The 56,355-nt window shown below is 39.4% G+C and carries 64 protein-coding genes and 1 other RNA gene (1 of these 65 only partly in view); 53 read left to right on the top strand and 12 right to left on the bottom strand.

Annotation, left to right across the window (positions count from 1 at the left end; translation table 11 throughout):
• From rpoC to HMPREF1517_RS06005, 15 genes are all read left to right on the top strand, one after another.
• A protein-coding gene (rpoC, locus tag HMPREF1517_RS06075) for a DNA-directed RNA polymerase subunit beta' (protein WP_002887020.1) crosses the window boundary here: on the top strand, positions 1–3,590 show its 3' portion. 49 nt of this gene lie to the left of the window's left edge; the window shows 3,590 of its 3,639 coding nt (coding positions 50–3,639); its start codon lies off the left edge, out of view; its stop codon occupies positions 3,588–3,590.
• A 162-nt stretch (positions 3,591–3,752) separates the two neighbouring features.
• Entirely contained in the window at positions 3,753–4,115 is a 363-nt protein-coding gene (locus tag HMPREF1517_RS06070) for a DUF1033 family protein (protein WP_002887019.1), read from the top strand.
• Positions 4,116–4,195: 80 nt separating this feature from the next.
• Positions 4,196–5,137 carry a competence type IV pilus ATPase ComGA gene (comGA, locus tag HMPREF1517_RS06065; RefSeq protein WP_037600137.1) on the top strand — a complete coding sequence of 314 codons (942 nt, stop codon included), beginning with the start codon at positions 4,196–4,198 and terminating at the stop codon, positions 5,135–5,137.
• Entirely contained in the window at positions 5,019–6,119 is a 1,101-nt protein-coding gene (gene comGB / locus HMPREF1517_RS06060; protein WP_269634940.1) for a competence type IV pilus assembly protein ComGB, read from the top strand. Before comGA ends, comGB begins: the two co-directional genes overlap by 119 nt.
• Positions 6,116–6,442 (top strand): competence type IV pilus major pilin ComGC, encoded by a 327-nt coding sequence (gene comGC / locus HMPREF1517_RS06055; RefSeq protein ID WP_002885815.1) that lies wholly within the window; start codon positions 6,116–6,118, stop codon positions 6,440–6,442. The genes comGB and comGC overlap by 4 nt, the downstream gene beginning before the upstream one ends.
• Complete coding sequence (gene comGD, locus HMPREF1517_RS06050) at positions 6,402–6,830, top strand: competence type IV pilus minor pilin ComGD (protein WP_253183867.1); 429 nt, start codon at positions 6,402–6,404, stop codon at positions 6,828–6,830. The genes comGC and comGD overlap by 41 nt, the downstream gene beginning before the upstream one ends.
• Positions 6,831–6,861: 31 nt before the next feature.
• Positions 6,862–7,092, top strand: coding sequence for a competence type IV pilus minor pilin ComGE (gene comGE / locus HMPREF1517_RS06045; protein ID WP_051412000.1), 231 nt, complete (start codon positions 6,862–6,864; stop codon positions 7,090–7,092).
• Entirely contained in the window at positions 7,079–7,516 is a 438-nt protein-coding gene (gene comGF / locus HMPREF1517_RS06040; protein ID WP_037600123.1) for a competence type IV pilus minor pilin ComGF, read from the top strand. The genes comGE and comGF overlap by 14 nt, the downstream gene beginning before the upstream one ends.
• On the top strand, positions 7,494–7,811 hold the full coding sequence (gene comGG, locus HMPREF1517_RS06035) for a competence type IV pilus minor pilin ComGG (RefSeq protein ID WP_037600122.1): 318 nt from the start codon (positions 7,494–7,496) through the stop codon (positions 7,809–7,811). Before comGF ends, comGG begins: the two co-directional genes overlap by 23 nt.
• Positions 7,812–7,855: 44 nt before the next feature.
• Positions 7,856–8,812: a class I SAM-dependent methyltransferase gene (locus HMPREF1517_RS06030; RefSeq protein ID WP_037600121.1), complete on the top strand. Its 957-nt coding sequence runs from the start codon at positions 7,856–7,858 to the stop codon at positions 8,810–8,812.
• 56 nt (positions 8,813–8,868) lie between these two features.
• A complete protein-coding gene (locus HMPREF1517_RS06025; RefSeq protein WP_003095894.1) occupies positions 8,869–10,062 on the top strand; it encodes an acetate kinase in 1,194 nt (397 codons plus the stop codon).
• 250 nt (positions 10,063–10,312) lie between these two features.
• Positions 10,313–10,510: a helix-turn-helix transcriptional regulator gene (locus HMPREF1517_RS06020; protein ID WP_002885716.1), complete on the top strand. Its 198-nt coding sequence runs from the start codon at positions 10,313–10,315 to the stop codon at positions 10,508–10,510.
• An 11-nt stretch (positions 10,511–10,521) separates the two neighbouring features.
• On the top strand, positions 10,522–11,178 hold the full coding sequence (locus tag HMPREF1517_RS06015) for a CPBP family intramembrane glutamic endopeptidase (RefSeq protein ID WP_037600120.1): 657 nt from the start codon (positions 10,522–10,524) through the stop codon (positions 11,176–11,178).
• A gap of 73 nt (positions 11,179–11,251) precedes the next feature.
• Complete coding sequence (locus tag HMPREF1517_RS06010; RefSeq protein WP_037600119.1) at positions 11,252–11,698, top strand: hypothetical protein; 447 nt, start codon at positions 11,252–11,254, stop codon at positions 11,696–11,698.
• A gap of 112 nt (positions 11,699–11,810) precedes the next feature.
• Positions 11,811–12,473 carry a CPBP family intramembrane glutamic endopeptidase gene (locus tag HMPREF1517_RS06005; protein WP_037600117.1) on the top strand — a complete coding sequence of 221 codons (663 nt, stop codon included), beginning with the start codon at positions 11,811–11,813 and terminating at the stop codon, positions 12,471–12,473.
• Between the two features lie 26 nt (positions 12,474–12,499).
• Here HMPREF1517_RS06005 and proC read toward each other — a convergent pair whose 3' ends face one another.
• Both proC and pepA read right to left on the bottom strand, forming a co-directional pair.
• Complete coding sequence (gene proC, locus HMPREF1517_RS06000; RefSeq protein ID WP_037600116.1) at positions 12,500–13,270, bottom strand: pyrroline-5-carboxylate reductase; 771 nt, start codon at positions 13,268–13,270, stop codon at positions 12,500–12,502.
• Between the two features lie 15 nt (positions 13,271–13,285).
• Positions 13,286–14,353, bottom strand: a complete 1,068-nt coding sequence (gene pepA / locus HMPREF1517_RS05995; RefSeq protein ID WP_037600115.1) for a glutamyl aminopeptidase — start codon at positions 14,351–14,353, stop codon at positions 13,286–13,288.
• Positions 14,354–14,452: 99 nt separating this feature from the next.
• On the opposite strand from pepA, the gene HMPREF1517_RS05990 reads away from it, so the two are divergent.
• From HMPREF1517_RS05990 to tadA, 8 genes are all read left to right on the top strand, one after another.
• The gene (locus HMPREF1517_RS05990; protein WP_037600113.1) at positions 14,453–14,737 is read left to right on the top strand and encodes a DUF4651 domain-containing protein; all 285 of its coding nucleotides are present in this window, start codon (positions 14,453–14,455) and stop codon (positions 14,735–14,737) included.
• The gene (locus HMPREF1517_RS05985; RefSeq protein ID WP_037600112.1) at positions 14,734–15,048 is read left to right on the top strand and encodes a thioredoxin family protein; all 315 of its coding nucleotides are present in this window, start codon (positions 14,734–14,736) and stop codon (positions 15,046–15,048) included. Before HMPREF1517_RS05990 ends, HMPREF1517_RS05985 begins: the two co-directional genes overlap by 4 nt.
• Before the next feature lie 3 nt (positions 15,049–15,051).
• On the top strand, positions 15,052–15,576 hold the full coding sequence (locus HMPREF1517_RS05980) for a hypothetical protein (protein WP_037600106.1): 525 nt from the start codon (positions 15,052–15,054) through the stop codon (positions 15,574–15,576).
• Between the two features lie 31 nt (positions 15,577–15,607).
• The gene (ytpR, locus tag HMPREF1517_RS05975; protein ID WP_002885779.1) at positions 15,608–16,231 is read left to right on the top strand and encodes a YtpR family tRNA-binding protein; all 624 of its coding nucleotides are present in this window, start codon (positions 15,608–15,610) and stop codon (positions 16,229–16,231) included.
• Positions 16,232–16,368: 137 nt separating this feature from the next.
• A complete protein-coding gene (locus HMPREF1517_RS05970) occupies positions 16,369–17,400 on the top strand; it encodes a YeeE/YedE family protein (protein ID WP_037600100.1) in 1,032 nt (343 codons plus the stop codon).
• Between the two features lie 14 nt (positions 17,401–17,414).
• Entirely contained in the window at positions 17,415–17,642 is a 228-nt protein-coding gene (locus HMPREF1517_RS05965) for a sulfurtransferase TusA family protein (RefSeq protein ID WP_003095911.1), read from the top strand.
• Between the two features lie 228 nt (positions 17,643–17,870).
• Complete coding sequence (locus tag HMPREF1517_RS05960) at positions 17,871–18,263, top strand: single-stranded DNA-binding protein (protein WP_002885697.1); 393 nt, start codon at positions 17,871–17,873, stop codon at positions 18,261–18,263.
• A 771-nt stretch (positions 18,264–19,034) separates the two neighbouring features.
• Positions 19,035–19,553, top strand: coding sequence for a tRNA adenosine(34) deaminase TadA (tadA, locus tag HMPREF1517_RS05955; protein ID WP_037600098.1), 519 nt, complete (start codon positions 19,035–19,037; stop codon positions 19,551–19,553).
• A gap of 85 nt (positions 19,554–19,638) precedes the next feature.
• Here tadA and HMPREF1517_RS10785 read toward each other — a convergent pair whose 3' ends face one another.
• Genes HMPREF1517_RS10785 through HMPREF1517_RS05940 form a run of 3 tightly spaced genes read right to left on the bottom strand, consistent with a single transcriptional unit; the run spans position 19,639 to position 20,287 of the window.
• Positions 19,639–19,893, bottom strand: a complete 255-nt coding sequence (locus HMPREF1517_RS10785; RefSeq protein WP_002892006.1) for a hypothetical protein — start codon at positions 19,891–19,893, stop codon at positions 19,639–19,641.
• Positions 19,894–19,940: 47 nt separating this feature from the next.
• Positions 19,941–20,108 carry a class IIb bacteriocin, lactobin A/cerein 7B family gene (locus HMPREF1517_RS05945; protein WP_037600096.1) on the bottom strand — a complete coding sequence of 56 codons (168 nt, stop codon included), beginning with the start codon at positions 20,106–20,108 and terminating at the stop codon, positions 19,941–19,943.
• 20 nt (positions 20,109–20,128) lie between these two features.
• Positions 20,129–20,287 carry a class IIb bacteriocin, lactobin A/cerein 7B family gene (locus tag HMPREF1517_RS05940; RefSeq protein WP_002892000.1) on the bottom strand — a complete coding sequence of 53 codons (159 nt, stop codon included), beginning with the start codon at positions 20,285–20,287 and terminating at the stop codon, positions 20,129–20,131.
• Positions 20,288–20,607: 320 nt separating this feature from the next.
• Between HMPREF1517_RS05940 and ffs the strand changes: the two genes are divergently transcribed.
• From ffs to HMPREF1517_RS05910, 7 genes are all read left to right on the top strand, one after another.
• An RNA gene (gene ffs / locus HMPREF1517_RS10290) (signal recognition particle sRNA small type) lies at positions 20,608–20,693 on the top strand.
• A gap of 14 nt (positions 20,694–20,707) precedes the next feature.
• Positions 20,708–21,547, top strand: a complete 840-nt coding sequence (locus HMPREF1517_RS05935; protein ID WP_037600095.1) for a putative RNA methyltransferase — start codon at positions 20,708–20,710, stop codon at positions 21,545–21,547.
• Between the two features lie 113 nt (positions 21,548–21,660).
• Entirely contained in the window at positions 21,661–22,413 is a 753-nt protein-coding gene (locus tag HMPREF1517_RS05930) for an HAD family hydrolase (protein WP_037600094.1), read from the top strand.
• 85 nt (positions 22,414–22,498) lie between these two features.
• Positions 22,499–23,197, top strand: a complete 699-nt coding sequence (gene dapD / locus HMPREF1517_RS05925) for a 2,3,4,5-tetrahydropyridine-2,6-dicarboxylate N-acetyltransferase (protein WP_002886999.1) — start codon at positions 22,499–22,501, stop codon at positions 23,195–23,197.
• Between the two features lie 76 nt (positions 23,198–23,273).
• On the top strand, positions 23,274–24,407 hold the full coding sequence (locus HMPREF1517_RS05920) for an N-acetyldiaminopimelate deacetylase (protein ID WP_037600093.1): 1,134 nt from the start codon (positions 23,274–23,276) through the stop codon (positions 24,405–24,407).
• 68 nt (positions 24,408–24,475) lie between these two features.
• Positions 24,476–25,003, top strand: a complete 528-nt coding sequence (locus HMPREF1517_RS05915; RefSeq protein WP_037600092.1) for a 5-formyltetrahydrofolate cyclo-ligase — start codon at positions 24,476–24,478, stop codon at positions 25,001–25,003.
• Positions 24,994–25,668 (top strand): rhomboid family intramembrane serine protease, encoded by a 675-nt coding sequence (locus HMPREF1517_RS05910; RefSeq protein ID WP_037600090.1) that lies wholly within the window; start codon positions 24,994–24,996, stop codon positions 25,666–25,668. The genes HMPREF1517_RS05915 and HMPREF1517_RS05910 overlap by 10 nt, the downstream gene beginning before the upstream one ends.
• Before the next feature lie 45 nt (positions 25,669–25,713).
• On the opposite strand, the gene galU is transcribed toward HMPREF1517_RS05910, so the two are convergent.
• The 6 genes from galU to HMPREF1517_RS05880 all read right to left on the bottom strand — a co-directional run bounded on the left by galU (position 25,714) and on the right by HMPREF1517_RS05880 (position 31,135).
• Entirely contained in the window at positions 25,714–26,628 is a 915-nt protein-coding gene (galU, locus tag HMPREF1517_RS05905; protein ID WP_037600089.1) for a UTP--glucose-1-phosphate uridylyltransferase GalU, read from the bottom strand.
• A gap of 17 nt (positions 26,629–26,645) precedes the next feature.
• Entirely contained in the window at positions 26,646–27,668 is a 1,023-nt protein-coding gene (locus HMPREF1517_RS05900) for an NAD(P)H-dependent glycerol-3-phosphate dehydrogenase (protein ID WP_037600088.1), read from the bottom strand.
• A 118-nt stretch (positions 27,669–27,786) separates the two neighbouring features.
• Positions 27,787–28,347, bottom strand: a complete 561-nt coding sequence (locus HMPREF1517_RS05895; RefSeq protein ID WP_037600087.1) for an MptD family putative ECF transporter S component — start codon at positions 28,345–28,347, stop codon at positions 27,787–27,789.
• 8 nt (positions 28,348–28,355) lie between these two features.
• Positions 28,356–29,147, bottom strand: a complete 792-nt coding sequence (locus tag HMPREF1517_RS05890) for a formate/nitrite transporter family protein (RefSeq protein ID WP_037600086.1) — start codon at positions 29,145–29,147, stop codon at positions 28,356–28,358.
• Between the two features lie 116 nt (positions 29,148–29,263).
• Positions 29,264–30,514: an NAD(P)H-dependent oxidoreductase gene (locus HMPREF1517_RS05885; protein ID WP_002885631.1), complete on the bottom strand. Its 1,251-nt coding sequence runs from the start codon at positions 30,512–30,514 to the stop codon at positions 29,264–29,266.
• Between the two features lie 18 nt (positions 30,515–30,532).
• Complete coding sequence (locus HMPREF1517_RS05880; protein WP_002886986.1) at positions 30,533–31,135, bottom strand: NADPH-dependent FMN reductase; 603 nt, start codon at positions 31,133–31,135, stop codon at positions 30,533–30,535.
• Positions 31,136–31,341: 206 nt separating this feature from the next.
• Between HMPREF1517_RS05880 and HMPREF1517_RS05875 the strand changes: the two genes are divergently transcribed.
• The 5 genes from HMPREF1517_RS05875 to HMPREF1517_RS05855 all read left to right on the top strand — a co-directional run bounded on the left by HMPREF1517_RS05875 (position 31,342) and on the right by HMPREF1517_RS05855 (position 35,056).
• Positions 31,342–31,788, top strand: a complete 447-nt coding sequence (locus tag HMPREF1517_RS05875) for a dUTP diphosphatase (RefSeq protein WP_002886985.1) — start codon at positions 31,342–31,344, stop codon at positions 31,786–31,788.
• A 9-nt stretch (positions 31,789–31,797) separates the two neighbouring features.
• Positions 31,798–32,250 carry an isochorismatase family protein gene (locus HMPREF1517_RS05870; RefSeq protein WP_002891974.1) on the top strand — a complete coding sequence of 151 codons (453 nt, stop codon included), beginning with the start codon at positions 31,798–31,800 and terminating at the stop codon, positions 32,248–32,250.
• Between the two features lie 11 nt (positions 32,251–32,261).
• On the top strand, positions 32,262–33,623 hold the full coding sequence (radA, locus tag HMPREF1517_RS05865; RefSeq protein ID WP_084639283.1) for a DNA repair protein RadA: 1,362 nt from the start codon (positions 32,262–32,264) through the stop codon (positions 33,621–33,623).
• 88 nt (positions 33,624–33,711) lie between these two features.
• Positions 33,712–34,407, top strand: coding sequence for a TIGR00266 family protein (locus HMPREF1517_RS05860; RefSeq protein ID WP_037598509.1), 696 nt, complete (start codon positions 33,712–33,714; stop codon positions 34,405–34,407).
• A gap of 151 nt (positions 34,408–34,558) precedes the next feature.
• Positions 34,559–35,056: a beta-class carbonic anhydrase gene (locus HMPREF1517_RS05855; RefSeq protein WP_002886981.1), complete on the top strand. Its 498-nt coding sequence runs from the start codon at positions 34,559–34,561 to the stop codon at positions 35,054–35,056.
• Positions 35,057–35,151: 95 nt separating this feature from the next.
• Here HMPREF1517_RS05855 and HMPREF1517_RS05850 read toward each other — a convergent pair whose 3' ends face one another.
• Positions 35,152–35,505, bottom strand: coding sequence for a DUF3397 domain-containing protein (locus tag HMPREF1517_RS05850; RefSeq protein ID WP_037600084.1), 354 nt, complete (start codon positions 35,503–35,505; stop codon positions 35,152–35,154).
• Positions 35,506–35,676: 171 nt separating this feature from the next.
• Here HMPREF1517_RS05850 and rplK point away from each other — a divergent pair, with 171 nt between their 5' ends.
• The 18 genes from rplK (at position 35,677) to tgt (ending at position 56,053) form a co-directional block, all read left to right on the top strand.
• On the top strand, positions 35,677–36,102 hold the full coding sequence (gene rplK, locus HMPREF1517_RS05845; protein WP_002885648.1) for a 50S ribosomal protein L11: 426 nt from the start codon (positions 35,677–35,679) through the stop codon (positions 36,100–36,102).
• 99 nt (positions 36,103–36,201) lie between these two features.
• Positions 36,202–36,891, top strand: a complete 690-nt coding sequence (gene rplA, locus HMPREF1517_RS05840) for a 50S ribosomal protein L1 (RefSeq protein WP_037598508.1) — start codon at positions 36,202–36,204, stop codon at positions 36,889–36,891.
• A gap of 181 nt (positions 36,892–37,072) precedes the next feature.
• Positions 37,073–39,043, top strand: a complete 1,971-nt coding sequence (locus HMPREF1517_RS05835; protein ID WP_037600082.1) for a peptide ABC transporter substrate-binding protein — start codon at positions 37,073–37,075, stop codon at positions 39,041–39,043.
• A 236-nt stretch (positions 39,044–39,279) separates the two neighbouring features.
• The gene (gltX, locus tag HMPREF1517_RS05830; protein ID WP_037600080.1) at positions 39,280–40,734 is read left to right on the top strand and encodes a glutamate--tRNA ligase; all 1,455 of its coding nucleotides are present in this window, start codon (positions 39,280–39,282) and stop codon (positions 40,732–40,734) included.
• Between the two features lie 466 nt (positions 40,735–41,200).
• Positions 41,201–42,508, top strand: a complete 1,308-nt coding sequence (locus HMPREF1517_RS05825) for a GHKL domain-containing protein (protein ID WP_037600068.1) — start codon at positions 41,201–41,203, stop codon at positions 42,506–42,508.
• A gap of 55 nt (positions 42,509–42,563) precedes the next feature.
• On the top strand, positions 42,564–43,454 hold the full coding sequence (locus HMPREF1517_RS05820; protein WP_037600066.1) for a hypothetical protein: 891 nt from the start codon (positions 42,564–42,566) through the stop codon (positions 43,452–43,454).
• 21 nt (positions 43,455–43,475) lie between these two features.
• The gene (locus tag HMPREF1517_RS05815; protein WP_037600064.1) at positions 43,476–44,756 is read left to right on the top strand and encodes a hypothetical protein; all 1,281 of its coding nucleotides are present in this window, start codon (positions 43,476–43,478) and stop codon (positions 44,754–44,756) included.
• 20 nt (positions 44,757–44,776) lie between these two features.
• Positions 44,777–46,093 carry a GHKL domain-containing protein gene (locus tag HMPREF1517_RS05810; protein WP_037600062.1) on the top strand — a complete coding sequence of 439 codons (1,317 nt, stop codon included), beginning with the start codon at positions 44,777–44,779 and terminating at the stop codon, positions 46,091–46,093.
• A gap of 1 nt (position 46,094) precedes the next feature.
• The gene (locus tag HMPREF1517_RS05805; protein ID WP_037600060.1) at positions 46,095–46,838 is read left to right on the top strand and encodes a response regulator transcription factor; all 744 of its coding nucleotides are present in this window, start codon (positions 46,095–46,097) and stop codon (positions 46,836–46,838) included.
• A 941-nt stretch (positions 46,839–47,779) separates the two neighbouring features.
• Positions 47,780–48,979 (top strand): argininosuccinate synthase, encoded by a 1,200-nt coding sequence (locus HMPREF1517_RS05800; protein WP_037598503.1) that lies wholly within the window; start codon positions 47,780–47,782, stop codon positions 48,977–48,979.
• A 326-nt stretch (positions 48,980–49,305) separates the two neighbouring features.
• Positions 49,306–50,691 carry an argininosuccinate lyase gene (gene argH / locus HMPREF1517_RS05795; RefSeq protein ID WP_037600057.1) on the top strand — a complete coding sequence of 462 codons (1,386 nt, stop codon included), beginning with the start codon at positions 49,306–49,308 and terminating at the stop codon, positions 50,689–50,691.
• An 84-nt stretch (positions 50,692–50,775) separates the two neighbouring features.
• The gene (gene rnpA, locus HMPREF1517_RS05790; RefSeq protein WP_037600055.1) at positions 50,776–51,111 is read left to right on the top strand and encodes a ribonuclease P protein component; all 336 of its coding nucleotides are present in this window, start codon (positions 50,776–50,778) and stop codon (positions 51,109–51,111) included.
• A gap of 115 nt (positions 51,112–51,226) precedes the next feature.
• Positions 51,227–52,033 carry a membrane protein insertase YidC gene (locus HMPREF1517_RS05785; protein WP_037600053.1) on the top strand — a complete coding sequence of 269 codons (807 nt, stop codon included), beginning with the start codon at positions 51,227–51,229 and terminating at the stop codon, positions 52,031–52,033.
• Positions 52,034–52,044: 11 nt separating this feature from the next.
• A complete protein-coding gene (gene jag, locus HMPREF1517_RS05780; protein ID WP_037600051.1) occupies positions 52,045–53,088 on the top strand; it encodes an RNA-binding cell elongation regulator Jag/EloR in 1,044 nt (347 codons plus the stop codon).
• Positions 53,089–53,219: 131 nt separating this feature from the next.
• Positions 53,220–53,816, top strand: coding sequence for a TetR/AcrR family transcriptional regulator (locus HMPREF1517_RS05775; RefSeq protein WP_037600049.1), 597 nt, complete (start codon positions 53,220–53,222; stop codon positions 53,814–53,816).
• Entirely contained in the window at positions 53,813–54,376 is a 564-nt protein-coding gene (locus HMPREF1517_RS05770) for an NAD(P)H-dependent oxidoreductase (protein ID WP_037600047.1), read from the top strand. Before HMPREF1517_RS05775 ends, HMPREF1517_RS05770 begins: the two co-directional genes overlap by 4 nt.
• Positions 54,377–54,571: 195 nt before the next feature.
• Positions 54,572–54,706, top strand: a complete 135-nt coding sequence (rpmH, locus tag HMPREF1517_RS05765; RefSeq protein ID WP_002885866.1) for a 50S ribosomal protein L34 — start codon at positions 54,572–54,574, stop codon at positions 54,704–54,706.
• A gap of 204 nt (positions 54,707–54,910) precedes the next feature.
• On the top strand, positions 54,911–56,053 hold the full coding sequence (gene tgt, locus HMPREF1517_RS05760; RefSeq protein WP_037600045.1) for a tRNA guanosine(34) transglycosylase Tgt: 1,143 nt from the start codon (positions 54,911–54,913) through the stop codon (positions 56,051–56,053).
• The last annotated feature ends 302 nt before the right edge of the window (positions 56,054–56,355 follow it).

The raw sequence follows: 56,355 nt of genomic DNA, 5'->3' as shown, positions 1-56,355 counted from the left end.
CAACTAAGGTCCGTTCATGGTCTTATGGTGAAGTTAAGAAACCTGAAACAATCAACTACCGTACGCTCAAACCAGAACGCGAAGGTCTCTTCGACGAAGTGATCTTTGGTCCTACTAAAGACTGGGAATGTGCGTGTGGAAAATACAAACGTATCCGTTATAAAGGTATCGTTTGTGACCGCTGTGGTGTTGAAGTAACACGTGCTAAGGTTCGTCGTGAACGTATGGGTCACATCGAGTTGAAAGCACCAGTATCACACATCTGGTACTTCAAGGGAATCCCTTCTCGTATGGGATTGACTTTGGATATGAGTCCTCGTGCGCTTGAAGAAGTTATCTACTTCGCAGCTTACGTGGTTATCGATCCAAAGGAAACACCACTTGAACCAAAATCTCTCTTGACAGAACGTGAATATCGTGAAAAATTGCAAGAGTATGGACATGGTTCATTTGTCGCTAAAATGGGTGCAGAAGCTATCCAAGATCTCTTGAAACAAGTGGATTTGGAAGCTGAAATTGCTGAACTCAAAGAAGAGTTGAAGACAGCAACTGGTCAAAAACGTGTTAAAGCTGTTCGTCGTTTGGACGTTCTTGATGCCTTCTATAAGTCTGGTAACAAACCAGAATGGATGGTTCTTAACATCTTGCCAGTATTGCCACCAGACCTTCGTCCAATGGTTCAATTGGATGGTGGACGTTTTGCGGCATCTGACTTGAACGATCTTTATCGTCGTGTTATCAACCGTAACAACCGTTTGGCTCGTTTGCTTGAATTGAATGCCCCAGGTATCATCGTGCAAAACGAAAAACGTATGTTGCAAGAAGCGGTAGATGCCCTTATCGATAATGGACGTCGTGGTCGTCCAATCACTGGACCAGGTAGTCGTCCACTTAAATCTTTGAGCCACATGCTTAAAGGTAAACAAGGTCGTTTCCGTCAAAACTTGCTTGGTAAACGTGTTGACTTCTCTGGACGTTCCGTTATCGCCGTTGGTCCAACACTTAAAATGTACCAATGTGGTGTGCCACGTTTGATGGCCATCGAACTTTTCAAACCATTTGTGATGCGTGAAATCGTTGCGCGTGAATACGCAGGTAACGTGAAAGCCGCTAAACGTATGGTTGAACGTGGCGATGAACGTATTTGGGATATTCTTGAAGATGTTATCAAGGAACACCCAGTACTTCTTAACCGCGCACCTACTCTCCACCGTTTGGGTATCCAGGCCTTTGAACCAGTCTTGATTGATGGTAAGGCCCTTCGTCTTCACCCATTGGTATGTGAGGCCTACAATGCCGACTTTGACGGTGACCAAATGGCCATCCACGTTCCATTGTCTGAAGAAGCTCAAGCTGAAGCACGTTTGCTCCTTCTTGCGGCTGAACACATCCTTAACCCTAAAGACGGTAAACCGGTCGTAACGCCATCTCAGGATATGGTTCTTGGTAACTACTACTTGACTATGGAAGAAGAAGGCCGTGAGGGTGAAGGTATGGTCTTCAAGGATATTGATGAGGCAGTTATGGCTTATCGTAATGGTTATGTTCACTTGCATAGCCGTGTAGGTATTGCAGTAGACAGCATGCCTGATAAACCTTGGAAAGAAAACCAACTTCACAAGATTTTGGTTACAACTGTTGGTAAGATTCTCTTTAACTCAATCATCCCAGCAGAAATTCCATATCTTCAAGAAACAACAAATGAGAACTTGACAGATAGTACACCAGATAAGTACTTCCTTGAACCAGGTCAAGATATCCAAACAGTAATTGATAGTTTGGAAATTAATGCACCGTTCAAGAAGAAAAATCTTGGTAACATCATCGCTGAAACCTTCAAACGTCTTCGTACGACTGAAACATCAGCCTTCCTTGACCGTTTGAAAGACCTTGGTTACTACCACTCAACACTTGCTGGTTTGACAGTTGGTATCGCCGATATCCCAGTTATCGATAATAAACAAGAAATTATCGATGCTGCTCACCACCGTGTTGAAGAAATTAACAAGGCCTTCCGTCGTGGTTTGATGACAGATGATGACCGTTATGTTGCTGTTACAACAACATGGCGTGAAGCGAAAGAAGCCCTTGAAAAACGTCTGATTGAAACACAAGATCCTAAGAACCCAATCGTTATGATGATGGACTCAGGAGCTCGTGGTAACATCTCTAACTTCTCTCAACTTGCCGGTATGCGTGGTTTGATGGCCGCTCCTAACGGACGTATCATGGAATTGCCTATCCTTTCAAACTTCCGTGAAGGTTTGAGCGTTTTGGAAATGTTCTTCTCTACTCACGGTGCGCGTAAAGGTATGACCGATACGGCCCTTAAGACAGCCGATTCAGGTTACCTTACTCGTCGTTTGGTTGACGTTGCCCAAGATGTTATCATCCGTGAAGACGACTGTGGAACAGACCGAGGTCTTCTTATCCGTGCGATTACTGATGGTAAAGAAGTTACGGAAACACTTGAAGAACGTCTTCAAGGTCGTTACACTAAGAAATCAGTTAAGAATCCTACAACAGGTGAAGTAATCGTAGGTCCAGATACTTTGATTACTGAAGACATGGCTGCTGCTATTGTCAATGCTGGTGTTGAAGAAGTAACTATCCGTTCAGTTTTTACATGTAACACACGTCACGGTGTCTGCCGTCACTGTTACGGTATCAACTTGGCAACAGGTGATGCGGTTGAAGTTGGTGAAGCAGTTGGTACTATCGCCGCTCAATCTATCGGGGAACCTGGTACACAGCTTACTATGCGTACCTTCCACACCGGTGGGGTAGCCTCAAACACCGATATCACACAGGGTCTTCCACGTATCCAGGAAATCTTTGAAGCACGTAACCCTAAAGGGGAAGCGGTTATCACTGAAGTTAAAGGTACTGTTATTGAAATCGAAGAAGATGCCGCAACACGTACTAAGAAAGTCTTCGTTCAAGGTAAGACTGGAATGGGTGAATACGTTGTTCCATTTACAGCTCGTATGAAAGTTGAAGTGGGTGACGAAGTACACCGTGGTGCAGCCTTGACAGAAGGGTCAATCCAACCTAAACGTCTCCTTGAAGTGCGTGATACCTTGTCAGTTGAAACTTATCTTCTTGCAGAAGTACAAAAAGTTTACCGTAGCCAAGGGGTAGAAATCGGTGACAAACACGTCGAAGTAATGGTTCGTCAAATGCTTCGTAAAGTACGTGTTATGGATCCAGGTGATACAGATCTCCTTCCAGGTACACTTATGGACATTTCTGACTTCACAGATGCTAACAAGGATATTGTTATCTCTGGTGGTGTTCCTGCAACATCTCGTCCAGTTCTTCTTGGTATTACGAAAGCCTCACTTGAAACAAATTCATTCTTGTCAGCGGCTTCCTTCCAAGAAACAACACGTGTGCTTACAGATGCAGCTATCCGTGGTAAGAAAGACCATCTCCTTGGACTTAAAGAAAATGTTATCATTGGTAAGACTATTCCTGCTGGTACAGGTATGGCTCGTTACCGTAACATTGAACCACTTTCAGTTAACGAAGTTGAAGTTATTGAAAATATTGCTGTTGATGAAGCAATTGTGGAATCATCTGAAGACTAAAACGAAATCAAAAGAACTCACAATTCATTGTGAGTTCTTTTCGTATTTATATGACTAGAATTTCTTCAATTTTTGATAAATATAAAATATAAGACCATTTTTTTTATCTTTTCCAGAAAATTTTGTATAATAGGAACACCAAAGATGAAGTGAGAAAGAAAAATGTACCAAGTAGTTGAAATGAAAGGGGATTTGGAACCGTGGTGGTTCTTAGAAGGCTGGCAAGAAGATATCATCAGTACTAAGGAATTTGAAAATTTTTATGATGCCCTCAAATACTATAAAAAACTTTGGTTTGCTATGGAAGAAACCTTGCCAAGTTATATCAGCCGTAGTAGTGTCATGACTGCTTTTTGGGACCAAGAGGATAAACACTGGTGTGAGGAGTGTGACGAATATCTGCAGGTCTATCAATCGATTGCTCTTTTGGATGATTGGCAGGAAATTCCTGAGGAAAAATACCGTCCGGGATATGAAAAGCGAAATGACCTTCCAAATCATGCCCACTGTAAAATTAAACGTTAAACAATGCAGAAGCTCGAATTTTTTCGGGCTTCTTTTCATTTTCTTAAACTTTTTACGAATAGGTCTATGAGGAGGTCCTTATGGTAACAGAATTTGCTAAGGAAATGATCAAAAATGCTGATAGTTGTGGGGCTCAAGACATCTATGTCATTCCACGTCAGGATAATTACGAGCTCTATATGCGAGTTGGCCAGGAGAGGAGATTAATTGATGTATATCGGCCTGATTTCATGGCTAGTCTTATTGGTCACTTTAAATTTGTGGCGGGAATGATGGTGGGTGAGAAGCGTAGGAGTCAACTAGGTTCCTGTGACTATGATTGTGGTGATGGTCAAAGGGTTTCTCTGCGTTTATCAACCGTTGGGGATTATCGCGGCTTAGAAAGTTTAGTTATTCGTGTTCTACATTCCGAACGTCGAGAATTGGTGTATTGGAATCAAGGAATCCAGCCGATTATGGATGCTTTGGATTATCGTGGCTTGTATCTCTTTGCAGGTCCCGTAGGTTCTGGAAAGACTACGCTTATGCATGAATTGGTTCAGGAGCGTTTTAAGGGACAGCAGGTGATTTCGATTGAAGATCCTGTGGAAATTAAACAGGATAATGTCTTGCAACTCCAGGTAAATCAGGCAATTGACATGACGTATGATAATTTGATTAAGCTATCACTACGTCACCGCCCGGATGTTTTGATTATTGGAGAAATTCGAGATAAGGAGACTGCTCGAGCGGTTATTAGAGCTAGTCTGACAGGAGTGACTGTTCTTTCAACTATTCACGCAAAGAGTGTGGCAGGTGTTTATGAGCGTCTTCTGGACCTTGGTGTAGATAAGTCTGAGTTGGATAATGCTCTTCAAGGGATTGCCTATATGCGTTTGATTAAGGGAGGAGGTGTGATTGATTTTGCCAGTGAAAATTTCCAAAGCCATTCGTCAACCAGCTGGAACCAACAGTTGGAAGGCTTGGTTCAACAAGGATATCTCACTGAAGGGGATGTCCAAGGGGAAAAAATTAAAGATTAATCAGCAAGTCAAGGTTATCCAGCTTTTCAAACAACTTCTAAAGGCAGGGTTTACTTTAACTGAAATCGTAGCCTTTTTGGAGCGAAGTCACTTGTTGAAAGAATCGTCATTATCTCTTATGAAAGCAAGCTTAATGCGAGGCGACAGGCTAGACCAGATGTTTGCGTCAGTGGGTTTTTCGGACAATATTGTTACTCAGATTGCCCTTGCTGATAAGCACGGTAATCTTCTAGGGAGTTTAACCAAGATTGAAACCTACATGCTTCGCATGACCAAGGTTCGCAAGAAACTCATGGAGGTAGCGACCTACCCTATCCTACTCCTGGGTTTCCTGATTCTGATTATGTTAGGACTTAAAAATTATCTTTTACCTCAACTGTTAGAGGGTGATGGTAAGGATAATTGGGCTGTACAGTTGGTTCAAATCTTTCCCCAGCTCTTCTTTGTGAGTTTGTGTGGACTTCTTGTATTAAGCTTAATTCTTTATCTATGGGTCAAACACCAGCCAGCCCTTGTCTTTTACCGACGAATGGCAAAAATCCCTTTTATAGGGCAAACTGTCAGGCTATATACGACTGCCTATTATGCTAGGGAATGGGGAAATCTCTTAGGACAAGGCATTGACCTGTTAGATTTGGTTTCTCTTATGCAAGAGCAAAAGTCCAAGCTCTTTCGTGAGCTGGGGGCTGATTTAGAAGAGGCCTTGATGCTAGGACAGAGTTTTCCTGACCGTATTGCTACTCACCCTTTTTTCACTAAGGAACTATCCTTGATTATTGCTTATGGAGAGGCTAATGCTAGGTTGGGCTATGAGTTAGAAGTCTATGCTGAAGAGGTTTGGCAGGCTTTCTTTAACCGTCTTAATAAGGCAACAACCTTTGTGCAACCCCTCATTTTTATTATTGTTGCTGTCGTGATTGTAATGATCTATGCAGCCATGCTATTACCAATGTATCAAAATATGGAAGGAATGATGTCATGAAAATGATGTTAAAAAAATTGAATGCCGTTAAACTACGAGCTTTTACGCTAATTGAAATGCTAGTCGTGCTTCTCATTATCAGTATTCTCCTCTTGCTTTTTGTTCCTAACTTGAGTAAGCAGAAGGATTCTGTTAAAGAGACTGGAAATGCGGCTGTGGTCAAGGTCGTGGATTCTCAAGCAGAACTTTATGAAATGAAGAATAACAAGACAGCTAGCTTAGCAGCTCTTGTTTCAGAAGGTCAAATAACGCAAAAACAGGCAGATTCATACAATGATTACTATGCGAAACATGGTGGCGAAAGCCGCTCAGTGGCCAATTAGAGCCTTCACCTTGTTGGAGAGTCTGGTGACATTAGCAGTGGTTGCCTTTCTCACTCTGAGTTTGTCAGGCTCAGTGACAGGTATTTTTCAACAGGTTGAAACTAACCTTTTTTATCTGCGCTTTGAGTACCTATACCGAGATAGTCAGCGCTTGGCAGCGGCGGAAGGGGCCAATGTTGAATTGCAGTTGACCAAGGATAAAATCAGTAACGGAAAATCCAGTCTGGTGATTCCTAAAAGTATTCATCTTGATAAGGGGCAGACGCTAATGTTTGATGCCAAAGGAGGCAACTCGAGCCTCACGAAAATTCGTTTTTCAAGTGATAAGGAGGTGGTGACCTATCAGCTTAACATGGGTAGCGGTAAATATAAAAAGACGGTCTCTTAGAGGCTATATTCTTATCGAAAGCCTGGTAGCAATGGCTGTCTTAGTGCTTGTCAGTGGTCTTATATTAGATCAAATCAATACCAATCGTAGGTTAATGGCTAGGAATCTCCACCAACAGGAGGTTTTGAGTGTGGCAACCATGGCAGTTCAGACCAAACAGGATCAGTTGACCTTAAATGGTATCACAGTGACAGTAAAACGTAGCAAGCAAGGTATCGCGGTTTATGAATCAGGAAAGGAGATTATTCATGTCTCTAAATAGTAAGGTCCGCGCCTTTACCCTCTTGGAATGTCTAGTAGCCTTGTTGGTGATTGCTGGTTCAATTCAAGTTTATCAAGGTCTGACCACAGTATTGGTGAGCAATGTTAAGCAGGTCAAGCAACAAGAAAACCAAGACTGGCTTCTATTTGTTCAACAAATGGAGGCAGAGTTAGAAGGTTGTCAGTTTGTAAAGGTAGAAGGGAACAAACTCTATGTTAAGCAGGATAATCAAGACCTGGCTTTTGGCCTTTCAAGTGCTACTGATTTTCGAAAAACAAATGCTGACGGTCGAGGCTACCAACCAATGCTTTTCAATGTAAAATCTAGTACGATTAGTCAAAATAACCAGATAGTCACTATCCAAGTGACTCTTAAAAATGGGCTACAAAGGAGTTTTGTTTATGCTTTTGAAAAAACAGGTTAGGGGAGGCGTTCTCCTCTACGCTCTTTTTATGGCTGGCATTTTCACACTTCTTCTTCATGTTTATCTGGAGCGGGTGGTTGCTAGCTCTAGACAAAACCAAGCGCAAATGACTTCCAGTCAAAGTCATCTCATGGCAGAAATGACCATGGACTTGGTGGACAAGGAAGCTGGTGCTTTTAGTTTTTCTCAGGGAACTACGACTTATGAGGTTAAGGACAAACAAGTGATTGTTAGAGTTGCCAGTAAAGGCCAAATCAAGACCTATCGTTATATGAAGAAACAGGAGCAGAAATAGAAATTCTCTTCCCTTTTTGATATGATAGAAGGACGGAGGAAATCATGAATTTTGAAGCAATTGAGACAGCTTTTGAGCTATTGTTAGAAAATGTCCAAACCATTGAAAATGATCTTGGAACCCATGCTTACGATGCACTTATTGAGCAAAATTCCTATTATTTGGGGGCTGAGGTAGCTAATGAAGTCATCATCAAAAACAACGAGAAATTACGAGCTCTTGATCTAAGTAAAGAGGAGTGGCGTCGTGCTTTTCAGTTCTTGTTTATCAAACTAGTGCAATTGGAAGCTTTACAAGCCAATCACCAATTTACACCAGATGCTATTGGATTTATCATTCTTTACCTACTCGAAGGTTTGACCAAGGACGACCAATTAGATATTTTAGAGATTGGTTCAGGGACAGGAAACTTAGCTGAAACCCTTCTAAATAATAGTCAGAAAACCCTTAATTATATGGGAATGGAAGTTGACGATCTCCTTATCGATTTGTCAGCTAGTATTGCTGATGTGGTGAATTCAAGTGCAGTTTACATCCAAGAAGATGCTGTTCGACCACACATTCTCAAAGAGAGTGATGTTATTATCAGTGACCTACCTGTTGGGTATTACCCAAATGATGAGATTGCGAGTCGTTTCAAGGTTGCAGCAACTGGTGAACACACCTATGCCCATCACCTTCTCATGGAGCAATCACTCAAGTACCTGAAGAAGGATGGTATTGCTATTCTTTTGGCACCAACTAATCTTTTGACAAGCCCACAAAGTGACTTGCTTAAGAAATGGCTATCAGGATATGCTGATATTATTGCCGTTATCACTCTTCCAGAAGCAGCTTTTGGCAATAAACATAACATGAAGTCTATCTTCGTGCTTAAAAAACAAACTGAAAATGCTCCAGAGACCTTCGTTTATCCACTTAGCGATTTGCAAAACCCAGAGATTCTCAAGGATTTCACAGATAATTTCCAAAAATGGAAATCAGATAATTCCATTTTCTAGCAAAACATGTTAGAATAGGACTATATTATTGAAAGCGTTTTACAAAGAGGTGGCTTATGACAAAAACAATAGCAATTAATGCAGGAAGCTCAAGCTTGAAATGGCAACTATATGAGATGCCAGATGAAGTTGTTCTTGCTAAGGGTTTGATTGAACGTATCGGCTTGAAAGATTCTGTTTCAACAGTAAAATTTGATGACCGTTCAGAATCGCAAACCCTAGATATTGCTGACCATGTTCAGGCAGTAAAAATCTTGCTTGATGATTTGATTCGTTTTGATATTATCAAGAGTTATGATGAAATTACAGGTGTTGGTCACCGTGTAGTTGCTGGTGGAGAATATTTCAAAGAATCAAGCTTGGTGGATGAAGATGCCTTGGCTAAGATTGAAGAATTGTCAGCCTTAGCACCTTTGCACAATCCAGGTGCAGCTTCAGGGATTCGGGCCTTTAAGGAGCTCCTCCCAGATATTACCAGTGTTGCTGTTTTTGATACAGCCTTCCATACGTCTATGCCGGAAGTGGCCTACCGTTATCCAGTGCCTAATCGCTACTATACAGACTACCAAGTCCGTAAGTATGGAGCACACGGAACTAGCCACCAATATGTTTCTCAAGAAGCAGCTAAGTTGTTAGGTAAGCCAATTGAAGAAACTAAGATTATCACAGCCCATGTGGGAAATGGTGTTTCAATTACTGCCGTTGATGGTGGTAAATCAGTAGACACGTCAATGGGGTTGACACCACTTGGTGGCGTTATGATGGGAACACGTACTGGGGATCTTGACCCTGCGATTATTCCATTTGTTATCGACCGTGAGCCTGAAATGGCAGATGCTGAGCGTATCCGTCACGTCTTTAATAAGGAATCAGGTCTTCTTGGTATTTCTGAAAAATCAAGTGATATGCGTGATATCATTGCTGGTAAGAATGCTGGCGATGAAAAATGTGTGTTAGCCTATAATCTTTATGTGGATCGTTTGCGTAAATACATTGCTCAATATTTCGGTGTGTTGAACGGAGCGGATGCTATCGTCTTTACAGCAGGTATTGGTGAAAACTCTGCAGAAGTTCGTGCTTCAGTCTTGGATGGTCTCACTTGGTTTGGTATTGAAGTGGATCCTGAAAAGAATGTCTTTGGACATGTAGGCGACATTACAACAGCAGAGTCAGCTGTTAAAGTATTTGTTATCCCAACAGATGAAGAGTTGGTGATTGCACGTGATGTTGAGCGCCTTAAAACTAAATAAGTTATCAAAAATTTGATAAGACCAGAAAAGTTGGCTGAGTGATTGGCCAGCTTTTTTGAATGCTCTGACAGAATCATTCGCCTATGTTTATAAATGTGTAATTCAATAAGTAAAGAAAACTTTATAAAAAATGTAAAAGAGACTTTACAAAAAATGTAAAGCAAACTATACTATATATGTAAAGTAAACTTAATAAAGAAAAGTAAGGAGTTTAACTATTTGAGAATAAACGATAAAGTTGAGGTACCACATGGAAACAAAAATTCAGGAACTTCGTAAGGCTAATAAGATTAGTCAGGCAGAGTTAGCAGATGAGATGGGAGTCACGAGGCAGACCATCATTTCACTCGAAAAAGGTCGCTATAATGCGTCGTTGGAACTAGCTTTTAAAATTGCTAGGTATTTTGGAAAGACTATTGAAGAAGTCTTTATTTTTGAGGAAGATTAAGGAGAAAAGATATGTTTAAACAAGTAATGAAGAAAATTGGTGTTATTGTTTTAGCGCTCACTCTACTAATCTTAGATCTAACACTATTAGGTGCTTTCCCGCTACTTACTCAGGATGGTAAGTTTTCACTTGTGGAGCAAATAGGTTACGGTGTTTGGGCATTAGGGAGTTTGGCTATTTTTATCGTGATTGCTTATAGATTTAAACTCTTATCGCTTAAAGAGATTAATTGGAGACGTCTCGTTGCGATTGCTTCTCTTAATCTCGTCATCTTTTTCCTAGGTGATCTTCTAGGGTATTTTGTTGGTCAGTTAACACACAATGCGACTATGGAAAATCAAGATGCTTTAAATAAGATATTTATTCAAGTACCATTCTATCTTCACCTAGTAGTCGTCGGTTTTATTATTCCGATTATGGAAGAAATCATTTTTAGGGGACTCTTAGCCAAGGTGCTCTTTGGAAAATACTTTAAGACGGGTCTTGTTATTTCCAGTCTTCTCTTTATGGCTGGTCACTCAGCATTTACGCTTCAGACAATTGTCATCTATGGTGTTATGTCAGCTGGTCTTGCGATAACATATTATAAGACTAAGCGTATCGAGTACAGTATGGGTGTTCATATCTTAAACAATAGCATAAGTGTACTACTCAGTCTTTTCGTTTAAGGTGAATGATTAAAGTTATCATTGAAAAAATGTATATTGCTCTTTTAAAGGATAATGAAGGGAAAATTAGGATATGTTAATAAAAATGTTATTAGGAAAGAGAAAAACAGAGGATGAGTTTAAGAAATACATTACACGAGTAGCATGTTCTCTTTTTTGCTTGGGTGTTTTGGGATTGTTTGTTGTTCGCTCTAACAGTCTTAGTGATTATGCTCTAGGCTTAGTTTTGGGACTTACCCTTGGGGTTTATGCCTTGTCAATCTATTATTTTGCGACACTTACCCATCCTAAACGTCTTCATCGGATGTATATTGCTGCCTACGATGAGCGAAATAAACAGATTTTAATGGCGTCAGCAGTCGCAACTCTGGTTTTAGAGTTTTTGCTTATCTTTGCTTTGATTGCCCTATATGCCTTTGTCAATATTCAGTTGCCATATGTTACAGTCTTATCTATCTTGCTCTATGGCTTAGTATTGGGATTTGCCCTTATTCGTCTCATTCTATCTAAAATAGGATGAGAGCCCATATTATCTTGAAAAATTCACCTCTCTTTCTCTTATTGTCTTGTTAATTGAGTTATATTGTATTGTAATAGAGATACAAATAAATGATGAAAAGAGGTGGCTTCTCATGAACAAAGGGTCAATTCTCAAACGCTTTCTCTATTTGTTACTAGCTTTCCTAATACTAATTATTGATCAAGTTCCAACCATCTATTTAGGTGTCAAAGATACCAGGTTAGTCTGTCTCTTAATTTTTGTCTTGCTTCTCATGAGCGCAGGAGCTCTTTTCTTAGGAAAACGTCTTGGGCTTTTCGAAGGCTTTAAGGCACTTTCTTCCCTGAAGGCCTGGGGGATGATTGGCTTGACCTACCTAGGTATTTATATCGTTACTAGGATTGGTTCTATGGTCATGATGATGGAAGGTGTTAGTAATAGCACCAATCAGGCAGCCATAGAAAATGCCCATATGAATCCCTTCCTTCTCATAACGTTTACGGTAATTATGGCACCGATTGTGGAAGAGCTGGTTTTTCGAGGGCTCCTCATGGGACGTGTCTTTAACCCCGATTCTATTGTTGGCTTGATTGTTAGTAGTTTACTTTTTGGTCTTGTTCATCGGCCTAATAGTATTGGTGTTTGGATTGTATATGCAGGTATGGGATTTGCCCTTGGGACAGTATATCGTAAGTGTCAAAAGTTAGAGTACTGTATCATGGCCCATATCATTAACAATACTATTGCAGTTTCAGTGATGTTACTCTTGCAATTTTTAGCGCCATATATCAAATAAAGCTCGGAAGATTCCGAGCTTTTTTCTTATAGTTTTTTAGCTTTAGCAATGGTTGTATCAATACTTGAAACCACACTATGGGTGAGGCCTGTACGCTCAAGGTCCATGAGACCAGCGATAGTGGTCCCACCAGGGCTACAGACCTTGTCAATAAGATCATGTGGGCTGTAGCTACCAAGACTGAGATTTTCAGCGGTAGCTAGAACCGTCTGTGTGGCAATGGTCAGAGCGACCTGCTTACTCAGGCCATTTTTGACACCAGCCTTAGCTAGAGCCTCGATAAAGAGGGCGATGTAGGCAGGGCTAGAACCTGCTAAGGCAGTAAAGGTATCAAAGTCCTTCTCAGCCAATTCAACAGTGGTTCCAAAACTGTCTGTGATTTCCTTGGCAACTGCCAAAAGGTCCTCGGATACATTATCATTAGTGCAAAGACCAGTAGTGCTTTTGAGAATTTGAGCATTAAGGTTCGGCATGATACGAATAAGAGGAAGGTCTGGACTAGTGAGGGAAGCGAGGCGTTCCAAGGTCACTCCAGCAGCCATACTTATGATAGGTTGATGAAAATTGAGACCGGCTAGTACCTTATCAAACATTTGAGGTTTGATGCCAAGAATGACTAAGTCAGCATTATCCAACAATTCCTGATGGGAAGCAGCAGCTTCAACCTCTAGTTCCTCTGCAATTTGGCGTGAACGAGCCAAGGAAGACCCTGAAATAATGATACGATGTGAGCTTGTATTTAGGCCGTTGATAATGGCTGTCGCCATCTTTCCAACGCCAATAAAACCAATAATCATGGGTTACTCCTTGTCTTAGTAGTTTTTAATCAAATCCACTGTTGAACGATCCAACTTCTTAACAATCGCTTGTAAGAAGGCTTGTGCCTCTAGGAAGTCATCCATCGAATAAAGGGTTTGGTGCGAGTGAATGTAACGGGCACAAACACCGATAGTTGTTGATGGGACACCAGCATTCTGCAAGTGAGCGGCACCAGCATCTGTTCCGCCCGCAGCACAGTAGTATTGGTATTTGATACCAGCTTCTTCAGCTGTAGTCAAAAGGAAATCTTTCATATTTGGCAACATGATGTGACCTGGGTCGAAGAAACGAATAAGGGTACCATCACCTACCTTACCTTGATTACCATAGATATCACCTGCAGGAGAACAGTCCACTGCAAAGAAAACCTCAGGATCAAATTTAGTGGTAGAAACATGGGCACCACGTAAACCAACCTCTTCTTGAACGTTGGCACCAGCAATTAGAGTATTATTGAGTTCTTGATCTTTAACGTTTTCCAAGAGTTCACGAATCATGAGAACACCATAACGGTTGTCCCAAGCTTTAGAAATCACATTTTTTTGATTGGCTGTGAGGATTGTTTCTGATTCAGGAATGATGACATCACCAGGGAAAACACCGTAGGCATTGGCCTCTTCTTGGTTGGCAAAACCAGCATCAAAGACGATATCAGAAACACTAGGAAGACTTGAAGCCCCGCCACTAGCACGTAAGAAATGAGGTGGCACCGAACCTGAGATAACAGGATAAACACGACCATCACGGGTGTGTAGGGTAAAGCGTTGTGAGCTGACAACCAGTGGGTTCCAACCACCAAGTTCGACGACACGGAAAGTCCCGTCTGCCTTGATTTCCTTAATCATAAACCCAACTTCGTCCATGTGGGCAGCCACGAGCACCTTAGGGGCATTTTCCGCCTGGCTATGTTTGATACCGAAAATACCACCGAGACCATCTGTTTGAACCTCATCTACGAGTGGTGTAATATTTTGGCGAAGGTAGTCGCGTACTGGCGCTTCAAATCCTGAAGTGGCACTGAGTTCAGTTACTTCTTTAATCTTGTCAAATAGGGTAGTCATAAAATCCTCCTTGAGTAGTACTTGTTACTATTTTAGCACGATTCTTAAGAGATAGGTAGCCTCTCCCCATTCGTCTAAAAATATGGTAAAATGTTTCATATGAAACGTAAAACATTGGCCTTGTTTGCTGGAGGCGTAGGAGCTTTAGGTCTCTTGGCAATGGCAGAGAAGTATAGACAGTCACGTGCAGAAATGAAGCAGGCTGCATTAATCCAAGATATTAGACAAGAATTATCACACCTGGGGACTATCGCAGTCCTCTATACGAATCCCACTGATAAGGAAAATCCAGGGCTTACAGGAGGTATCGTCTTAGAGGATGGACGTGCCTATAGCTTTGTTTATGCAGAGGATATCTTGACCTATGAGGAGGAGCAGGCATGATTATTCCTAAGAATCTTGAAGAACTGGCAAGCTATGTTGAAAGTGATCAAAAGGTGGTTTTCTTTTTCACTGCCGATTGGTGTCCAGACTGCCAGTTCATTTATCCCGTTATGCCTGACATCGAAGCCCTCCATCCAGATATGACCTTTGTGCGTGTTAATCGTGATGATTATATGGCTTTGGCACAAACTTGGAATATTTTTGGTATCCCAAGTTTTGTTGTGACTAAGAAAGGTCAGGAATTGGGGCGATTGGTCAATAAAGCTCGTAAAACCAAAGAAGAAATCAATGCCTTTTTGTCGGAGATTTAAAAGATGAAAATCAATCACTTTCCTAATATCTCTCTTGATATTTCAGAAACCAAAGAAAAGTATCTGACAGAAAAAAATGAGAGGATCATCGAAGAATTATGCCAAGTTTTAGTAGAGCATTCCAAAATTGAAAGTGATATCTTCCTAAAACACCAAGAAATAAACACCTACAAAAAGGAAAATAATCTTCCTACACATCAAACTATTCCTGGAGAAATGGAGTTATTTGATGAATTTAAAGTGAAGTTGACTCCTTTAGCTCAAAAACACTTGACTGATAACTGTTATAAAAGAGGTTTTTCAGCTTCTTTTGGTTCTCCAGGTACCTATGATTTTGTGTTAGAGTCCTGTCGAGTTAAGTTTATTATGAAGAGTAAGGCTAAGATGTTTCTCGAATTTTCCTATGGGAATGATTTTTGGTACCATAAACAATTTATCGTAAAATTAACAGAGAGTGACTGGAAAATTGACAAGATTAGTTATCGCTATGGTAGTAATGACGATTCTTGGCATGTCAGTCGATTTTAAAATCTATAAAAGAACTATTGAAGGAGAACCCATGATTTTTGCATACAATAAGGAACAAGTTGGCGACGTTTTGTTGGTTATCTTGGAAGATACTAAAGACATCAAACGTAGCGTAGAACGTAAAGGTAAGGTGGCGCGTGTCACAGCTGATGAAACAGGCAAGACTCTTGCTTGGAATATTTTTGAAGCATCAAGCCTCATTGATATCGAAGGTAACGGTCAAGTTTTCTTGTCAGACCAAGATGTAGCTGTTTTGAACGAGGAATTGGCTAAAGAGGGCTTTGAAGAGCGTTTGGAAAACACACAAGGACCAGTCTTTGTGGTTGGACAAATTGATGAAATGGTTGCACATCCAGACAGTGACCACCTTAACATCTGCCAAGTGAACATTGGTGATAAGAAGGTCCAAATCGTTGCAGGAGCACCAAACGCAGCGCTTGGGCTTAAAACTATCGTAGCCCTTCCTGGTGCTATGATGCCTAGCGGTGCCCTTATCTTCCCAGGAAAACTTCGTGGTGAAGATAGTTATGGTATGATGTGTGCCCCACGTGAGTTGGCACTTCCAAATGCTCCACAAAAACGTGGTATTATTGAACTTGATGATTCAGCAGTAGTTGGTGAGGCTTTTGATCCAGCCAAACACTGGAAAGGGTAAATAAGACAAGAAACGGTAAATAAGCCGTTTTTTTGTTTGTCATAAAGAAAGTTTATAGCTAATCATAAAAAAGAAAGATTATGCAAGTTACAAAATTTTTTTTAAAATGTAATCAACATTTACTTTAGGAGGTACTTATGCTTACGACTGTTCTTTCTGGTGGGCTCATTGGTCTGATATTTGGATTCATTTTGCAACGAACTCGATTCTGCTTGACTGGTGGTTTCCGAGACATGTACATTGCACGTAATAATACATTATTTTACGCTTTTCTTATTGCAATCACAGTAGAAAGTATAGGAGTACTTTCCCTGATTAAATTAGGTATTATTGGAAACCCTTATGAAGAATTTTCCGTGTTAGGAGCAATTGTGGGCTCCTATCTATTTGGTATTGGAATTGTTCTTGCTGGGGGATGTGCCACAGGAACGTGGTATCGTGCCGGTGAAGGTCTCCTAGGTAGTTGGGTTGCACTATTCTTTTATATGACAAGTGCAGCAGCTATGAAATCAGGATTTCTTGTTCCTTTGAATCAATTAATAGCCAAGCGATGGGTAATTAATGATGATTTAGCTGGTCAATTAGGAATTCCGGTTTGGTATTTTCTTGTTTTCTTAGTAGCTATAACAAGTTTTGTTGTCATTCGAGAGTTACGTAAGCCCAGACGTCAGATTGCTACGCTTCCATCAAAATATAAGGGAGTGAGACACTATCTTTTTGAGAAAACTTACCATAAATATTTTGCAGGACTTCTAATAGGTCTTGTTGCTTTTATTGCTTGGCCTGCTAGTCAGTTGACGGGTCGTGTTGGAGGGTTAGGGATTACAACTCCATCAGCACATCTAATTAGTTATATTATTACAGGTGATAGTAAACAGCTTGGTTGGGGTGTTTTTCTTGTATTGGGGATTTTTCTTGGTTCCTTTCTTGCTGCAAAGGGTTCTCGAGAGTTTCGTTGGCGCTTGCCAGACTTGTCAACCATCGGTAAGAGCACACTAGGGGGTATTTTTATGGGAATCGGTGCTTCATGGGCTGGTGGCTGTACGATTGGTAATGGTTTAACAGCTACAGCAATTTTTTCTAGTAAGGGATGGATTGCTTTACCAGTGACTATTTTAGGTGTTTGGACGGCTTCCTATATTATCTTTGTAAAACCCAACAAAAATTAAGAGGAGAATATCATATGGCTTTGATAAAACTTGAAACGGGTGGATTGGTATGTCCATTCCCATTGATTGATGCGAAGAAAAAAATGGCTGAATTAGCTACAGGTGATGAGTTGTTGATAGCTTTCGATTGTACGCAAGCAACGGAAAGTATACCAAACTGGGCTGCAGATAATGATTATCCTGTGACGCGCTTTGAACAAGTCGGCCCTGCTTCATGGGAAATTGTAGTTCAAAAACGTTGAGTTAGTTAAACGAGTAGAGAAAATTTAAAACTCAACTTTTGTAATGAAAATATCTGAGAGAGCAGTATTACTAGAAAAGTAATAACCTTCTATTTACTAGGATTATTAGGACAATTTGGGTATGTAGACTGGAGTGTTAGTAAGGATACTCTCAAAGGAATCTGTAAAGCTATTTAAAATAATCTATTTTTTACTTCCTCTTACGAATAGATAGGTGGAGGTAAAAAAATGTATAACAAAGTAATTTTAATTGGACGTTTGACAGCTACCCCTGAAATGGTTAAGACTGCTAGCGATAGGTCTTTTACACGTGTCACAGTTGCGGTTAATCGTCGCTATAAGACGCAAAATGGTGAGCGTGAGGCTGACTTTATTACAGTGGTTGTCTGGGGGCGTTTGGCTGAGACCTTAGCCTCTTATGCCAGCAAGGGGAGTTTAATTTCTCTTGATGGTGAGCTTCGTACCCGTAAGTACGATAAGGATGGCCAAACCCATTACGTTACTGAGGTGCTTTGTTCCTCTTTCCAACTTCTGGAGAGTCGTGCTCAGCGTGCTGTTAGGGAAAATAATCCTGACAATGACTTGGCTGACCTCGTCTTGGAAGAAGAACTTCCCTTCTAGTTTATCCTTTGTCTAGCTATCTAGGTCTCCTATCTTTGAAGCCACCTCTCCAAAAAAAATCATTATCTTGTTCCATACCTTGTTTTGAAGAATTGTTGGAGATAAAACATTAAACACCTGTTAGACTAATAAACAGTAAAATTAGATAAGACTTAGGATGATAGGGGTTTAAAAGTATAGATAGAGTAGAGAAAGTTATTCGAAAAACCTTAAAATGCAGTTATAACATGGTTTTTTGCTATTTGGTTAATTAGCCAAAACAGTGTACACAATTAACAGTTCTTTCTCATTTATATCATTGTTTTATTACCGATTTTTAAATTAAATGATAGAGGTTTCGTGATAAACTATAGGTGGGTAAGGAAAAAGCTATAAAAGTTACTTTTATAGTAGGCATTATTTGTTTGGAAGGAAAGTGTGAAATATCACAACTAGAACACTATCCTTGCAATTGTTTGAGGCAGTTGCATTTTTGTTTATTGTTGTGAGGCCACAGGTCCATAATTGATTTCACAGACAATTGACTATGACACTCCGACTGACATATGACTTAGGATGTTAAGCGGTCGTTGACTTTTCGTCTAGCCTTGGGGGAACACATTGGTGTGATTCCTAAGACTCACCAGACTAATGTGTTTGAAGCTAGGATGATTCGTCTTAGCTTTTTTTGTGTCCTTTAAAATGGAGATCTTTGGTATTGATTTTCTTATGCTATAATAGAAGGACTAAGCGAGATAATATCTCGCAAATCTTGGAACGGGAGTGATACTAATGCTTGATTTTACCCAAGAAGAGAAAGACTTTTTTATGTCTGAAGCTCTTAAGGAGGCCGAAAAATCTCTAGATAAAGCAGAGATCCCAATTGGCTGTGTCATCGTTAAAGATGGCGAAGTCATCGGTCGTGGGCACAATGCACGTGAGGAGCTCAATCAAGCTATTATGCATGCGGAGGTCATGGCTATTCAGGAGGCTAATAGGGCCGAGGGCAATTGGCGTTTGTTAGATTGTACCCTCTTTGTGACCATTGAACCCTGTGTCATGTGTAGTGGGGCCATCGGCCTGGCTCGTATTCCTAAAGTTATCTATGGAGCAAGTAATCAAAAGTTTGGTGGTGCGGGCAGCCTCTACGATATCCTACGAGACGAGCGTCTCAATCATCGCGTAGAAGTAGAGACCGGTATCATGGAGGAGGAGTGTGCTAAGATTATGCAAGACTTCTTCCGCCAGAGTCGTGAACGCAAAAAAGAAGCCAAACGATTGGCTAAATTGGAAACAATGCAAGATATGTAAACAAAAGTGCAAGTCTAAAGGGACTTGCATTTTTAATAGAAGATGAGTCTTTTTGTTTTCCTGAAGACAGTTTAAGTCACTCTTTCTATGCTTTATTTTTTTCTTTCTCTCTTGTTAGAAGAAAAATAGGCATAAAGAGAATCAGAGTACCAAAAGCGGACTTCAAATTAGTATCAATAATTGGTGTTCCTAATCGTATATGAAAGATAAGGTTGATTAGGAGTATCAGAAGTAGGCTACTGATAATTCCAGCTAAAGCTATTTTTACGAGTAAATAGTTATTCATTTTAGGTGATTGATTAGTAGTAGTATCATTTGTTCGATTTATGGTATGTTTCATGAGTTATCATCCTCAAAATCTTTGAGATATCAGGTGAGTTTTGTTAGTTAGTGGGTGAGGTTATAGAAAGATTTACCCGCAGCATAGCTAAGGTCATAAGTCAGTTTTGCAGCAGCCATGCCAACAGAAATAGCCATCCAAGGAACCACTCCACCTGATACAGCTTCAAGTTCTTGAGTAGTCATGTGTTTACGATTGTTAATTGTCTTAGTCATTATTCATATGTCCTTTCTTTTTATCGTGCAGAGTCCATGTAGCCGTTGTAGGCACCAAGGCAAATCATAGTTCCAATAGGTCCTGAAGCTAGGCAGAGCCCTCCAACGGCAAGGTTAGTCTTCCATCCGCCTCCTGTTACTGAGGCTAAATCAGAAGTGTTCATTTCTTTGTTAGTCATTATTGTTCTCCTTTTTTATTTTTGGTGAGTTTTAAAATCTCGTACCCTCTCACCATAAGTTAAGAGATATGTTAAACATGACTTCTCCTTTCAATAAAGTCAGCCATGTCACTAGCTTTTGGTGCTTTCCTCAAGCTATGGATTTATTATAAGGTGTCGAGAAATAAAAAAGTAGTGACATAAATGTCACCATGGTAAGTCTTATGTTTTATCGAAGTTTAGACTGACCGAAGGAAATAATAGGGAATGATAGGAAATAGGACTAGCTAGTCTTATCATAAGTTCTCTACTTGCAATCACTTCGATTTATGGTATAATATTTTTCGGAGCAACATCTGTGCGTGAAGCGGGTCAGGGGAGGAATCCAGCAGCCCTAAGCGATTTCAGGTGTGTGCTCTTTTTTTGTGTCGAGGAGGATTTATGGCCAAATTTAGTGTTTTTAAAGATCAAGAGAGTCTTTTTGCTTGTCCTATCTGTCAGGCGCCAATGCATTTGGATTTGTCTAGCTTGGTTTGTCAGAATAGGCATACCTTTAATATTGCCAAGCAGGGCTTTGTCAATTTTTTGAGACAGACTAAGGGAGATAAGCACTATGATATGGCTTCTTTTGAAAAGAGGAGTCAGATTCTTGCAGCAGGCTATTACGATCCTATCCTGGAGGTGATTTCAGAGCGCTTGCGTGACCTTCCTGGACACTCGCACGTGTTAGATGTTGCCTGTGGTGAAGGCTATTATAGCCGTCAGTTGGCTCAAGAGTTTGACAAGGATTTCATGGCCTTTGACTTGTCTAAGGATTCTATCCTTCTTGCGGCTCGTCAAAATCCTCAGAAAAACGTAGCTTGGTTTGTTGGTGATTTGGCTCAATTGCCCTTACGTGAACACGGTATCGATGTCATTTTAGATATCTTTTCACCAGCTAATTATCAAGAATTTGGAAGACTTTTGTCTGATCATGGCTTGATTTTCAAGGTTATTCCTCACGAAGATCATCTTAAAGAGTTTCGTCAACTGTTACCGGAGGCGCAGGCTTATTCTAACCAGGATGTTCTGGAACATTTTCAAGAGTCTTGTGAGCTTTTGGAGCGTGTGACGATTGCTAAGACTTGGTCTATGCCATCAGAGCATGTTCAAACATTTGCTGAGATGACACCTCTTTTCTTCCATGCCAATAAGGATACTTTGGACTTGACTTCAGTGACGCAATTAACCGTTGCGGGAGAGCTGCTGATTGGTCGTATTAGAGATGATAAGCAATCCTAACAGTCGTTGGGATTTTTTTGATGGGAAAATATCTCAGTTAGCTTGTTTGGTCTTCCTAAAAGGTGTATGATGGGAGCAATAAGTAAGAAAGTTTCAGTAATGGGTAAAAAGTGATGAAAAATAGAGCCTATAAGAACTACATTTTTGATTTTTATGGTACCTTGGTTGATATCCTAACCGATGAGAAGGATCCTGTGTTATGGGATAAATTAGCCCAACTTTACCAAGCTTATGGGGCGGATTATAAGGGTGAAGGTCTTAAAAAATCTTATGCTAAGCGTGTGGCTCAGACTCGTAAGGAGTTAATAGAGATTAAAGGAGTTGCTTATCCAGAAGTTGATTTAGCTCACATTTTCAACCAGCTTTATGTAGATGGTCGGTCTCAGTCTAGTTGCCATAATCAGCTAGAAGATTGGGGCCAACTGATAGCTATGGTATTTCGCGTCTTATCTCGTAAGCAGTTGTTAGCTTATCCGCATACCAAGGAGGTTTTGACCTTTCTAAAAGAGCAGGGCTGTCGTCTCTATCTCTTGTCTAATGCACAAGCAGCCTTTACTAATGCTGAGATTGACTTAATGGAGTTAAGACCTTACTTTGATGCCATTTACCTGTCTTCGGATGTGGGTATCTGTAAGCCTCAACCTGAATTTTTAAAGCAAGTTTTGGATGATCATGGGTTAAAGCCATCTGAGACTGTCATGGTGGGAAATGACCTGACGACTGATATTGCTGTGGCTGAAGCAGTTGGGATCGATGGTATCTTGCTGAATACCTTCCCTTATTCTCGTCGAGAGTTGGAGAATTCCCCAATCAAACCAGATCGAGTGATTACTGACATAGAGGCTCTAAAGACAAATTTTACATAAAAATACACTCTATTTGGCAAAAGCAAAGACAATTATCAGAATTTTTGGTATAATAATTCCTAACTTTATGTGAATGGAGAATCTCATGACTGCACAAAAAATGTCTGCACAAGAAATTATCGCTTTTATCGGTAATGCTGAAAAGAAAACGAATGTTAAAGTAACTTTTGAAGGGGAATTGGCAACTGCTGTTCCAGCTTCTGTCACTAAGCTTGGTAATGTTCTTTTCGGAGACTGGAAAGATATCGAACCACTTCTTGCGAATTTGACTGAAAACAAGGACTATGTTGTGGAACAAGATGGCCGTAACTCAGCTGTTCCATTGCTTGATAAACGTCACCTTAATGCGCGTATCGAACCAGGCGCTATTATCCGTGACCAAGTAACTATCGAAGATAATGCTGTTGTTATGATGGGTGCTGTTATCAACATCGGTGCTGAAATTGGTGCTGGTACTATGATTGATATGGGCGCAATCCTTGGTGGTCGTGCTACTGTTGGTAAAAACAGCCACATCGGTGCGGGTGCGGTCCTTGCTGGTGTGATTGAACCAGCTTCAGCAGACCCAGTTCGTATCGGTGACAACGTCCTTGTTGGTGCTAATGCTGTTGTTATTGAAGGTGTTCAAGTTGGTAACGGTTCAGTCGTTGCTGCTGGAGCTATCGTTACTCAAGATGTTCCTGAAAATGTGGTTGTAGCTGGTGTTCCAGCTCGTATCATCAAGGAAATCGATGAAAAAACACAACAAAAAACAGCACTCGAAGACGCTTTGCGTAACTTGTAACATATTGATAGTAGAGGCCTGTAAGGCCTCTATTTCTAGATTCTCTATAAAATAAGACAATAAAAAGGGTAAAAACATGACACTTGATTTAATTAAAATCAGACGAGACCTTCACCAAATTCCTGAAATTGGTTTGGAAGAATTTAAAACTCAGGCTTACCTCTTAGAGCGTATTGCCGAAATAACTGAAGGGAAGGACTTTGTGGAGCAACGTACTTGGCGTACAGGAATTCTTGTCTATCTTCACGGGCATGCTCCTGAAAAAACCATTGGTTGGCGTACAGATATTGATGGCCTCCCAATCGTAGAGGAAACAGATCTTGACTTCAAGTCTACTCATGAAGGTCGTATGCATGCTTGTGGACACGATATGCACATGACCACAGCACTTGGTCTTTTGGACCAGATGCTTCAAGTACAGCCTAAAAATAACATGCTCTTCCTCTTCCAACCAGCCGAAGAAAATGAAGCTGGTGGTATGCTTATGTATGAAGATGGTGCCTTTGGAGATTGGTTGCCAGATGAGTTCTATGGCCTCCACGTCCGTCCAGATTTCAAGGTAGGTGATATTGCGACTAACACAAGTACCCTTTTTGCTGGGACTTGTGAAGTCCTCGTTACTTTCAAGGGGAAAGGTGGACATGCGGCCTTTCCACATGAGGCCAATGATGCTCTTGTAGCAGCTTCTTACTTTATTACTCAAGTGCAAACGATTGTCAGTCGTAATGTTGACCCTATTCAGGGTGGGGTAGTTACCTTTGGTTCTTTCCATGCAGGAACTACTAATAATGTTATCGCTGAAACTGCAGAGGTTTATGGAACTATTCGTACCCTTACTCAGGAAATGAGTCTCCTCATCCAGAAGCGCGTGCGCCAGATTGCAGAAGGTGTAGCAGCTAGCTTTGGTATGGAAGTGGATATCATGTTGAAACAAGGTGGTTATCTTCCTGTGGAAAATAATCCAGCCTTGGCTAAAGAGTTGATGGCCTTCTTTGATGCTAGCCCAGAAGTTAACCTGATTGATTGTCCACCGGCTATGACTGGAGAGGATTTTGGTTATTTGCTTAGTAAAGTTCCAGGTGTCATGTTCTGGTTGGGAATCGACACGCCATATGCACTTCACCATCCTAAGATGAGTCCAAACGAAGATGCCCTCGCTTTTGCAGTGGCTGAAATTGGAAAATTCCTTAAACACAAGGCAGAAGCCTAATCAGAGTCGATAAAGCTAAAAAATCTACCAAGTCTGACTTTTGGTAGATTTTTTGATATGATAAACCTATGAAAAATGAACTTAGAAAAACAGTCTTGGCTCAATTAACTTCACAAGAACCTGAGACTAAGGCTAAGATAGATAAACATCTTTTGGAGCAATTGATTGCCTTACCTGCTTATAAAGAGGCTCAGGTGATTGCGACTTATTTGTCTTTTCCTCATGAATATGATACCAGTCTTTTAATCAATCAGGCTTTAAAGGATGGTAAACGACTTTTGATTCCTAAAACATATAAACAAGGTCGAATGATTTTTGTGGATTATGATCCAGATAATCTTATTGCAACCTCTTTTGGCTTGATGGAACCTGCGTCTGATTTGGCTGTGGAAAAATCAGAGATTGATTTGATTCATGTGCCAGGAGTAGTTTTCAATGATGAAGGCTATCGCATTGGTTACGGAGCAGGTTACTATGATCGCTATTTGTCTGATTTTGAAGGGGATACAGTTAGTACGGTTTATCCTTGCCAGAAACATGATTTTCAACCAGACAGCTATGATATTCCTGTTAAGGAGGTCGTCACATGCCAGTAAATGAGTGGAAAAAATACCCAGCAACCTATCTATTGTTGGGGCTTACGACGTTGACTTTTATCTGTCAATATCTTTTAAATGGCTTTCAAGCGACTTCGCCTTTGAGCCTTTTTAAGATGGGAGCTATGTACGGTGCGTTTGTTCAGTACAGTCCCTTGAACCTTTGGCGTCTTGTAACACCAATTTTTGTGCATATAGGTGTTGAGCATTTTCTATTTAATATGCTTGCTCTTTACTTTATGGGGAAAATGGCTGAGCAGATTTTTGGGACTCCACGTTTTCTAGGGCTTTATTTGTTAGCGGGTGTTATGGGAAATGCCTTTACCTTACTTTTTACGCCTAATGTTATTGCAGCTGGTGCTTCGACATCCTTGTTTGGACTTTTTGCGGCTGTTGTGATTCTTGGTTATTACAGTCACAGCCCCTTGCTTAATCAGTTAGGCCGTAATTATTTGGCTTTGATTGTTATTAACTTAATCTTCAACCTTTTTACACCTAGTGTTGGGATTACTGGCCATCTCGGTGGTTTAGTTGGAGGTGCTCTTGCAGCTATCTTTTTGGCCAACAAGGTTGAAAGTCGCTTATTTAGTAGAGGCTGGCGTTCTACAGCTCTTTTAACCTATATTTTACTATTGCTGATTCTTCTAGGATTCACTTATTTTTAAGTCATATGAAAAATCCATCGAATGTTATGTTCGATGGATTTTATTTTAGTCTTTTTTAGCTGCTTTGCCTTCAAGTTTGTGGCCCAAGTCAATGAGGTATTGCTTGAGGTCATCTTTAACTTGAGGATGTTTAAGTGCGTAATCGATAGACGTTTTCATGAATCCGAATTTGTCACCTACATCATAACGGTTTCCAGTAAATTCGCGAGCAAAGACGCGTTGTGTCTTGTTAAGTGTATCGATGGCATCAGTCAGTTGGACTTCGTTTCCAGCACCTGGTTTTTGAGTTTCCAAAATACCGAAAATTTCAGGTGTTAGAAGATAACGTCCGATGATAGCAAGATCACTTGGTGCATCTTCTGGATTTGGTTTTTCAACGAAAGTTTCAACGCTATAACGTCCATTTTCGCCTTTGCCTTGAGGGGCGATGACACCATATGAAGAAACTTCTTCGTGAGGTACAGGCATAACTGCAATGGTTGATGCATGTGTTTCCTCATAGTCGTTAATGAGCTGCTTAGTCAAAGGTACTGCTTTGTCATTAGTGATATCCATGAGGTCGTCACCAAGCATGACAACGAATGGCTCATTTCCGACAAATGCTTTGGCTTGAAGAACTGCATCTCCAAGACCACGCGGATGGCTTTGACGGATAAAGTGGAGGTTGATAGCAGTGGTGTCATTAACCAATTTCAACAAGTCTGTCTTACCTTTTTGTTCCAAGTTGTATTCTAACTCGAAGTTTGAATCAAAGTGGTCTTCGATAGAACGTTTTGACTTACCAGTAACCACCAAGATATCTTCAATACCTGATTTGAGGGCTTCTTCAACGATAAATTGGATGGTTGGCTTGTCAACGATTGGCAACATTTCTTTGGCCAAGGCCTTAGTAGCTGGTAAAAAGCGTGTCCCGAGTCCTGCAGCGGGGATGATAGCTTTTTTAACTTTTTGATTCTTCATGAGAACTCCTTAGATTTTTATTTTTTATCCCATTCATTTTCAGAGCGCAATTCATTGGACATCATATTGAGAATAGATTCCTTGATATCAGCACCCTCATAGATAGATTTGTAGATTGCTGTTGTAATTGGCATGTAGACACCGAGTTCTTGGGCGATTTCGTAGGCAACCTTTGTGGTTGAAATACCTTCGATAACCATTCCCATGTTACGTTCAATGTCTTCTAGTTTTTCTCCACGACCGAGCGCATCCCCAGCACGCCAGTTACGTGAATGGATAGAAGTTCCTGTAACAATAAGGTCACCAACCCCAGATAGACCGCTGTAAGTCAAAGGATCAGCACCGAGTTTCACACCAAGACGAGTGATTTCTGCAAGTCCACGAGTAATAACGGCTGCCTTAGCATTGTCCCCATATCCCATACCGTGGAGGGCACCTGCACCTACCGCGATAATGTTTTTAAGAGCACCAGCTGTTTCAACACCAATCACATCTGAATTGGTGTAGAGGCGGAAGTAATTATTACTGAAAATGCCTTGGACATAGCGTGCCACTTCAAGATCCTTAGATGCTGCTGTAATCAAAGTGATATCGCGAACGATAGTTTCTTCAGCGTGGCTTGGACCAGATACGACAACAATCTCACTGCGAAGTTTCTCAGGAATCTCTTCTTCAAGGATTGTTGAAAGACGTTCGTGTGTTCCGGGTTCCAATCCTTTTGAAGCATGCATGACAACAACTTTGTGGTCCAAAAGTTTGGCAACTTGTTTAGCAACTAAGCGAGTAACTTTGGTTGGAACAACAAAGAGAACAGCGTCAACACTATCAAGGGCTTCAGACAGTTCCTTGTAGGCTTTAATGTTTTCATCCAAAACCACATCCTTGAAGTAGCGGGTGTTGGTGTGTTTCTCGTTAATTTCATCAATTTGTTCAGGGATGTTTCCCCAAATACGAACCTCGTGTCCGTTGTCGTTGAGTACCTGAGCAAGGGCAGTTCCCCATGAACCAGGGCCCAAGACAGCGATTTTTTGTTTTTTCATCATTAGGTCTCCCTTTAGGTCCTTTATAACAAAGTAGAAAAAGACTGTATTCTTTCTCATTATAACATAAGAAAAGCATGTTTGTCTTGTACTCTCTGTTAGGAAGGCTGATGGCCATTTATTTTTTCAGCCAATTTTGGGCAATGTAGCCTCCAATGAGGGCAGCCATGAGCGTTCCTCCAATCAGGATTAAGATATGACTGCCTGTAAAGGGAACCATAACTTGATTGACATAATCTTGAGTTTTCCCTTTGGCCAGGAGTTGTGCGATATAAGCTTTGGGCGCAAGCCACATGGTGATAATGGGTGCTAAGTTCCCTAGGGAAAAAATCATATAGGAGAGTAGATTAAGTTTATTATTCTCATAGTTCCCTTTCTTAGCTAGAAAATCAGCGACAAGGCCGGCTAAAAAGCTAGGAAGAAAGGCTAGAACAAAGTGCCCAGAGGCAAAGAAGAAGAGGGACATAAAGATACCCAGACAGGTAATAGCTCCAAATTGTTTAGTTTTTCTGATAAGCCCCAAATAGACCCAACCTGCAAAGATAGCCGCTAAAGCAGGTGTATGATACATATTTTTGACTTTGAAAAAGATTAAATCAATGGCAACTGCAAAGGCTAGGCAAATAAAATAGAGTAGAATAGCTAGACTGGTTTGTTTGATGAATGTCTTTTGACGCATGAGGTCTCCTAATCAATGTGAGGTGTTTTAGTTTTATTGAGCCAAGAGTATGCCAAACCAATGAAAATACCTCCGCCAATCCAGTTGCCGAAGAAAACGACTATCCACTGACGTAGAATATTTGCCAAAGTGAAATTATCCACAGCGTCACGCACACCGTTGAAACCGAGCAACATGAAAGAGGCAAAGTTAGCAATCAAGTGTTCATTAATTAAAAATACAAACATGAAGATAGCTGATAGCGCAATGAAAATCTTAGCAGATTCTTCTTTGAGGAGCATGTAGCCCAAGATGGCAATATTAACGAACATATTCGCTGTAATACCTTCTGTAAAGTTCATCCAATCTGTTTTTCCAAGCTTGGTTGAGACAGCAGTAACTAAGAAGCTCTTGTCAGTCAAATGTTGGAAAGAGAAGGATTGGTTGAAGAACCAGGCCAAGATAAGGGCACCGACAAAATTAAAGAAGGTACAGTAGAGGAGGATGGTACACACCTTGCTCCATTTGATTTTACCATAATAGGCACCACTGGTCAGGAACATCATGTTTGAAGTAGCCAACTCTCCATTGAATATGAGAACGAAGACCAGTCCGATGGCAAAGATAAAGGCAAAAACAAAACGAGAAAGGGCTGGAATACCTGTAGCGATAACATCCGCACCAATAATTCCTACAGCAGTCGACATGGTAAGATAAGCTCCTGCAAGCATAGAACGCAAGGCATAGCGCCCTAGACTTTCGTTAAAGAGCGCCTCTTTTTTAGCACAAGCAGCGAATACTTTTTCTTGAAATTGAGACATAGGTTTACCTCTAAAATATGTGGCATGGAGCATGGCAGATGCGCAAGCTCGAGTGAAACTTAATCTAGGATGACCATGAAAAAAAGTCAGGACAGTTGTCCCAACTTTTCCAAGTCTTAATATGAGGATGCTCCAGATGTGGCATCTGCGGCTGGGGCTGCGTCGCCACCATGACCACCCGCATCTGATGCACCAGATGTGGCGTCGCTACCGCCATGACTAGCTGCAGCTGGTGCAAAAGGACCGCTTCCTCCGACAAGGCGTTGACCAGTTGTTTCGAGATACCAGTCAAGCCATGGTTTAAAGTTAAAGACGATTTCATTGATTCCTGCATAAGAACCATCATCATAGTACATAGCCTGATAGTTATGCGTATTAATAACTCCTTCAGGTGACCCTGGAACAATCGTACGAACATATTCTTGGTTACCATTACGCAGTGTACCAATAACCCATTCCACATTTTTCATACGAGCTGGTGGAAGTGAGCCGTGAACAGTTGACATACGGCTACCAGATTGAGGTGGTACACGTTTGGCGAACATAGTATCAGGATCTTGATGGGCGTTATTGTAGTAGAGGAACTGGTTGTTGTCATCGGCATAGGTCAATTCAAATGGCATAGCCTTGAGGAACATGTCAATTTGATTAACCGTCAAAATACCGTGGTCCAATTTCACGTAGGTATCACCAGATACCGCACCAGTGATTTCAGCTACTTTTTCTACCCACTCTGGATCGTCAGGATCAACTTCGGTAACAGTTGTAGCGATTGGGTTGTTACAATCCAAGTCTTCAGGTTCAATTGGTTTTGGTTTTTTCAATTTAGAAACCACTCCTACATATTGGATGAAATTGTCTAAGCATTGTTCAAGGAAATTAATAGTACCTTCGTTAGTAATGTTCCCCTCAAGGTCAAAAGCTTCTTTAGCCTTTCCAAGCAAGAATTCATTACCTGGAAGTGTATAAGCATTAACACCAGGCGCTTCAAGGATTTTACGCAAATGCACTTGGGCACGTGAAGTTCCTTGGTCGTAGTATGAAGCACCAACAATCATTACAGGCTTGTTTTCAAAAGGGTGCACTTCGAATGATAGCCACTCTAATACTGATTTAAGTGCTGCAGAGATAGTGTGGTTGTGCTCAGGTGTTGCAATGATGACACCGTCAGCGCGTGTAATTTTGTTATTAAGTAAGCGAAGTTGGAAACTTTCATCCCATTTTTCATCTTGGTTAAACATAGGGACTTCATCAATTTCTAAAACTTCAAGTTCAAATTTAATTTTAAAATGTCTTCTGATAAATTCGAGCAGTTTACGGTTGTATGATTGATCATAATTTGCTCCAACGAGTCCAACAAATTTCATAGTTTCTATTCTCCTGTCTTATAGGCTTTCCCAGTCGAAGTCCTCAGCTTCTTTATGTAATAACTCTGTAGCATGTGAGAGTTTACCAGTAATTTTGACGTAGAGACGGAAGTCATCGAAAATAGCATCTAATTTTTTGATGACATCGAGGTCAACTAAATCGCCGTTGCTATCAAAAGCTTGAAGGGAATGTGAAAGCAAGAATTCGTCTGGAAGCACGTTAGCTTTGATTTCTGGAGCATTCAAAATTTGACGAAGTTGTAGCTGTGCACGAGAAGCTCCTAGAGTTCCATAAGATGCTCCTGTAATCATAACAGGCTTATTCAAAAGAGGGAAAACACCGTATGAGACCCAAGCTAAAGCATTCATGAGAACAGCTGGAATTGAGTGGTCATACTCAGGTGTTCCAATAATAACCCCATCAGCCTCATCGATTTTTTTAACGATTTCAAGGACACTTTCTGGCAATTGTTTGTTAGCGGGTTTGTTAAAGACAGGGAGGTCTTTGATTTCAACAAGTTCGATGTCTGCCTTATCTGCAAAATGTTTCTGAATATATTGCAATAATTGTCTATTAGTTGAACGTTTTGAATTCGTACCAACAAGTCCGATGAATTTCATGACAATTCTCCTTAAAAGTATTATATCTATTATTATGTTAGCGTTTTCCTGGTTAAAAGTCAATCTTCGTTTAATGAGAAAGTGATTAGACTATTACCTTTGTCATCTTATTTCGAATAGATTATAATAGGATAGATTTAAAAGTCTGAAGCTAGCATGGCTAGTTTTACAAGAATTAATTTATAGATGTATCGAAAGGAAAAATAATGACAAAAATTCGTGGATTTGAACTTGTATCAACCTATACCAATCAGGACTTGCTTCCAAAACGGGAGACAGCCCATGCAGCTGGTTACGACTTAAAGGTGGCAGAGCGCACAGTGATTGCACCAGGAGAAATCGTCCTCGTCCCAACTGGGGTCAAGGCTTATATGCAAGCGGGTGAGGTGCTTTATCTTTATGATCGTTCTTCTAATCCTCGCAAAAAAGGTCTGGTCTTGATCAACTCTGTGGGGGTTATTGATGGCGATTACTATGGAAATCCAGGGAATGAGGGTCACATCTTCGCCCAGATGAAAAATATTACTGATCAGCCCGTGACTCTTGAAGTCGGCGAACGCATCGTTCAAGGTGTCTTTATGCCCTTCTTAATTGTAGATGGAGATGAAGCTGACGGTGTTCGTACAGGTGGTTTCGGATCGACAGGGAAATAGAGAAAGAATATGGCAGACTATTTATTAGTTGTAGATATGCAGTCAGATTATGTTGCTGTAGGAAAAGCATATCATGAAGAACTGACTGCAGCTGTAAATGACAAAATTGCTAGCTATCCCAGCGACCGGGTTATCTATATTCTCAATCGTTTTTTCTGGGAGAGAAAAGATAGAAAGAAGAAATTTGCGACCGGCTTGCTGCTTGTATCTTCTCGTATCTTTGAGAAGCGTCGGGCTTCTTGCTTTACTAATCCAGATTTAAAAGATTTTTTAGAGGGAAACGGTGCTAAAAGCATAGAGTTTATAGGGGTAGATGGCAATGGCTGTGTTAAGGCTTCCGTTTTGGCAGCTGTCAAGGAGAATTATCAGGTTTCTGTCGATTTGTCCGCTGTCGGAGTTGCCAACCAGAAGAAATTTAAAAAAACATTGCATAAGTGGCATTCTGTCGGAGTAATCGTATAAGGAGAATTATCATAGCAAAGAAAAAATCAACTTTTGTTTGTCGAGAATGTGGCTACAATTCACCCAAATATCTAGGGCGCTGTCCCAACTGTTCTTCTTGGTCCTCTTTTGAAGAAGAGGTTGAGGTGCAGGAGGTGAAAAATGCCCGTGTCAGTTTGACGGGTGAAAAGTCTAAACCAACTAAATTAAAAGAAGTATCCTCAATCAATTATGCTCGCATAAAGACTGACATGGATGAGTTTAACCGTGTTTTAGGTGGCGGTGTGGTTCCGGGTAGTTTGGTTCTTATTGGAGGAGATCCAGGAATAGGGAAATCAACCCTCCTCTTACAGGTGTCAACGCAACTGGCTAACAAGGGTACGGTCCTCTATGTATCTGGAGAAGAATCTGCCGAGCAAATCAAATTGCGGAGTGAACGTTTAGGTGATATTGATAACGAATTTTATCTGTATGCTGAGACCAATATGCAAGCCGTTCGCAGTCAAGTAGAGGCCATAAAACCCGATTTCCTCATTATCGACTCTATTCAGACCATCATGAGTCCAGAGATTTCTGGCGTTCAAGGTTCTGTATCTCAGATTCGTGAAGTCACTGCTGAACTCATGCAGATTGCCAAAACCAATAACATTGCCACATTTATTGTTGGGCATGTGACCAAGGAGGGACAGCTGGCTGGACCACGTATGTTGGAACACATGGTAGATACGGTACTCTATTTTGAGGGGGAACGTCATCACACCTTCCGTATTTTACGAGCAGTCAAAAACCGTTTTGGTTCAACCAATGAGATTGGGATTTTTGAGATGCAGTCTGGTGGTTTGGTAGAAGTGCTAAACCCTAGCCAGGTTTTCTTAGAGGAACGCCTAGACGGTGCCACAGGTTCTGCCATTGTTGTGACAATGGAAGGTAGCAGACCTATCTTAGCTGAAGTTCAAGCCTTGGTGACACCAACCGTCTTTGGTAATGCCAAGCGGACAACGACGGGACTGGACTTTAACCGTGTCAGCCTCATTATGGCTGTTTTAGAGAAACGTTGTGGCCTTCTTCTCCAAAATCAAGATGCCTATCTCAAATCGGCTGGTGGTGTCAAATTGGACGAGCCAGCTATTGACCTTGCTGTAGCCGTTGCGATTGCTTCTAGTTACAAGGAGCTTCCAACCAATCCACAAGAAGCTTTCATAGGAGAAATTGGGTTGACTGGAGAGATTCGCCGAGTAACTCGCATTGAACAGCGTATTAATGAGGCTGCTAAATTAGGTTTTACTAAGATTTATGCTCCTAAAAATTCGCTTCATGGCATGAAGATTCCAGAAGGTATCCAGATCATTGGGGTCACGACGGTAGGAGAAGTACTCAAAAAAGTCTTTTCTTAAAAAAATGCCTCAAAGCCAGAATTTGGAAGCGCTTGCAAAAATACCTGTTCGATGCTATACTTTTCTTAAGAATAGGGAGGTATTTATTATGCAATTTTTTACAGACAGCAACATGCAGTTCCCTTTAGTAGAGTTATCTCTTAATCAAGGTGAAACAGTCTTTATCCAGCGTGGCAGTATGGTATATCACACACCGAATGTGACACTGAGTACCAAATTAAATGCCAGTGGATCAGGTTTAGGTCGCTTTGTAAAAGCAGTTGGGCGTTCAATGGTTTCGGGCGAAAGTAGCTTTATTACTCAGGTTGTCTCGCAGTCCAATAATGGCTATATAGCCTTGGCCCCTGATTCTCCAGGTCAAGTGATTCCACTTTATTTAGGTGAAAAACAGTACCGACTCAACGACGGTGCCTTTCTAGCACTTGATGGCACAGCTTACTATACAATGGAGCTCCAGTCTGTTGGTAAGGCTCTTTTTGGTGGTCAGGGTGGTTTCTTTGTAATGACTACCCAAGGCCAAGGAACTCTCTTGGCAAATGCTTACGGCTCTATTAAAAAAATTGAGCTAAACAATCAAGAAGTGACTATTGATAATGCTCATGTCGTTGCCTGGAGTCAGACACTTGATTATAATATTCACCTGGAAAATGGTTTCTGGCAGTCTATTGGGACAGGAGAGGGTGTTGTTAATACCTTTAGAGGAACAGGTGAAATTTATGTTCAAAGTCTCAATCTTCAAACCTTTGCAGGCTTGCTTAATAGATACTTGCCAAAACGTTCATAATATAAATTGAAGGAGGATGGATGCTTGTTAGCATTTATTCTCCTTTTTTATGTTGCGGACTCAATAGCTGACAAGTTAATAAAAAGATGATAAGATAGTGTGTAAATAATTTGATAGTCAAATTATTTTCTTCATTAGAAAGTGAGTTATTATGTCTTATTTTGAAAACTTTCTCAATGCCAACAAAGCCTATGTTGACCTCCACGGGACAGCCCATCTTCCCTTGAAACCAAAGACTAAGGTGGCTATTGTGACTTGTATGGATTCACGCCTTCACGTTGCTCAGGCCTTGGGGTTGGCCCTAGGTGACGCTCATATTTTGCGTAATGCGGGTGGTCGTGTGACGGAAGATATGATTCGTTCTTTGGTCATTTCTCAACAACAGATGGGGACACGAGAAATCGTAGTTCTTCACCATACAGATTGTGGTGCTCAGACCTTTAAGAACGATGAGTTTACCGCCTATCTCAATAAAGAACTTGGTGTTGATGTTTCTGATCAAGATTTTCTTCCATTCACAGATGTGGAAGAGAGTGTTCGTGAAGATATGGCCATTCTTCGTCAGTCACCGCTTATCCCTGAGGATGTTATCATCTCCGGTGCGGTTTATGATGTAGATACTGGCCGAATGACTCAAGTTCAACCTTAATACCGAAAAGTTAAGCAGGCATGGTTGCCTGCTTTTTTCATGGTTGGATATAAAAAAACTCAGCACAAAATAAATTTGCTGAGTTAAGCTGGTTTTTAAGAAACGATAAAAATGAGAATCACAGTCCCTAAATAGAAAAGACTGGTGATAAAAAAGCTGATACGCCAGAATAACTTAAGAAAACGTTTAAACTTGAAGGATTGTGTTTTTCTTAGCATCTGAATCGTGATAATGATAGCCGCCAAGGATAATAAAATGGTGATGTAAGGCAAAAAGCTATGGGTAAAGAAACGGGCTGACACAGCAACTATCTCAATAAAATAAAGAGGGAAGGTAAGGTCAGCAAAATTAAGCCCGAGGTATTTTAAACTGAAGAAGCGGTGGATAATAAAAGCAAAGATAGGTGTTAGAATCAAAAATGCTATAGCAAAGAATTTATATAGAATCATAAGTCTATTTTACCTCGAAAAGCCCTTTATGTAAATTTTTTCCTAAACTTAATAAGAAATTCTTGCATCTAAAAAGAATTTCTGTATAATAGATAAGGTATGTAAAAACATACTTGTGGGAGGTAACAAAACTTACTTACCGCCAAAACCACAATAGGAGGAAATTACAAAATGGCTAAAAAAGTCGAAAACATCGTAAAACTTCAGATTCCTGCTGGTAAAGCGACTCCAGCTCCACCAGTTGGACCAGCTCTTGGTCAAGCCGGAATCAACATCATGGGATTCACTAAAGAGTTTAACGCTCGTACAGCTGACCAAGCTGGTATGATCATCCCAGTTGTTATCTCTGTGTATGAAGATAAATCATTTGATTTCATCACTAAAACACCACCAGCTGCTGTTCTTTTGAAAAAAGCTGCAGGTGTTGAAAAAGGTTCAGGTACTCCAAACTCAGTTAAAGTTGCTTCAGTAACTCGTGCACAAGTACAAGAAATTGCTGAAACTAAAATGCCTGACTTGAACGCTGCAAACATCGAATCAGCTATGCGTATGATCGAAGGTACTGCACGTTCAATGGGATTCACTGTTACTGACTAATTCAGTTAACAAGAAAACCACAGACGTCGTCTCACTTCGCTGAGTGACGTGGAAGATGAAAGTCGTTATGACCACATTACACAAGGAGAAATAATTAACATGGCTAAAAAAAGCAAACAAATGCGTGCTGCTCTTGAGAAAATCGACAGCACAAAAGCTTACAGCGTAGAAGAAGCTGTAGCTCTTGCACAAGAAACTAACTTCGCAAAATTTGATGCTACTGTTGAAGTATCATACAACCTTAACATCGACGTTAAGAAAGCTGACCAACAAATCCGTGGAGCAATGGTATTGCCAAACGGTACTGGTAAAACTCAACGCGTTCTTGTATTTGCTCGTGGTGCTAAAGCTGAAGAAGCTAAAGCAGCAGGTGCTGACTTCGTTGGTGAAGACGAACTCGTTGCTAAAATCAACGGTGGATGGCTTGACTTTGACGTTGTTGTTGCAACACCAGACATGATGGCAATCGTTGGTCGTCTTGGACGTGTCCTTGGACCACGTAACTTGATGCCAAACCCTAAAACTGGTACAGTAACTATGGACGTTGCTAAAGCAGTTGAAGAGTCTAAAGGTGGTAAAATCACTTACCGTGCTGATAAAGCAGGTAACGTACAAGCTATCATCGGTAAAGTTTCATTCGAAACTGAAAAATTGGTTGAAAACTTCAAAGCATTTAACGATGCAATCCAAAAAGCTAAACCAGCTACAGCGAAAGGTGCTTACATCACAAACCTTTCAATTACTACTACACAAGGTGCTGGTATCAAAGTTGATCCTAACTCATTGTAAGAGTAGTAAAGGGCCTATCTTCGGATAGGCTTTTTTCTTGCTCTAAACACGAAATTTGAGTAGAAAATAAAAAATATTCAGAAAGTAGTGTTGCTTTTTCGAATTTATGGTATAATTTAAACGTATACACATAATTATTGATTTTTGAATTTTTTACGTTGCAAATTTAAGGAGGCAATGAATGAAAAAGAGTAAGGTATTTTTACTGGCAGCCGTAGGCCTGTTATCTGTAGGTGTTTTAACGGCTTGCTCGTCATCAAGTAAGACGTCTGGTAAGACTTATAATTATGTCTACGGTGGCGATCCTGCAACCCTAGACTATGTTTCTACAAATAAGAAAAATATGACGACAGCCGTTAGTAACGGTGTTGATGGTTTGTTTGAAAATGACCAATACGGGAATCTAAAACCTTCTGTCGCTGAAAACTGGTCTGTTTCTCAAGATGGTTTGACCTATACTTACAAGATTCGTAAGGGTATCAAATGGTACACTTCAGACGGCGAAGAATATGCCAATGTAACAGCTAAAGACTTTGTGACAGGACTTAAGCATGCTGCGGATACAAATTCTGAAGCGATTTATTTGCTACAAAACTCAGTTAAGGGCTTGAATGATTACCTTTCAGGTGCCAACAAGGACTTTTCAAATGTAGGTATCAAGGCTGTTGATGATTACACCTTGCAATATACGCTTAGTCAACCAGAACCTTATTGGAATTCAAAATTGACCTACTCTGTTACTTGGCCTGTTAATGGAGAATTCTTGAAATCTAAAGGTAAAGACTTTGGTAAGTCAACAGATCCGACTTCTATTCTCTATAACGGTCCATACCTTCTTAAATCTTTGACAACGAAATCATCTATTGAGTTCACCAAGAATGAAAACTATTGGGATAAGGATAATGTCTACTTTGATACAGTTAAATTGACTTATGATGATGGTACAGACCAAGAATCCTTGGAACGTAACTTCACAGATGGAGTCTATAACTTAGCTCGTCTATACCCAACTAGTTCAAACTATTCTAAAGTTGAAAAACAGTACAAAGACAATATTTTCTATACACAACCTGGAGCAGCTGTAGAAGGTGTCGGTGTTAATATCGATCGTCAAACTTATGGTCATACATCTAAAGAAAATGACCAGCAAAAGACATCAACTAAGACAGCTCTTCTTAACAAAGATTTCCGTCAAGCATTAGGTTTTGCTATTGACCGTACGAATTATGCTGCACAACTTAACGGTAAAGAGGGTGGTAGTACTGCCGTTCGTAATATCTATGTTAAACCAGACTTTGTTCAAGCAGATGGTAAAGATTTCGGAACTATGGTAATGGATCAATTACCAAGCTATGGTGATGAGTGGTCTGGTGTGAATCTTGCAGATAGTCAAGATGGTCTTTATAATCCAGAAAAAGCTAAGGCTGAATTTGCTAAAGCTAAAGAAGCTCTTCAAGCAGAAGGGGTTCAGTTCCCAATCCATTTGGATGTTCCTGTCAATCAGTCAAATAAAATCTTTGTGAATCAAGTGCAGTCACTTAAACAATCTATTGAATCCGCTCTTGGAAAAGATAATGTTGTACTTGATCTTCACCAATTGTCAACTGATGATTTCTATAATATTACCTACTCTGCTTCAAATGCAGCTGCAGAGGATTGGGACTTGTCAGTAGGTGTGGCTTGGGAGCCTGATTACCTTGATCCATCAACTTATCTTGATGTCTTGAAGACTACAAATAGTGAAAATACTAAATCTTTCATGGGTTATGACGATCCAAATAGTCAAGCGGTTCAAAAAGTAGGTCTTAAAGAATATGACCAATTGGTTGATGATGCTTCTAAGGAAACAACAGACTTGACGGCTCGTTATGAAAAATATGCAAAAGCTCAGGCATGGTTGACGGATAGTGCACTTTATATCCCAACGACTACTTATAATGGTGCAGCCGCTGTAATTTCTCGTATTAAGCCATTCTCAGGAGCATATGCTCAAGCTGGTGATAAAGGTTCTACATACTACTTCAAGTATCTTAAATCTCAAGATGATGTTGTAACTAAGAAACAATACGACTCAGCTTATAAAGATTGGCTTAAAGAAAGAGCGAAATCTAATGACAAAGCTCAAAAAGATCTTGCTAAACACGTTAAGTAATCTATCGAAAACGTCTACCTTTAGGTAGTCGTTTTTTTGACAAAATTTCTCGAACCACCCCTAGATTGTGATATAATAAAAAAGATTGGTACTCGCTTCTAGATTTTTATTTGGAAAGTTTGGGGGATAGAGTTGTCTACTGGTACTTATCGTCTTAAGGTTGTTCTAAAGGAAAGGACTTTAGGCTTAATAGGTATCCAAAGACTGAAGAATGAAACATAAAAAGGAGATTTATCTTGGCTAAAGATATCCGCGTTCGTTACGCACCAAGTCCAACAGGGCTTCTACACATTGGTAATGCTCGTACAGCATTGTTTAACTACCTCTATGCACGTCATCATGGCGGTACTTTCATTATCCGTATTGAAGATACTGACCGTAAACGTCACGTTGAAGATGGTGAGCGTTCACAGCTTGATAACTTGCGTTGGTTGGGGATTGACTGGGATGAAAGTCCTGAAACACACGAAAATTATCGTCAATCAGAGCGTTTGCCACTTTACCAAAAGTATATTGATCAACTTTTGGCAGAAGGTAAAGCCTATAAGTCATATGTAACTGAAGAAGAGTTGGCTGCAGAGCGCGAACGTCAAGAAGCAGCAGGTGAAACACCTCGTTATATTAACGAGTTCCGTGGTATGACTGAAGAAGAAAAAGCTGCCTACATCGCAGAACGTGAAGCAGCAGGTATTGTTCCTACAGTTCGTTTGGCGGTTAATGAGTCAGGAATTTATAAATGGCATGATATCGTTAAGGGAGATATCGAATTTGAAGGTGGTAATATCGGTGGCGATTGGGTTATCCAGAAGAAAGATGGTTACCCAACTTACAACTTTGCGGTAGTTGTTGATGACCACGATATGCAAATCTCACACGTTATTCGTGGAGATGATCATATTGCCAATACACCAAAACAACTCATGGTTTATGAAGCTCTTGGTTGGGAAGCACCTGAGTTTGGACACATGACCCTTATCATCAATTCTGAAACTGGTAAGAAGTTGTCTAAACGTGATACTAACACCCTTCAGTTTATCGAAGACTACCGTAAAAAAGGTTACCTTCCAGAAGCAGTCTTTAACTTCATTGCTCTTCTTGGTTGGAATCCTGGCGGTGAAGACGAAATCTTTTCTCGTGAAGAACTCATTAAACTTTTTGATGAAAACCGTCTAAGTAAGTCACCAGCGGCCTTTGATCAGAAGAAATTGGATTGGATGAGTAACGACTACATTAAGAATGCAGATTTCGATAAGGTCTTTGCTCTTTGCAAACCTTTCTTGGAAGAAGCTGGTCGTTTAACAGATAAAGCTGAAAAATTAGTGGAACTCTACAAACCACAAATGACAGCTGCAGAAGAAATTGTTCCTCTTACAGATCTCTTCTTTGAAGATTTCCCAGAATTGACAGAGGCTGAAAAAGAAGTTATGGCTGGTGAAACAGTACCAACAGTACTTGAAGCCTTTAAAGCCAAACTCGAAGCTATGTCTGATGATGAGTTTGTTGTTGAAAATATTTTCCCTCAGATTAAGGCTGTTCAAAAAGAAACAGGAATCAAAGGGAAAAACCTTTTCATGCCAATCCGTATTGCTGTTTCAGGAGAAATGCACGGTCCAGAATTGCCAGACACTATTTTCTTGCTCGGTCGTGAAAAATCAATCAAACATATTGATCAAGTTCTTGCAACATTATAAAAACAAACCCAACAATTGTTGGGTTTTCGAATGCACATAAACAATGTATCAGCAATTAATGGGGTATTACTAAGAGTGTATTTGTAATATAATGATGATATTTCGTAATCATATCATCATTTTCAAAACTTTAAATTAGTTTTATAATAGATTGGTAATAAAAAGTAGGGAGGAGTGAGCATTATGAGAAGATTTGGTTGGTATTTCTACTACGTCATTGGCATGTACCCATAAAAAGAGGTAATGAGTCAGTTAAAGAGCTTAGTTTTTCTAAGCTCTTTTTTATGTTTATGAAAAGTAGGGGATATGGGAAATGGTCTGACGCTCATATTAATAATTGATTGTTCTTAACCAAGAAAAAATAAATTTATATTTTTAGCTTTTTCTAATAGGAATGACGCTAAATTATATATTTATGTTACAATAAAGTAGGTTGATTTTTGAAAGGAAAGGGGGGAGTCTAGAGATGATCGTTTTGTTTACGGTTCTACGTCTATTGGCTATTTTAATTGTTAGTCACGATATGTCAGGTTTGCTCAAAACTTGGAAGAGTAAATGCTGGTTTATCGCAGGGAGTCTCTTGCTCTCTCTATTTGTCGGAGGCATTACAGGGTCGCTCTTAGCACTTTTGTTCTGCTATCTTTTCTTAAATAAAATATCAAGTAGTGAAAAGAATTCTTTTCTTTTCACCTTTTTGCCGTGGGTTTTTGTTGAAGTCACCTCGAAACTGCTTCAACTTTACTTTTTCCCATGGATTTTTCAAATTAATTATTTACAGGTCAAGGACACCCCAGTACTTATTGCTCTGTCTTATCTCTTGATTTATCCAATTTTTCATCTGATTGTCAAAGTATTCTTTATTGACTTTGGTGCTCTCAATGTTATGGGAAATAACCATACTTACCAAGTTAGGCAACGCTTATTGGTTGGGGTTACTCTGGCTTATATTGTTTTATCTTTAATTATTTTCTATGCCAGTAACATCTTTCCTTACACAGGCCTCTTTATTTATTTAGCAGGCAGTATTACGATTGTTTACTCCATTCTCTTTATTTTGCTCTTTGCTCAGCTTAATATCTATTCTAAGAGAAGAGTGAAAAACCAGTTGGCCGAAGAAATGGCTAGACATGAGGAAAGTTTAGAGGAATATAGCCACCGTTTAGAAAATCTCTATAATGATATTTCTCAGGTGAAGAAGGATTATCTTGAAGGACTTAAGACAATGGAGGTTAGTATCCAACGTCGAGACTTACCTGCTTTGAAACAAGAGTATGCAGAGCTTTTAGAGAAATCTGGAAATAGCTTAACTTTGTCAAATTATGAATTGTCACGTTTGATCAACTTAGAAATCACGTCTCTCAAGAGTCTCTTTTCTGCTAAAGTGCTTGAGGCAGAGAACTTAGGAATTAAGGTCAATTTGGAGTTACCAGATGTTATATCGTCAACTCAGATAGAGGCCTTAGATTTGGTTGTGATTTCTTCTGTCTTCTTAAACAACGCTATTGAGTCGGCAGTGGATTCTGAAAATCCTACTTTAACCATATCCTTCTTTAAAAATCAAGGTTATCTTATCTTGGTTATTGATAATACAACCAGAGAAGAACGTATTCCTGTGTCAAGGATTTTTGATGAAGGGGTTTCTAGCAAAGGTGAAGGCCGAGGACTTGGTTTGTCTAAGGTCGCAGATATACTTAATCGCTATCCAAAAGTAAATCTTGAGACTCGTAGTTGTGACCATCATTTTACTCAGGTCCTCTCTTTTCAGGATAATTGATAAATCAAAGATAATATTTGTGGAGGATAAGGGAAAATAGAAAGGGGAAAAGCATATGCAACTTGCGATTGATGGTCTTATTGCTTTGGTTGTTGTCGTTTCACATCTTGTGATTTTAGCTAGAATGGCTTATCTAGATGTTTTTACTTACCGTTATATTCCTTATGTAATCGTAGTAACTGCCGTTAAGTGGTTAGCCAAGGTGCTATGGCAAATTGATATTCCAGATGCAATCTATCTCCTAGTCTTTATTTTTCTTGAAAAACCTCAGGCTTTACGGGAAGAAAAGTATTTTTATGCTTTCTTTGCCCCTGTCTTTTGGACCTTGATTACAAGTTTCTTTAGTTTTTATCTTTTCCGAGTTTTCTTTAATAAGCCGGTCGAGTTGGTTCCAAACCATTTAGGAATCTTGGCTGTAGATAGTGTTGTTCTTCCTTTCTTTCTAGGCTTGCAAAAAATGTTCGGTTTAGATAGCTTTTTTAAGGAACCATATCAGGACTTGCAGGGTAAATATAAGAGCATGCTCTTGCAAGTTGATCATATTTTAATTATCAGTTATCTGCTTATCCTCTTTAAACAGGAGATATTCTCCTTGCTCCTGAGTCAGACCTACCTCCCGGGTTACCCTCAAATTTATATTTGGGTTGGTTTTCTTATACACATGTATATTCTTGTTCGTTTTGTTTCCTACGGTAAAGATGTTCGTGATAGTAAAATTCTTAGAGAACAAGAGGAGCATTTGAGGAGTCTGGAAGCTTATAATGAAAAAATCGAAACTGCCTATAAGAGTGTACGCTCATTTAAACATGATTATGAAAACATACTCATTAGTATGCAGACAAGTATTGATAGTGGGGATTTTGACCTTATTGAACAAACCTATCAGGATATTTTGAAAAAGGCAGGTCAAGAACTCATTGAAGAAGATGACGAAAATGTCTCTTGAGTATAAACAGGAAATATTATCATGAACTTACAACTTTGGACCATGGTATCCCTTGAAAATAGTATTATTCAAATTATTAGTTTTCATATTACCTGGTTTATTTATAAAAAACTAACAAGAAGCACACTAGCTTACTGGAAAGTATTTTGTTTAAGTCTCTTAGGTATAGTGGTATCACTTGGTAAGGGTGATGGCTTCTATTATCAAGTTGTTATCTTTTTAGCTTTGGCCTTAAAGGAACGGCGGGAACATCGTTTGACGCTCTGGGCAAGCCTCTTTTTTGGAGCTTTCTCGGTTATTTTTACAGATTTATTTGCGACTTTTACCCCATTTTATGTATTCAATAATCTGTTTACAAATATGACTTTAAGTGAGATTCAAGAAAACTTCTTCCTCAAATTGTTATCTTTTGTACTGATTTACCCATTCTTTCTCTATGTCAATTATCTTTCAAGTTCAGATGTTGATAAGGTCAAGGAATTGATTTATTCACGTGGTCGCGAACGTCTGTTGATAGCCGTTGATCTGACCTTTGCACTCTACATTACTTGTAGTACTATTTTGGTATCAACAGGTAGTAATGTGGGAGGGCCAATTTTTATTGCAATGGCAGTTTATCTCCTAATGGTAACAACCTTGAACCGCTATTCTCATAAATTTGTCAGAGAACGTAGTAAGGAAGCTGTGGAGACCTATGTCTATAACTTGGAAGTCTATAATAAACATATTGAGGATCTTTTTACAAAAGTAAAGCCTATTGAAAAAGACTTTGAGAGTCTTTTGGTAGCTCTTGAGACTCCATTGGCTAAAAATCAATTATCAGAGGTTTTATCCGTTTATCATGAGCATTTGAATCATCTTAAACTTGATAATTTGGACTTAAATGATAAGTTGGCTCCTCTGTTCGAGATTCCTTATCCGGTATTAAGAAGTTGGATTGTAAACCAAATCATTCCTTTGGAACAAAAGGGTATCACCGTTAGGTTGGATGTCAACGTTGATGCTTATCCTAACAATTTAAATATTGCAGTTCTTATTAGAGTTTTAGAACGTTGCATGAACTTAGCTGAAAAACTTTGGGCCAAGGAACCGGAGACAGATATTGGTTTCCTTATTCAACAGAATGAGGATGGCAATCTCAGCTTTATTCTTGAGAATACCAACCAGGAAGCTGATCCTAAACTAGACGATAGTCTGGCTATTAGTCGTGATTTTGCTCAGTTTTGCTGGTCAAACGGTATCGGTTTAACAAATAAAAAAGAATTATTTAAAACCTATCAAATTGTCACGGTAGGACTATAATCGTAGAAAGGAGGATAACTATGCTGGGTAACATCTTATTTCAAATTTTGATGTTTGTCATCATTTGGGATATCTACTTACGTATTGGTGGGCAAAACACTAATCTTAAAAATCGTATGCTTTATTTGTTATTTGATGTTGCTCTATGCATTTGGGGACAACTCATTGGACGCTACATAGGCATAGTACCTCCCTTAGTAGCCATTGTAACATTGACATTTAGTTATCAACTGAATAAAAGTGTCACTTCTGTAGAGCGCTTTTTTCTAGGTTTTTATCCGGTGGTACTAGTCGATTTGGCAAGACGTTTTTTGGCTACCTTCTTCTTCCCGCCGATACTTGGAATAACTGCTGCTACTTTAAACAACAATATTTGGTGGTCTATGGTACCACTTTCCTTTGTCATGTTGACGGTCAGAATAGTAGATTTTATTTTACGTCTAGATTTTACAGATATCTTGAAAGTTGCTGCCCAACAAGAAAAAAAGAACCGTCTGGGTTTGGTCAACATGCTTCTTTTGCTTTATTATTTAGTTATCTTTTTGGTGTCGACATTTGATACTTATTTTCCAGAGTTACATCTTGAGAGTAGGTTTCGTGTACCATTGGTAATGGGATATCTCTACTTACTCCTCTTTGTACTAGGAGCTGTGAACCAGTTTGCTAAGGAAAAAATAGAGCAGGATTTGGCGATGAAGCAAGCCAACTATCTTGATGATTTGAAGCGCGAGAATACTAGGGTGGAAGGTTTGTATAGAGACTTGATGCATGTTCGCTCTAACTATAATTTTCTGCTTAATAATTTGAGAGATATCGAAAGAACAGGAGATATTCGTTCTTACAAAAAAGATTTAGTTGATCTTTATGTCAATCGAGATCAGCACAGCTTTTCGACTCAGGTCACAGATTTGGATAATATCCAAAACCCAAGTATTCATAGTCTACTTTCATCAAAATATCATGAAGCTCAGATGTATCGACTCAATATTCATGCAGAGATTCCAGATCCAGTGACTCATAACTATCTAACTGATTTAGATTTAGCTGTGGTTTTGGGTCACCTCATGGATAATGCTATTGATGGTGCTCGTAAAGCCAGTGAGGGTTTCATTAGTCTGGCCTATTTTGATGAAGAAGATTGCCAGAGTTTTATTATTGAAAGTACAATTGCAGATGAGCAAGTTCCACTTTCAATGATGAGTACCCAGACTCCTCATCCTGGGGGTGGTATAGGTGTTAATGCTGTTCAAGATATCTTGGAACGTTATCCGAATACGTCCTTCTCTGTCCGTAGTCAGAATCATAAAATGATGCAAATACTAGAAATGAGGCCCTAATATGAATATTTACATTTTAGAAGATGACTTAATGCAACAAACACGTATTAGTGACATCATCAGAGAATTGGTTTCAGAGGGCACGTTTTCCGTACGAAAACTTGAAGTTTTTTCTAAACCCCACAAACTATTGTCCGGTATCAACGAGAAGGGTAACCATCAGGTTTTCCTTTTAGATATTGATATTGATGGTGAGCGAAAGAAGGGGCTAGAAGTCGCCTCAGAAATTCGCCAACAAGATGCTAATGCGGTTATTATTTTTGTGACAACTCACTCAGAGTTTGCACCGATTAGTTTTAAATACAAGGTTTCTGCGTTAGATTTTATTGATAAGACAGTTTCTAATGCAGAGTTCAAACAACAACTAAAACAAACATTGACTTTTGTAAATCAAAAAGTTGGAGATGTGGATGATGATGAGATATTTGTGTTTGAAACAGCACAGTCTCGAATCCAAGTCCCTATGAGAGATATTTATTATTTTGCGACTGCTGTGACACCTCATAAGGTGATGCTGATTACCAAAACAGAGCGTTTGGAGTTTTATGCCAATCTTGGAGATATTACTTCGGTGAATAAAAAACTCTTTTCTTGTCATCGTTCGTTTTTAGTTAATTTGGATAATATTTCTCGTATTGATAAGAGTCAGTTGATGATTTACTTTGAGAATGGCGATTCTTGTCCAGTTTCACGTTTGAAAATGAAGGCCTTGCTTAAAAAATGGTCAGATGTAAAAGAACATTAGTCATCGACTAATGTTCTTTTTAGTCTAAAAAAGCATGTGTTTATTTTATAGGTGATTGATTATCTTATAGGTGAGCAAATTCTGTAAAAACACAAAATAGATGTCCTTTAGTGATGGAATTTAGAGATTTATAAAAAAATAACTAAAAATAATGCAGTTCAGGATGAAAAAACGACATTCTATGAAATCGTATAGACAATTAAATTGAAAAAAGTTATTATGTAATCAAGATATGTGATTCGGAAATGAGACATCGTCAATCTTATTGAAATCTACATACACTTTATGAAAATAAATAATGTACTTTTATATAACTTTTTCCTAATCCCCATTTTTTATTGGCCGCTCGTCCAATTACATATCTTTTTTATAGAAATTAATAGGCTTGAGAAATCAAGCCTTTTTTGTTTTTAAGAGGATTAGTGCAGATTGGGATAAAAAATACATTCTGTGAGTGAAATTCGACATTTTAGGAAATGAAGATATACATTTTGGGATTGCATGCTATAATGTAATCAAGGTTAGAGAGCAAGAAGAATGTATGGTTTAAGTTAGTCCCTTAAACATAATAATTTCCCTCATTCATTCTATCTAAAATTGCTGTTGTGTTCTCTACCGATGATGCTGTTGTTCAAAAGGTCTGTACTTTGTACAGGCCTTTTGGCATTTTAGAAGATAGATAGTTAAAGATGCTTTTGAGTCTATTTGTATCGTTTCAAGAGTGTTTTTTTATTTTCCACCATTCCTTGCATAAAAGTGAATAAAAATTAAAAATTACGCACTTTTTGGGTCGAAATAATAAATAAAAACAAATAAAAACGAAATAAATATAAAAAAATAACAAAAAACTGTTGACAAGTGAATAAATATGCAATATAATAAATCTCGTAAGGTTGATAGAGATAGCAACCGTAAGAAAATATAAGAAAAGAGAAAATATTATGTCAAAAGAGAAAGTTATTCTTGCCTATTCGGGAGGTCTTGATACCTCAGTCGCTATTACATGGCTTAAAAAAGATTACGATGTTATCGCTGTTTGTATGGATGTCGGTGAAGGTAAAGATCTTGAGTTCATCCATGACAAAGCTTTGACAGTCGGAGCTATCGAGTCATACGTGCTTGATGTTAAAGACGAGTTTGCTGAAGACTATGTGCTTCCAGCACTTCAGGCTCACGCTTACTATGAACAAAAGTATCCTTTGGTTTCAGCGCTTAGCCGTCCAATTATTGCTAAAAAATTAGTTGAGATTGCTCATGAAACAGGAGCAACAACTATCGCTCACGGTTGTACTGGTAAAGGTAATGACCAAGTTCGTTTCGAAGTTGCCATTGCTGCCCTAGATCCAAGTCTTAAAGTAGTAGCGCCAGTGCGTGAATGGAAATGGTCTCGTGAGGAAGAAATTGAGTATGCTAAGGCTAATGGTGTTCCAGTTCCAGCAGATCTTGATAATCCTTACTCAGTCGATCAAAACCTTTGGGGACGTGCTAACGAGTGTGGTGTTCTTGAAAATCCTTGGAATCAAGCTCCAGAAGAAGCTTTTGGAATTACCAATTCACCAGAGTCTGCACCAGATGAAGCTGAATATGTCGATGTAACCTTTAAAGAAGGGAAACCAGTTGCCCTTAACGGTAAAGAAATGAAATTGGCTGACCTTATCCAAGAAATGAATGTTATTGCTGGTAAGCATGGTGTTGGACGTATCGACCACGTTGAGAATCGTCTTGTGGGTATCAAGTCACGTGAAATTTATGAATGCCCAGGAGCTATTGCGCTTTTGACAGCTCATAAAGAAATTGAGGACCTAACTTTGGTACGTGAAGTTTCTCATTTCAAACCAATTCTTGAAAATGAATTGTCAAACCTTATCTACAATGCTTTGTGGTTTAGCCCAGCAACACAAGCTATCATTGCTTATATTAAGGAAACACAAAAAGTTGTTAATGGTATCGCTAAAGTTAAACTTTATAAAGGGCATGCTCAGGTTGTAGCACGTCAATCAGCTAATTCATTGTATGATGAAAACTTGGCTACTTACACATCAGCGGACAGCTTTGATCAGGATGCTGCGATTGGATTTATCAAGCTTTGGGGGCTTCCAACACAGGTAAATTCTCAAGTTAACCATCCGTTTGACAATTAATGACAGATTTCATAAGAAAAGTAGGATATTAGAAGCAAAATGCTTCTTATCAGATAAAAGTGGACAGGGAGCCACATCTGATACTCTTTTCTTATAACTTATATTATTATCGTTAAGGCGTTCTGAGAAGCGTCACGAGCCTAAATAAACTACGACTGAGATCGGGATTTAGGAAAACAAGTGTCCAGAGAGACAAATTAAGCTAGACAAATACTATCTAGCTTTTTTCATTTAAGTTATTGTGACCCAAGAGGTCGTTACTTGTTATAAGTATTAAGAAAGGATGGAAGATTATCTCAGTGTAGGGAAATCTTCAAAATAAAACTATGGCAGAAAATCATAAACTATGGGGCGGTCGGTTCGAAGCTAGTCTTGAAAAATGGGTAGAAGAATTTGGTGCTTCAATCTCCTTTGACCAAAAGATGGCAGAGTTTGACCTTAAAGGGTCTATTGCCCATGTCACTATGCTTGGTGAGACAGGAATTATTACCAAAGAGGAAGCTTTACAAATTAAACAGGGATTGGAAGAGCTGCTTGAGGAATATAAGGCTGGTAAACTAGAATTCGATGTTTCCAATGAAGATATTCATATGAATATGGAGAGCCTTTTAACAGCTAAAATTGGACCAGTAGCGGGAAAACTTCATACAGCACGTTCACGTAACGACCAAGTGGCAACGGATATGCACTTGTATCTGAAAGCTAAATTAGTGGAAGTTATTGAGAAGCTTGATAATTTACGTGGTACTTTAGTCAACCTAGCAGACAAACATACCTACACAATTATGCCAGGCTACACCCACTTGCAGCATGCACAACCGATTTCTTTTGGTCACCACTTGATGGCTTATTACAACATGTTTACACGTGATGCCGAACGTTTTGAATTTAATATCAAGCATACGGATATTTCTCCACTTGGAGCTGCTGCACTGGCAGGAACAACTTTCCCAATTGATCGTAATATGACATCTGACTTAATGGGCTTCGCAAATCCATATAGCAATTCCTTGGATGCTGTTTCTGATCGTGACTTTATTCTCGAATTCTTGTCAAACTCAAGTATTCTAATGATGCATATGACACGTATTTGTGAAGAAATCATTAACTGGTGTTCTAACGAGTTTAAGTTTGTGACTCTATCAGATACTTTTTCAACAGGCTCTTCCATTATGCCTCAAAAGAAAAACCCAGATATGGCAGAACTAATTCGTGGAAAATCAGGTCGTGTCTATGGCAATCTGATTGGATTATTGACTGTGATGAAGTCATTACCTTTAGCCTACAATAAAGATCTCCAAGAAGATAAAGAAGGTATGTTTGATACGGTAGAAACGATTACTGTTGCTATTGATATTCTCGCAGGTATGCTCAATACAATGACTGTTAACGACAAGCATATGGCAGAATCAACAGAGAAAGATTTTTCAAATGCTACAGAGTTGGCTGATTATCTTGCGTCTAAAGGACTTCCATTCCGTGAAGCACATGAGATTGTTGGAAAACTTGTCCTTGAGTGTACCAAAGCTGGTTATTATCTTCAGGATGTTCCTCTCGAACGTTATCAAGAAGTTTCAGATTTAATTGAAGAGGACATCTATGAGACGCTTAAATCTCATACAGCTGTTGAACGTCGTCATTCCCTTGGTGGAACTGGTTTTGACCAGGTTAAATGGCAAATCAAAGAAGCTCAAAAAGCTCTAAAAAAATAAGTCTCTAAGGCCCTAACCATAAGGTTTTGGGCTTTTTTGCTATTTATGATATAATAGTACTAATTTTGAGTTTGGAGTCGCATTTTGAAAAAATCTTATCGCGTTAAGAAAGAGAAAGACTTTAAAGCATTATTTGATGCAGGACACAGTGTTGCTAATCGAAAATTTGTTGTCTACTGTCTGGATCGTAATCTGCCTCATTTTAGAGTAGGTTTGTCAGTCAGTAAGCGTCTTGGTAATGCGGTTACTCGGAATCGGGTAAAACGTCGTCTACGACATGCACTGATGGACATGTCATCTCAGTTAGAACATCAAGATTTTGTCGTTATTGCTCGTAAAGGTGTCGAAGACTTAAGTTATCAAGACATTTATAGCAATCTCGTTCATGTCTTAAAAATAGCAAAGTTATATAAGGACTAGAAAATTATTTTGCTTCTTTACATTGTAGGATAAACTAAGATCATTCCTGATTTTTGAGATAGTCATTAATGAATGGAAGCAAGCAGTTCTTTATCGTATTAAAAAGGAGTTTTTAGTGAAGAAAAAACTTAATTTATCTATTTTAGGTGCAGGAGTTCTCTTGCTTTTGTCCGCATGTGGACGAAGTGATGTTACAAGTTATTCTACAGGCCTTTGGGAACGTCTCATTTTAATGTTTGGGAAGGCTATTCAAGGGCTCTCATTTGGAGGTTCCATTGGATTAGGGATTATCATTTTCACGATCTTAATTCGTGCGGTAATGATTCCTCTTTATAATCGCCAAATTAAGTCAAGCCGTGAACTACAAGAGTTGCAGCCAGAGTTACGTCGCTTGCAGAGTGAGTATCCTGGACGCGAGAATCGTGAAGCTCTTGCTTATGCACAACAAGATCTTTATAAAGAGCATGGTGTAAATCCTTACGCAAGCTTTGTTCCTCTCTTGATTCAATTTCCTATTTTGATGGCTCTTTATGGAGCGCTCACGCGAGTGCCAGAATTGCGAGAAGGAACATTCCTCTGGGTTGACTTAGGTCAGAAAGACCCTTACTTTATTCTTCCGATTTTGGCGGCTGCTTTCACCTTCCTTTCAACTTGGTTGACCAATAAGGCAGCTAAAGATCGTAGTGCAATGCTTCTTGTTATGAATATCATGCTTCCAATCTTTATTTTCTGGTTTGGAACTCAGATTTCTTCAGGGGTAGCACTTTACTGGGCAGTTTCAAACGCCTTCCAAGTTATTCAGATTTTGGTTTTTAATAATCCGTTTAAAATCATCGAAGAACGTAATCGTTTGGAAATGGAAGAAAAAGAACGTAAAGCTAAGATTCGTCGTGCCAAGAAAAAGGCGCATAAACGTAAATAAGGAGGCTTATTATGGTTGTCTATTCTGGACGAACAGTCGAACAAGCTATTGAAAAAGGTTTGAAAGATCTTAATTTACCCCGTATGAGGGCTCATATTAAGGTGATTTCTCGTGAGAAAAAAGGTTTTCTAGGGTTCGGAAAGAAGCCAGCTCGAGTTAGCATTGAACCAATAAATGAAAAGATAGCTCATGAAGCAGATCAAAACACCGTTAAAGTGGCTCCTGATGCTATAAAACAATTCGACGATTCTGTCGCAAGTCCAAAAGACGAAACGATTGCTTTCAATAAAGTGACAAAACTCGTTACGGTTTCAGATAATAAGGAAATTGCACAAGAAAACTTAAAGCAACCAGTATCTACAGAGCCCCTTGGTGAAGAGTTGACAGATAAGAAACAGGAGCAACCAAAGGCAACAATTATTCCTCTATCTGTTAAACGTGAGTCATCAGAAGAGGATGCTACAGAATTTATGGCAAGTTCGCTTGAACCTCAACTAGAACCAGTTGCTCAAGTTCAAACTCTGGAAACTTCAGAAGGAGATTTCAGTGCTTTTGTGGCATCTGAGTTTAGTTCAGATGATTCTTCTGAAAATAATTTAGAAGATATTCAAGCAGCTGCAGATGATGTTTTATCTTACCTCGAAAAAATTATCTATGAAATGGATGTTGATGCTAGTCTAGAGGTTAGTCACAATCGTCGCAATATTATCATTCAGATTGAAACAGACCAACCTGGTCGTGTTATCGGTTATCATGGCAAGGTTCTCAAGTCTTTACAACTTTTAGCGCAAAATTATTTGCACGATCGTCATTCTAAACGCTTTAGTGTTGTTCTCAATGTTCGTGATTATTTGGAGCAACGCACAGAGACTTTGATTGATCTAGCAGAAAAAACGGCGGCTAAAGTAAAAGAAACAGGTCGAGAGTACGTTATGGATTCAATGACGAATAGCGAACGAAAAATTATCCATAAGGCACTTTCTCAAATTGAAGGTGTTGAAAGTCACTCGGAAGGGGACGATCCTAATCGTTACGTTGTTGTGACAAAAGTATAATTAGAATAGCGTTATTGCTTACAGAAACTAGTCTTATTTGAAGGCTAGTTTTTTTTGACAATTAAAAGTAGACGGTGTATACTTTTAATAAAAAGTAATCGCTGTCTACTTATATGCAAATAGGAGTCAAAATGAAACGTAATACTGCTGAATTGAAGGAAAAGTTAATCACAACTGGAATTGAGGAGATAAGAATAAGAGGGATCGATCAACTATCTATCCGAACGGTGGCTCAAAAATGCGGGATCACCCATGGAGCACCCTATAAGCACTTTGAAAATAAGGGTGTATATCTTCAGGTAGTTTTAGAGCGTTTATCTGAGATCTTTTTGAAGTATCTGACACAAGGAATAGGCTCTTCTCTTGATGTAAGGGATCAATTAGTATTAATGGGCTGTAATTTTGTGGAATTTGCTCAAAAAGAAACAAACAGTTTTGAGGCCTTATTTATTAAGTTTCCTTTCAATTATATGGAACTAACCCAGGGCAGTATCTCTGTTAATGCCCATTTACCAGGATTTGAGCACTTTAAGAGTGTGGTTTTGAAGCTAAAAAGTGAAATGAACATTTCTGGTAGTGAGACAGAAATATTAGTTCATATCTGGAGTTTTATTACTGGATTAGCTGTTTTGGTAAGGAGTCCTATTGGTGATAATTTCAATAGTAACACTATTAAAGAGACTGTTAGTACTATGTTAGACATCTACGTTAAAGGAGCTAAACAATGAAAACCTTAATTATTTACGCACATCCAAACGACAAGAGCTACAATGCCTCTATACTAGAGACTATCAAGGAGAATTTATCGTCTAAACATGAGTTAAAGGTTCTAGATTTGTATAAAGAGCGGTTCGATCCTGTTTTACGCTTTGATACAACGCATAGGAGAAGAGACCTAGCGCACGATGTAGCTATGAAAGACTATCGAGATTTAATAATTTGGGCAGATCAGTTGATTTTTATTTTTCCAACTTGGTGGAGTGGAATGCCGGCTATCTTGAAAGGATTTATTGAACGCGTTTTTGTTGCTGGGTTTGCCTATGAAAATAAACCCCGTGGATTGGATGGTAAACTGACAGGGAAAGCTTGGATTATTACAACCCACAATACACCAAAGATAGTTCTACCTTTAGTTCAAGATTATAGCAAAGTTCTAAAATTTCAAGTCCTAAAACCTTGTGGTATTAAATCGGTCAAAGTTACCCAGATTTCACCTGTTGAGTATATGGGTGACCATAAGCGAAAAGAGGTGCTCAAGAAAATAGCTAAAATAGCAAGAAGGTTATGAGCAAGCGATGATATAGGGATAGTAATGTGGTCTACAATTATCACCAGCCTAAGGGTTTCAAAGATATAATAAAATTAATATCTAAGTAATTCTTGACAAGATTAAGCTATTACTATAAAATAGTATGGTATGTTTAGTAACTGATCAAAAATAGCCGGCTAAACGAATACGAAAATCTATCAGGAGGTATTCAACGTGAAACGTACTTATCAACCAAGTAAAATCCGTCGTCAACGTAAACACGGATTCCGTCACCGTATGTCAACTAAAAACGGACGTCGTGTTCTTGCAGCTCGTCGTCGTAAAGGACGTAAAGTTCTTTCAGCATAAGACGTTATTGAAAGCAACAGTGCTCGAGACTGTTGTTTTTTTGTTTGCTATGAATGTTAGTGTTGGTGTTTGATGGTATTCATCGAGAGTTTGAAAATATAGAGCTGACAATTCTTGTAATTTTTGATAAACTAAAGCGGTTGTGGATAATGACCACTGACTAAAAAATACTTAGGACTGTTTTTCCTAATGTAAGGAGTATAAATGACTGATTTTCCAATTAAATATCGTCTTATAAAGAAAGAAAAACACACAGGAGCACGTCTGGGGGAAATTATCACGCCTCATGGAACTTTTCCAACGCCGATGTTTATGCCTGTAGGCACCCAAGCTACAGTAAAAACGCAATCCCCTGAAGAATTAAAACAGATGGGTTCAGGGATTATTTTGGCCAATACCTATCATTTATGGCTAAGACCTGGTGATGAGCTCGTTGCTAAAGCTGGAGGACTCCATAAATTCATGAATTGGGATCAAGCGATTCTTACAGATAGCGGTGGTTTCCAAGTTTATTCATTGGCAGAAAAACGCAATATTTCTGAAGAAGGTGTAACATTTAAAAATCACCTTAATGGAAGTAAGATGTTTTTATCTCCTGAAAAAGCGATCTCGATTCAGAATAATCTCGGTTCAGATATTATGATGAGCTTTGACGAATGTCCTCAATTTTACCAACCATACGATTATGTGAAAAATTCTATTGAACGGACAAGTCGTTGGGCAGAACGAGGGCTAAAAGCACACCGTCGCCCACATGATCAAGGCCTATTTGGAATTGTGCAGGGAGCAGGTTTTGAAGATCTTCGCAGACAGTCTGCACAGGATTTGGTTTCCATGGATTTTCCAGGTTACTCAATTGGAGGTCTTGCGGTTGGAGAAACTCATGAAGAGATGAATGCGGTTCTAGACTTTACTGTACCTTTACTTCCTGAGAATAAACCACGTTATCTCATGGGAGTAGGAGCACCAGATAGTCTGATTGACGGTGTTATCCGTGGCGTTGATATGTATGATTGTGTTCTCCCAACACGAATTGCTCGTAACGGAACTTGTATGACGAGTCAAGGACGTCTTGTGGTTAAAAATGCGGCGTATGCAGAAGATTTTAGCCCTATAGATCCTGAGTGTGATTGTTATACATGTAAGAATTACACACGTGCTTATGTGAGACATTTGTTGAAAGCAGATGAAACGTTTGGAATTCGCCTGACAAGTTATCATAATCTCTACTTCTTGGTAAATTTAATGGCCAAGGTACGACAAGCTATTATAGATGACAATTTACTTGAGTTTCGCCAAGATTTCATTGAAAAATATGGTTATAATGCAAGTAAAAGAAATTTTTAAATAATTTATTTAGCAGTACATGATTGTACTGCTTTATTTTTTTCAAAAACCCTATTGACAAGTATTGATTTGGGTGTTAAGATATAAAAGTTGTCTTAACAGACTTGCCACAAACTTGAAAAGGTTCCAAAACTTTAAAAAAGTTATTGACAAGATAAGTCAGAGATGATATTATAAATAAGCTGTTTCGGAAGGGGCGGCGAACACGAGAAGTAAAAAAACTTCGAAAAAAGTGTTGACAAACTATTCTAGATTTGCTAGAATATAGGAGTTGTCTTAAGAGAGACAAAGACCTTTGAGAA

Origin of the sequence: Streptococcus sp. ACS2 (assembly GCF_000525585.1) — a bacterium.
Classification (GTDB): domain Bacteria; phylum Bacillota; class Bacilli; order Lactobacillales; family Streptococcaceae; genus Streptococcus.
The sequence above is the reverse complement of the archived record's forward strand: the minus strand, read 5'-3'. Positions and strand labels throughout refer to the sequence as shown.

Bases quoted from the DNA above. Each gene is read 5' to 3' on its own strand.
- HMPREF1517_RS06070 (WP_002887019.1), top strand. From the start codon at position 3,753: ATGTACCAAGTAGTTGAAATGAAAGGGGATTTGGAACCGTGGTGGTTC.
- comGA (WP_037600137.1), top strand. From the start codon at position 4,196: ATGGTAACAGAATTTGCTAAGGAAATGATCAAAAATGCTGATAGTTGT.
- comGC (WP_002885815.1), top strand. From the start codon at position 6,116: ATGAAAATGATGTTAAAAAAATTGAATGCCGTTAAACTACGAGCTTTT.
- comGD (WP_253183867.1), top strand. From the start codon at position 6,402: ATGCGAAACATGGTGGCGAAAGCCGCTCAGTGGCCAATTAGAGCCTTC.
- comGE (WP_051412000.1), top strand. From the start codon at position 6,862: ATGGCTGTCTTAGTGCTTGTCAGTGGTCTTATATTAGATCAAATCAAT.
- comGF (WP_037600123.1), top strand. From the start codon at position 7,079: ATGTCTCTAAATAGTAAGGTCCGCGCCTTTACCCTCTTGGAATGTCTA.
- comGG (WP_037600122.1), top strand. From the start codon at position 7,494: ATGCTTTTGAAAAAACAGGTTAGGGGAGGCGTTCTCCTCTACGCTCTT.
- HMPREF1517_RS06030 (WP_037600121.1), top strand. From the start codon at position 7,856: ATGAATTTTGAAGCAATTGAGACAGCTTTTGAGCTATTGTTAGAAAAT.
- HMPREF1517_RS06025 (WP_003095894.1), top strand. From the start codon at position 8,869: ATGACAAAAACAATAGCAATTAATGCAGGAAGCTCAAGCTTGAAATGG.
- HMPREF1517_RS06020 (WP_002885716.1), top strand. From the start codon at position 10,313: ATGGAAACAAAAATTCAGGAACTTCGTAAGGCTAATAAGATTAGTCAG.
- HMPREF1517_RS06015 (WP_037600120.1), top strand. From the start codon at position 10,522: ATGTTTAAACAAGTAATGAAGAAAATTGGTGTTATTGTTTTAGCGCTC.
- HMPREF1517_RS06010 (WP_037600119.1), top strand. From the start codon at position 11,252: ATGTTAATAAAAATGTTATTAGGAAAGAGAAAAACAGAGGATGAGTTT.
- HMPREF1517_RS06005 (WP_037600117.1), top strand. From the start codon at position 11,811: ATGAACAAAGGGTCAATTCTCAAACGCTTTCTCTATTTGTTACTAGCT.
- proC (WP_037600116.1), bottom strand. From the start codon at position 13,270: ATGATTATTGGTTTTATTGGCGTTGGAAAGATGGCGACAGCCATTATC.
- pepA (WP_037600115.1), bottom strand. From the start codon at position 14,353: ATGACTACCCTATTTGACAAGATTAAAGAAGTAACTGAACTCAGTGCC.
- HMPREF1517_RS05990 (WP_037600113.1), top strand. From the start codon at position 14,453: ATGAAACGTAAAACATTGGCCTTGTTTGCTGGAGGCGTAGGAGCTTTA.
- HMPREF1517_RS05985 (WP_037600112.1), top strand. From the start codon at position 14,734: ATGATTATTCCTAAGAATCTTGAAGAACTGGCAAGCTATGTTGAAAGT.
- HMPREF1517_RS05980 (WP_037600106.1), top strand. From the start codon at position 15,052: ATGAAAATCAATCACTTTCCTAATATCTCTCTTGATATTTCAGAAACC.
- ytpR (WP_002885779.1), top strand. From the start codon at position 15,608: ATGATTTTTGCATACAATAAGGAACAAGTTGGCGACGTTTTGTTGGTT.
- HMPREF1517_RS05970 (WP_037600100.1), top strand. From the start codon at position 16,369: ATGCTTACGACTGTTCTTTCTGGTGGGCTCATTGGTCTGATATTTGGA.
- HMPREF1517_RS05965 (WP_003095911.1), top strand. From the start codon at position 17,415: ATGGCTTTGATAAAACTTGAAACGGGTGGATTGGTATGTCCATTCCCA.
- HMPREF1517_RS05960 (WP_002885697.1), top strand. From the start codon at position 17,871: ATGTATAACAAAGTAATTTTAATTGGACGTTTGACAGCTACCCCTGAA.
- tadA (WP_037600098.1), top strand. From the start codon at position 19,035: ATGCTTGATTTTACCCAAGAAGAGAAAGACTTTTTTATGTCTGAAGCT.
- HMPREF1517_RS10785 (WP_002892006.1), bottom strand. From the start codon at position 19,893: ATGAAACATACCATAAATCGAACAAATGATACTACTACTAATCAATCA.
- HMPREF1517_RS05945 (WP_037600096.1), bottom strand. From the start codon at position 20,108: ATGACTAAGACAATTAACAATCGTAAACACATGACTACTCAAGAACTT.
- HMPREF1517_RS05940 (WP_002892000.1), bottom strand. From the start codon at position 20,287: ATGACTAACAAAGAAATGAACACTTCTGATTTAGCCTCAGTAACAGGA.
- HMPREF1517_RS05935 (WP_037600095.1), top strand. From the start codon at position 20,708: ATGGCCAAATTTAGTGTTTTTAAAGATCAAGAGAGTCTTTTTGCTTGT.
- HMPREF1517_RS05930 (WP_037600094.1), top strand. From the start codon at position 21,661: ATGAAAAATAGAGCCTATAAGAACTACATTTTTGATTTTTATGGTACC.
- dapD (WP_002886999.1), top strand. From the start codon at position 22,499: ATGACTGCACAAAAAATGTCTGCACAAGAAATTATCGCTTTTATCGGT.
- HMPREF1517_RS05920 (WP_037600093.1), top strand. From the start codon at position 23,274: ATGACACTTGATTTAATTAAAATCAGACGAGACCTTCACCAAATTCCT.
- HMPREF1517_RS05915 (WP_037600092.1), top strand. From the start codon at position 24,476: ATGAAAAATGAACTTAGAAAAACAGTCTTGGCTCAATTAACTTCACAA.
- HMPREF1517_RS05910 (WP_037600090.1), top strand. From the start codon at position 24,994: ATGCCAGTAAATGAGTGGAAAAAATACCCAGCAACCTATCTATTGTTG.
- galU (WP_037600089.1), bottom strand. From the start codon at position 26,628: ATGAAGAATCAAAAAGTTAAAAAAGCTATCATCCCCGCTGCAGGACTC.
- HMPREF1517_RS05900 (WP_037600088.1), bottom strand. From the start codon at position 27,668: ATGAAAAAACAAAAAATCGCTGTCTTGGGCCCTGGTTCATGGGGAACT.
- HMPREF1517_RS05895 (WP_037600087.1), bottom strand. From the start codon at position 28,347: ATGCGTCAAAAGACATTCATCAAACAAACCAGTCTAGCTATTCTACTC.
- HMPREF1517_RS05890 (WP_037600086.1), bottom strand. From the start codon at position 29,147: ATGTCTCAATTTCAAGAAAAAGTATTCGCTGCTTGTGCTAAAAAAGAG.
- HMPREF1517_RS05885 (WP_002885631.1), bottom strand. From the start codon at position 30,514: ATGAAATTTGTTGGACTCGTTGGAGCAAATTATGATCAATCATACAAC.
- HMPREF1517_RS05880 (WP_002886986.1), bottom strand. From the start codon at position 31,135: ATGAAATTCATCGGACTTGTTGGTACGAATTCAAAACGTTCAACTAAT.
- HMPREF1517_RS05875 (WP_002886985.1), top strand. From the start codon at position 31,342: ATGACAAAAATTCGTGGATTTGAACTTGTATCAACCTATACCAATCAG.
- HMPREF1517_RS05870 (WP_002891974.1), top strand. From the start codon at position 31,798: ATGGCAGACTATTTATTAGTTGTAGATATGCAGTCAGATTATGTTGCT.
- HMPREF1517_RS05860 (WP_037598509.1), top strand. From the start codon at position 33,712: ATGCAATTTTTTACAGACAGCAACATGCAGTTCCCTTTAGTAGAGTTA.
- HMPREF1517_RS05855 (WP_002886981.1), top strand. From the start codon at position 34,559: ATGTCTTATTTTGAAAACTTTCTCAATGCCAACAAAGCCTATGTTGAC.
- HMPREF1517_RS05850 (WP_037600084.1), bottom strand. From the start codon at position 35,505: ATGATTCTATATAAATTCTTTGCTATAGCATTTTTGATTCTAACACCT.
- rplK (WP_002885648.1), top strand. From the start codon at position 35,677: ATGGCTAAAAAAGTCGAAAACATCGTAAAACTTCAGATTCCTGCTGGT.
- rplA (WP_037598508.1), top strand. From the start codon at position 36,202: ATGGCTAAAAAAAGCAAACAAATGCGTGCTGCTCTTGAGAAAATCGAC.
- HMPREF1517_RS05835 (WP_037600082.1), top strand. From the start codon at position 37,073: ATGAAAAAGAGTAAGGTATTTTTACTGGCAGCCGTAGGCCTGTTATCT.
- HMPREF1517_RS05825 (WP_037600068.1), top strand. From the start codon at position 41,201: ATGATCGTTTTGTTTACGGTTCTACGTCTATTGGCTATTTTAATTGTT.
- HMPREF1517_RS05820 (WP_037600066.1), top strand. From the start codon at position 42,564: ATGCAACTTGCGATTGATGGTCTTATTGCTTTGGTTGTTGTCGTTTCA.
- HMPREF1517_RS05815 (WP_037600064.1), top strand. From the start codon at position 43,476: ATGAACTTACAACTTTGGACCATGGTATCCCTTGAAAATAGTATTATT.
- HMPREF1517_RS05810 (WP_037600062.1), top strand. From the start codon at position 44,777: ATGCTGGGTAACATCTTATTTCAAATTTTGATGTTTGTCATCATTTGG.
- HMPREF1517_RS05805 (WP_037600060.1), top strand. From the start codon at position 46,095: ATGAATATTTACATTTTAGAAGATGACTTAATGCAACAAACACGTATT.
- HMPREF1517_RS05800 (WP_037598503.1), top strand. From the start codon at position 47,780: ATGTCAAAAGAGAAAGTTATTCTTGCCTATTCGGGAGGTCTTGATACC.
- argH (WP_037600057.1), top strand. From the start codon at position 49,306: ATGGCAGAAAATCATAAACTATGGGGCGGTCGGTTCGAAGCTAGTCTT.
- jag (WP_037600051.1), top strand. From the start codon at position 52,045: ATGGTTGTCTATTCTGGACGAACAGTCGAACAAGCTATTGAAAAAGGT.
- HMPREF1517_RS05775 (WP_037600049.1), top strand. From the start codon at position 53,220: ATGAAACGTAATACTGCTGAATTGAAGGAAAAGTTAATCACAACTGGA.
- HMPREF1517_RS05770 (WP_037600047.1), top strand. From the start codon at position 53,813: ATGAAAACCTTAATTATTTACGCACATCCAAACGACAAGAGCTACAAT.
- tgt (WP_037600045.1), top strand. From the start codon at position 54,911: ATGACTGATTTTCCAATTAAATATCGTCTTATAAAGAAAGAAAAACAC.